Origin of the sequence: Acinetobacter variabilis (genome assembly GCF_000369625.1) — a bacterium.
GTDB lineage: Bacteria > Pseudomonadota > Gammaproteobacteria > Pseudomonadales > Moraxellaceae > Acinetobacter > Acinetobacter variabilis.
The window spans coordinates 1,925,687-1,983,357 of record NZ_KB850113.1 but is presented as its reverse complement, the minus strand read 5'-3'; the positions used below and the strand labels follow the sequence as shown (position 1 = coordinate 1,983,357).

Genomic DNA, 57,671 nt, shown 5'->3' with positions numbered 1-57,671 from the left:
AACAACGTACCAGTCGTGTTGAACTTCAGCTGGCTTAGCGCTGAGAGTTTTCATTAAACCACTACCTATTATAGTTGGTTTGGACTATGGAAGCTGTCCAAACGAAAGGAGACCGAATTCTACCCGAAAGCCGGGAGAACCACAATGAAAATATAAAATTTCAAGTGCTGTATTTTACAACGTCTTTCAATGAATGACCAGTAGGATTTTTAGCCTATAAACACATATGATTAATCATTAAATAATAAAACGGACCTAAGACTAGGGGCACGTCTTTGTATGAATGGATTCACCTGTTTTTTAATATGTATTTCTTTAGCAAATGGCCTGTCTTCAAGTCTGCCTAGGTTTGCTTTCTAAACTTGAGACAATCCTCCTTGAAAATGCCAAAAGCTAAACATGTCGAGTGTTGAGAGGATTGCCTGAAACTCTTTATGAGGTTTATTGACGTCAGCCCGGTTTTATCTTTCTTTAATATAATGAGAAATGTACAGTATTATTTGAATAAACATCATCTAAACCTTTATCTAAAACTTTCCCTGTGAAATTTGTACTAAAATAAGGACAATTGATAATACAGAAGAAAGTCATGCTGCCTTTATATATTACCAGTGGTGAACCTGCCGGAATTGGTCCAGATATCTGCTTGAGTCTGGCGGATCGTATTGATGAGCGTCCATTGGTGGTACTTGCCGATCTGTATATGCTCCGTCAACGGGCGCAGCAGTTAAAACTTCTGGTTGAACTGATTGAATACACAGGGCAAACGACTTCTTCAGAAAAAGGTCAGCTTTATGTTGAGCATGTGCCTTTAAAAGAACCGGTAGTACTAGGTCAGCTAAATAGCCACAATGCCGCTTATGTACTGGAACAGCTGCGTCGTTCAGCCAAATATGCCATGTCAGGCAAAAGTGTCGGAGTGGCTACAGCGCCAGTGCAGAAGTCAGTCATTAATGATGCAGGCATCCATTTCAGTGGTCATACCGAGTATTACCAGGAATTTGCTGGTGTACCGCGTGTGGTGATGATGCTAGCGACTAAAACTTTACGTGTTGCTTTAGCAACCACCCATCTGCCACTTCGTGCAGTTGCCGATGCCATTACTCCGGAACGCTTGCATCAGGTGATTGATATCCTGATTCATGACTTAAAATCGAAGTTTAAAATCGAGCATCCGCATATTCTGGTCTGTGGTTTAAATCCACATGCAGGTGAGGGCGGTTATTTGGGTATGGAAGAGATTGAAGTCATCAATCCAGTACTGGAGACTTACCGTACTCAAGGTATCAATATGAGTCTGAGCCTGCCTGCAGATACTTTATTTACCGCTGAAAATTTGAAAGATGCCGATGCTGTTCTGGCGATGTATCACGATCAGGGTTTACCTGTGTTAAAATCTCAGGGCTTTGGTGAAGCCATCAATATTACTTTGGGCTTACCGTTTATCCGAACTTCTGTCGATCACGGCACAGCACTCTCCCTCGCAGGTACAGGCCTTGCGAAAAGCTCAAGCTTACATGTGGCTGTGGACTTGGCGCTGGATTTAGCGCGTCAATGATCTCGTCTTTATTACACGTTGGAAATGTCTATGTATCAGATTAATGCCTTAAACCCAAAAGATGAAGGGCATCACACGCGCAAGCGTTTTGGTCAAAACTTCTTACATGACCAACGTGTCATTGCCAAAATTGTGCGTTCCGTAAATCCGCGTGCAGGCGAAAATATTGTTGAAATTGGCCCGGGTCTGGCTGCTTTGACATCTCCTTTAATTGGTGAATGTGATGCCTTGACCGTACTTGAGCTGGACCGTGACTTGGCCGCTGGTTTGCCGGGTCGTGTGCCGCATCCTGAACGTTTAACCATTATTGAAACAGACGCACTGAAATACGATTTCACCAATTTGTTTGAAGAAGGTCGTCCGCTACGTGTAGTCGGAAACCTGCCTTATAACATTTCAACGCCACTATTGTTCCATCTCCTGGAATTTGGTGACAAAGTGAAAGACATGCACTTCATGCTGCAAAAAGAAGTGGTCGATCGTATTACAGCTTCACCGAACACCAAAGAATATGGTCGTTTGTCGGTGATGATCCAGTATTACTGCAAACCGACTTTTCTGTTTGAAGTGCCGCCAGGTTCTTTTAATCCGCCACCAAAAGTGACATCTGCCGTGTTCCGTTTGGAGCCATATGATGTAAAACCGATCATGGCAAAAAATGAAAAAGCTTTGGCTCGTCTGGTATCGCATGTATTTACCCAGCGCCGTAAGACTTTGCGTAATAGCCTGAAAGGGATGCTGGTTGAAGATGGTTTTGAAAAGGCAGGTGTGGATCCAATGGCACGTCCAGAGACACTGTCACTTGCCCAATTTGTGGCATTATCTGATCAAATGGTAGCTTAAAAATAATGACCCGCACTGTTCGATACAATTATGTGATTGGTGATGTACAAGGCTGTTTTGAAGCCTTGAAGGCACTGCTGAAAAAAATCCGTTTTGATCCTGATCAGGACTTTGTCTGGTTTGCTGGTGATCTGGTGGCTAGAGGGGAAAACTCGCTGGGTGCATTACGCTTCATTAAAAAGCTTGTCGATAATGGCGTGGCGGCAACAGTGCTGGGTAATCATGACCTGACTTTGCTGGCTTATGCACGCGGTATTAAGCCGATTAAAGACAAGGATAATGTCCGTGATGTGATTGATGCGATCGACAGTGATGAGTTAATTGACTGGATCCGTAAACAGCCGATGTGTCTGTTTCCGAATGAACAGACGGTACTGACCCATGCCGGTATTCCCAATATCTGGGATGCAGCCAAGACGGCTGAATTGGCTAAAGAAGTAGAAGCCATTATTGCCCATGATGATTTTGAGGTGGTGGATACTTTCTTAAAGGAAATGTTTGGGAAAGAGCCTACACTCTGGTCAGATGAATTAGAAGGTCATGAGCGTACACGCTGTATCGTGAATTACCTGACCCGGATGCGTTTAACTGATGCAGAAGGGCGTCTGGAATATAGTTTTAAAGATTCACTGGATGATCCGATGCCAGAAGGTTTTAAGCCCTGGTTTGAATTTGAATCGAAAACTGCAGCAACCCATCAAATTGTATTTGGACACTGGGCCGCTTTACAGGGTAAAACCATTTCTGAGCGAATTCAGAATGTCGATGGTGGCTGTGTCTGGGGTAATCAGCTGATGGCTTATCGCCTGGAAGACCAACAAATGTTCGCTGTCGATAATCCGGTATTTTAAAAAATTCAAAGCTAAAAAAGCCACGTTCAACGTGGCTTTTTTATGTGCTGATCATTAGTCTACACGAATCCAGGTCTGGTTGCGGCCCAGAACTGAAACACCCATACTGGCACGTAGTGTTAAACGCTTGCCGGTATTGTTTAGACGAACCTTGGCATCATAAATTTTACCTGCCAATGGATCAATGACACGACCTTTTTCATAATTTTTGGTGCCTTCAACGTGTTTCAGGCCTTTTAGAATAGTCATGCCTAAAATCGGTTGATCGGTATAAGGGGCTGGACATTTATTACATTTTTCGCGTGGTGTATAACCTGGACGTGGCGTGATTTTCGCAATCTTGCCTGAGTAAGTATTATTTGCTTCTTTTTCGATGACAATGATGGCTTTTGCTGCTCCAGTTTTATCATCAATTTGTTGCCAGGTTCCGCTAATATCTTGAGCCCACAGGTTCATCATGAATCCTGTAGTCAATGTGGCAAGGAATATCTTCTTTAACATATCCATCATTCCAAAGAACTTTTCATTATTACCCGCACATGTTAGGAAGATTGCACAAATAGTCAATAAATAATTAAAAACATGGAATTAAATTTATAAAAAAAGCTGCCTGTTTGGCAGCTTTGAGAAAAAGTGTGAACTTATTCCTGACGAATCCAGGTTTGGCTACGACCCAGAGCAGATACCCCCACATAACCGCGTAGGGTTAAACGTTTGCCGTTGCTGCTCAGACGAACCTTGGCATCGTAAATTTTACCTGTCAATGGATCAATCACACGACCTTTTTCATAATTCACGCTATCACCGACCTGTTTTAAACCTGTCAGTACGTCCATCCCCAGGATCGGCTGATTGGTATAAGGAGCAGGGCATTTATTACAGGTTTTTTGTGGGGTATAACCTGGACGAGGCGTTACTTTGACAATTTTGCCGGCATAAGTACCATTGCTGTCCTGACGGATTTCAATCAGTGCTTTGGGTGAACCAGTCTTATCATCGATTTGTTGCCATGTCCCGGTCAAGTCTTGTGCATAAATGGTCCCAGTCATGAATGTAGCAATGAGCATTAATCCTAATTTAGATTTATTCATTTATATTTATCCTTTTTTCATAGATGAAACAAACTATCCCAAACACAAGCGTGTGGTTTTTTAATTTTGGTTGATTTTAGAGTAATGAGCGTTGCAGATCGCTCGGTCAATCTGCTTTAACCCTGTTGATTCCCCATGACAGAAATCTGTCGATGTTAATTGCTTTATGGCTGAATTTTCAGTAAAAGCAGAGAAATTCAATAAGATCTTTAACATGGTAATGTCTTGCATTCTATCTCCTTATATTGCCCATCAAAATCCGTTTGATGCTAAGCCTGTTAAGGCAAATGAATCTAATATTTATATGCATGTTTTATATTGTATAAAAAAAGCATCTGTCTAATATTGATACAACTTAATGCATGAAAATGCAAGCTTCTGTGCACTAAGTCATGAATTAATCTTGTTTAATCCAAGTCTGGCTGCGTCCTAAGGCTGAAACACCCACATAACCACGTAGGGTCAGACGTTTGCCATTGGCACTTAATTTAGCTTTGGTGTTGTAAATATTACCGGATAAGGGGTCAATCAGTTTACCTTGAGAGAAATTATTATTGCCTGCATCCTTTAAGCCGGTAAGTACATCCAGACCAAGAATCGGTTTATTGGTATAAGGTGCAGGGCAGGAAACACAGGTTTCGCGCGGTGTGTAGCCAGGACGAGGCGTAATCTTGGTAATTTTGGCGGTATAAACACCATTTGAAGTTTCACGAATTTCCAGAATCGCTTTGGCGGATCCTGTCTTATCGTCAATACTTCTCCAGGTACCTGAAATATCAGAAGCAAAAGCCAGATGACTGAAAAAGGTCAGGGCTAAAACGGATAATAATTGAACCTTTTTCATAGGTCTGTTCCTGAGTGAAAAATTCTTTATTTCCCTATAGTAAGAATAGTTTCATTCAGAAACAAACGTTAAATATTGATTGATGAGTCACATTTTCTGCAGATAAAGTATAAAAGTTGGCAACCAGATCGCAGTAAAAACGGCATTCACTGCCATGCCAAACGCAGCATAACGTCCGGCAACACTACCACGCTGCCAGGCTTGAGCTGTACCAATCGCATGTGCTGCTAGACCTAGAGCCAGACCTGAAGCACGCTCATCATTGATATGTCGTAAAATAAATGGTGAAAATGCTGCACCAATTACGCCAGACAAAATGACGATCAGAATGGCCAGACTAACAGGTGCCTCCAGTAAGGTTGCAATATTAATTGCAATTGGTGTTGTGACTGCACGGGTGGCAAAGGCCATGATGTCGCCAGAAGACATATGCAGCAAATAGGCGAGACCCATCGGTAAGGCAACCGCACTGATACTGGCAAAAACGAGAATCCCAATAATGGCTTTCAGCGGCAGGTCATCATAACGCATGGCCGCTAGTGGAATCGCCAGTGCAACCGTGACATAACCGAGCAAATGGTTAAACAGTGGATTGACTTCATCCATATAATGCTCATAAGGAATACCGAGCACCAATAAAATCACCAGCACCAAGAACATGCTAAACACAATCACAGGAATTTGCGGAATAACACGATTGCAGGGTTTAGCAAGCAGATAAGCAATTAAGGTAATCGCAAAGCCATAAAGAACAGAAAACATGTGCGACTCCTATAACCAGCGTTTTGCCATTTTGGCGTAGATCCAAAGAGGAAGCAGAGTGCTCAGGCATAACACCAGCATGAAGGCCGGAATTTTTTGTCCCATATGCATCAGCATAATTAGCGCGCCTGCACTAATTGGTAAAAAAGCGAAGGCACTTTCTTTCATCAGCTTGTTATTGGTATCCACCAGACGCGCTGGAATTTTGCCAAAATAGCGCCAGGCAAATAAGGTGACTAGCAGGCTGATGAGTCCGACCAGATTGCCCAGTTCAGGGTGATCTAGCTGGGTCATTAGCCAGACTGAAGCTTCACGAAATACAATAATTAAGAGGAGAGTGCCGATCCATGCTGGCCAGTCAATATGTTTTATCCAGTTCATTGGTGATGTCATTTAAAAGTTTACTTATCAAGTTTTACTCGATCTTAGGCCGAATTTCAAACTCTTCAAGTGGACGCTGGAATTGAAGTGCTTGAGATCCCAGAATTTCTTCTATCGGTAAATGGGCCTGTTTGATCAGCTGTTCCAGCTTCGGAGGTGCAATCCTTACATTGATATGCAATTGACCTTCATCATCATAATGTTCGGACTGAATCACATTCAGCGCATAAAGTTGATTGCGCAGTTTGCCATAGGCAGGTTTCAATACCAGTTCAAAGTGCTGAATCTGACCCATTAATGCTTCATGCACAGCTTTGCGTAATAGATCCAGACCTTCACCGCTATGTGCTGAAACATAGACCCGTTCAGGCTGACCGGGCTGACGGTAAATGATTTTGGCATCCTCACCGCTACAGTCAATTTTATTATAAACTCTTAAAACCGGAACGTCAGCGCCAATTTCCTTGAGCACCTTTTCAACGGCTTCAATTTGTTCAAGCATTTCCAGACTGCTGGAATCGATCACATGTAAAAGCAGAGTGGCTTCAACGGTTTCTTCCAGAGTTGCTTTAAAAGATTCAACCAGTGAGTGCGAAAGATTACGCACAAAACCTACCGTATCTGCCAGTACCAGATTACCGACGCCGTCCCATTGCAGGCGTCTTAAAGTTGGGTCCAGAGTCGCAAATAGTTGGTCTGCTGCATACACATCGCTATCGGCCAGAATATTGAATAAGGTAGATTTCCCCGCATTGGTATAACCTACTAAAGACACGGTTGGAACAGCCGCTTTTTGGCGTGCAACACGGCCCTGAATACGGGTTTGACGGACTTTTTCTATTTTGGCTTTAAGCTGTCCCATGCGGATACGCAATAAACGGCGATCTGTTTCTAGCAGGGTTTCACCCGGCCCGCGCAGACCGATCCCGCCTTTCTGGCTATCCAGATTGGTACGGCTACGAACCAGTCGTGAAGACAGATGCTGTAACTGTGCCAGTTCAACTTGCAGTTTCCCTTCATAGGTACGGGCACGCTGCGCAAAGATATCGAGGATGAGTTCGGTACGGTCTACCACCCGGCAATGCACCACATTTTCCAGGTTACGTGCTTGAGCAGGTGTCAGCGCATGATCGAAAATAACCAGATTGGCATCCAGTTCTTTGACCCGTTCAGCAATTTCTTCTGCTTTTCCTGAACCCACAAAGAATTTGGCATCCGGTTTTAAGCGTTGAACAAAAAGATGTTCCAGAATTTCGGCATTTGCAGATTGAGCTAACAGATGAAACTCTTCAGCATCAAGGTCATCCAGCATTTGTACACTCACACTGACTAGTATGACGCGTTCTTTTCCCTGATGTTGCTCAAAATATTCCACTCAGGCCAATCTCCAGTTGAAAACTTCATTTTAGTTGAAAATGAACTTTACAGATACTGAAATAGCGAGCTTTGTTTTAGAGTGCCGTGACAAACAGTTGTGCAAGTGTTACGAGCAACGCCGTATATAACAGGGTACCACCCAAGATATAGCTTAATACTTTTAAGGGCCGAATCATCTCAGCTGATTTAACTGTTTCATCTTGCATGATGAGCATCCTTTTTTAATCTAATATTTCGATTGATTTATTTTATTTAATTTATTTGATGAATTTAAATTGAAAATATAGATGTACTTGGTCGTTTTTTATTATCAATGCAAGTTGGACATGAACAGTATAAAATGGGTTTAATTCGTGGATATTCCCTGTATCTTGTTTAGGATTTAGTGATCTTTTTATGAACTCGACTGTACAAAATCAATCACCTGAGATACAAGGTTTAGCAAAATTCTTTCTTTATACAAGAAAAACGACTTCTGCATTAGCAGCCATCAGCCAGGGGTTTTATCTGGTTTACCGTCACGGTTTGTATAAAGACCCGAATAACCCGAACAATACCCGATATGTGCAGTATTTCTGTCGCCAGTTGTGCAAGGTGTTTAATATCGAGGTTCAGGTCCATGGCGTGATTCCACGTGAGCCTGCATTATGGGTGAGCAATCATATATCCTGGCTGGATATCGCCGTTTTGGGTTCAGGCGCGCGAGTGTTTTTTCTGGCCAAAGCTGAAATTGAAAATTGGCCAATTTTGGGCAAGCTGGCTAAAGGCGGTGGCACCTTATTTATCAAGCGTGGTTCAGGAGATTCAGTCAGAATCCGTGAACAGATTACCGGCTTCCTGAAACAGAATATTCCGGTCCTGTTTTTTCCTGAAGCGACCACATCTGATGGACGCTCAATTAAAAAAATTTATGGTCGTATTCTCGGTGCAGCAATCGAAGCGCAACGTCCCGTACAAATCTGCCTGATCTGTTATGTAAATCAGCAGGGTGAACTGGATATGGTGGCGCCTTTTATTGGGAACATCAGTTTTGCCAAACATGTACGAAATGTTCTGGAAATGCCTAAAGTAACAGCTCATCTGATGGCCTTGCCGGCAATTGCGACCGAAGGGCATACAGTAGAAAGCCTGACTGCACTAGTGCATGAAAATATGCTGGAGGGTTTGCAAAGGTTGCAAGCCAAAGTATTAAAAAAGCCTCATTAAGAGGCTTTTTTATTAGAAATACTCAGAGATATTCATTAACCTGAGTTCGATGAAATATTTTAGCTTTTTAGCAAGTTTTGGAAAGTTGGCTTATTTGGATTTAAGCAATAAGCCACTATAGCAGCCATAATATTCACCATAAAGTTATTCACCGAACGATGACGTGAATGGTCAATTTGATGTAAGTTTTTTAACTGATCATTCACTGTTTCGATCAATCCTCTTCTGCAAAGCAATTGTTTTTCTTCTTCAGTTTGGATGGGTTTATTTTTCATATTCTTGCGTGACGGGGTTAATAGTCTGAGCCCCCTTGCTGCTAAAGCTTCAGTTTTTGCTTTACTCAGATAGCCTTTATCGCCCAGTAAAATACCTTTTAACTCTTGGGTTAAAGATTCAAGTACAGCAACATCATGAACACTTCCCGATGTAATCTTGAGATTAATAATTTCACCCAAGTTGTTGATAACAATATGGACTTTAAATCCATAAAACCAACCTGTGCTACTTTTACCACGACCAGCTAAGCCTTTAAATACACGATGTCTTTTAATTCTAAGATTATGGCAAACGACCAATTTAGTCGAATCAATAATACAAATTCCGGTATCTTCTCCTTTAACTTGATGGAAGAAACTACTCAAAGCTTGCAAACAACGCGGCATAATTTCAATAAAACGATTGTAACTAAGAAGCTTGGGAAAAGCTGATTTCCAAAATGGGATGATCATATGACAATAAAAATATTTGAAAAATCTAAACCCGGATTTATGAAATAAAATGACAATGGTCATGACTTCAGACAAGCTTAAAGCTGACTTTTTCATTGTTGTTTTTTGATCAGAAATTAGAGCTTTCTCTAAAGATTCATTAAACTTTTTGCAGAAATCATCCAAGATACAAAATAATTCGGTAATATAGTCCATGAAAAAGCCTTGCTCTGAAATGTTTTGTCTTCGTAACCAAGATATTACAGATGCTAAGGCTTTTTTTTATTTATTTTTTATGTCGAACTCAGGTTCATTACATAAAACCTTCGATTGGGAGTATCGACAGGAATTTTATTGAGGCTTTTTGATACCACTTCATTCCCGGCTCTTTTTTAAAGGTCTTTGTTTCACCTTTGGCATTGCGAATTTTCCAGTTAACGTTCTGGTTGGCATCCAGAACCAACTTATAGGCATACTTGCTTAAGTTTTTGTCCATGGTTTCATGTACCGCACGGGCCAGATTAGGACTATTTAGCAATACGCCAATTTCAGTATTCAGATAAGCCGAACGCGGATCGAAATTAAAAGAGCCGATAAATACCTGTTTCTGATCAATGGCCATCATTTTAGCATGCAGGCTGGAACGGCTCAGGCCTTTTAAGCTGACCTTCGATTTTTGTGCCAGCTCTTCAGTATTGGCATTCAAATTGTCGGCATCTGGAGCCGCCAAAAACTCATAAAGTTTTACATCATTTTTTAGCAGTTCCTGACGATATTTGGCATAAAAGGCATGGACCAGCGGCACGTCATTGGCCTTATAAGAGTTGGTCAGTACTCGGACTTTGACATCTTCTGAAGCCAGTTTCTTGAGACGTTCTGCCCCCTGTTTTTCCGGTACAAAATAGGCCGACACGATATCCACACTTTCTTCCGGTTTTTCCAGATGTTGTAATAGCTGGAAGTTCAAGTGATCTTCAGTTTTAGCCTTTGACTTGATTTTACTTGGCGGGTCTTTGACGACTTCAGCTTCCACCCAATCGAGTTGAATGTTGTGTTCCAGCCATTTATCGAAAGCCTGTGAACGATTGGCCAGATTCAGGTAGTTCTGGATTGCAGTATCATGGCTATATTCTTCCAGCTGCTGTTTCAGGCTCGGGAAACGGAGTCCGTGATGGCGAGGATTGACAATCTGCCGAACCGGATAGGCATAATCATCATTCCAGTATTCATCAAAAGAATGAATGATTTCATCAGAAGCGGCACCGACCAGCATCACATCTACATCAGAAAACTGATAACTGTCACTGACGTTATAATACTGGTTACTCATATTACGGCCGCCAATCAGAGCAATCTGATTATCGGCAATAAAGCTTTTGTTATGCATGCGGCGGTTGATCCGTTTTAGATCCAGCAGCATATCCATGGCACGGTATTTACGGAAACGGTAGGGGTTATACAATTTGACTTCGATATTCTGGTGCTGATCCAGCGCCAGATAAATACCTTCCATTTTCTTGGCATTGTTATCATCCATCAATAAACGGACTTTTACGCCACGGTCTGCTGCCTGAATGAGGGCATGCAAGGCCAATGCACCAATACGGTCATTGTCCCAAATGTAGTATTGGAGGTCCAGACTACGTTCTGCTTTATTAATCAGCTGGATACGTGCAGCGAGTGCTTCAAGCGGATCTGGCAGCACGTGATAACCGGTCAGGCCAATATTCTGCCGACGTAAAGGCTCAACAATCTGGGCCAGACTGGTTTGTGAGGTATCCGTTTCAAATGCCATCCGGCTAGGTTGTTCAGTTTGCGGAGGCAGCGTACTGCAAGCAGGAATGCCGAGTACCAGGCTGCAGCTCAGTAAAATGCTGGCTTTATAGCGGTAAGCTTTTGATAAGCCAGAAGGTTTTGAGTGAGCGGAAGCGTGGGGAGCATTTACCATAAACATCAAAGACTGAAAAATTTGGATTGAGTATAATTGCCAGCTATGAAAAGATAAATATAAAGCCACTAATCAGCTCCTCGACTCGACAAGGCAAATCTATGTGGGATACAAGTTCCGTACTTTTTTATTTTTATCTAGGCATGGCCATTCTTGCCGTTTGGGCAGTGTATCAGGCCTGGTCGAGTCAGTCGCGTACAGAAACCATTCATCCCTTTAAAGCGTTTTGTCACCTGCTGGCTTTCTATCTGGCCTATTTGCTGATTCCGTTGGTGTTCTTCAGTATTTATGCAGGATGGATAGGCTACTATTCGATTCATGAGTCTATTTTTATTTTCGTGATTAGTGCAGTACTCAGTTATGCACGTTTTATCGAGCCGCATTTGATTCGGGTTGAAACCACGCCTTATCAAATCAATCCTCAACAGAAACTTAAAAAGCCGGTACGGATTGCCCTGATTGCAGATTTACATATTGGTCTGTTTTCCGGACATGAACGTCAGTTAAGACAGATTGTGCATAAGCTGAATCATCTGAAACCGGACTTGGTGGTGGTCGCAGGGGACTGGACCTATGAACCTGAAAATAAACTGGCACAGGAGCTGGCGGTCTTGAAAGAAATTCATGCGCCAGTATATTCGGTGACAGGAAATCATGATGAACAGTATCCTGGCCCGCCTATTCAGGAATTGCTTCGTTATGCGCTGGAAGTGAATCAGGTTATGGACATTGAAGGGCAGATTGTCGAGTTTGACGAATTTCGTCTGTTAGGCGTAGGAGATCTTTGGGCTGGAAAAACCGATATGCGCGCAATGCCGGATCTGCCTCAAGACAAACCTTGGGTGATTCTGTCACATAATCCAGATACCGTGGATATGGTGCCGAAATTGCCAACACGACCACTGATGCTTTCTGGGCATACGCATGGCGGACAGGTCGAGTTACCTTGGCTGACGGATTATGTGATGAAAAAGGTCTCCATTCTGGGCCATAAAAAAGGTCTATACCGGCATGAACATGCAGATGTATTTGTGACTGTGGGAACGGGTATGGTGGGCGTGCCATTTCGTTTTCGCGTACCACCAACCATTGATATTATCGAATTGGTATAAAAAAGGATTCATTTACTGCTGCTAAAGCAGCAACCAGAGCACAATAATAATCAGTAAAATAACGGCTGCGGTGATCCAGATTTTCTTTTCAATCTCACGGCCGGGTACGCGTTTGCCGACTTGCTGTGCAGCTACCTCAGTATCTTTGGCGATGCTCAGGTTGGGATGATCTGGAACTTCCAAAGGTGTAGTTACCACTGGAATATTTTCATCTGCATCATCAGTGAACCGTGGGCCAATATTGCCTTTATTGTCTCGATTCAGCGCCAGATCATGTTCACGGACAATTTCATTAATGACCTGTATCGCCTGTGATTCATCTAAAGCTGTATGCGTCCGGATATAGCGAATGGCTTCCAGTTTTTTATCATCCTCTAGCAGAATCACAATATCTACCAGCTGTTCTTGAGTAAGTTGCTCAATAAGATCCTGCATCACTCTGCCTCATTCTCTGGCTTTATTTATTGGATTGTTCCCGAAATATCCGCAAAGAAGTAGCAAGTTTTTGTTGCGAAATCATAAAAAAACCAGCATGAACTGCTGGCTTTGATTGAGATAACTTAATCTGTCAAGATCCTTAGATCTGATTGTTTACATCATCATTTTTAGTTTCACGGATCAGCAAGAATGCAAGCAATGACAGGATAGAAGCTGCTGTGAGGTAATAACCTACTGCAGACAAGCCATAAGTTGTTGCCAGTTTTGTTGCAATCAATGGCGCGAAAGATGCACCAAAAATACCTGCCAGGTTAAAGGTCAGGGCAGAACCGGTATAACGTACTGAAGTCGGGAAGATTTCAGACAATACGGTACCAATCGGGCCATAAGTTAGACCCATGATCGCTAGGCCGATACATAAGAAGAAGAACACCACCAGCGTACTGCCTGATTCAAGCATATCGGCAAAGAAGATACCGAAAATAGCAGAGACCACACATACTGCGATTGAAGTTGTCTTACGACCGAATTTTTCTGCAAGAACTGCTGAAAGTGGAATGAACGCGGCAAAGCACAGAGTTGCAACTAACTGTAGCTGAAGGAATTCTTCACGTGTATAGCCAAGCTGTTTGGTACCCCATTGTAACGCGAATACAGTCGTCAGGTAGAACACTACGAATGTACAGATCGCAGCGATGGTACCCAATACCAGCATTTTAGAATGCTTTTTGAATACTTCGAAGAACGGTACATTCACTTCTTTCTGCTTTTTCAATACGTTCTGGAATGCAGGGGTTTCATGCAATTTCAAGCGAATCCATAGACCCATAATCACCAGTAGTGCACTAGAAATAAATGGAATACGCCAGCCCCATTGCATGAACTCTGCTTCAGACATGAATGCGCCAAGGGTCAAGAATGAGCCTGTTGCCAGAATGAAGCCAATTGGTGCACCAAGTTGCGGGAACATACCATACCAGGCACGTTTGCCTTCTGGCGCATTTTCAGTTGCCAATAGAACCGCACCTGACCATTCACCACCCAAACCAAGGCCTTGGCCTAAACGACAAAGAGCCAGCAATAATGGCGCAGCAATACCGATTTGTGCATAAGTTGGCAATAAACCAATGGCAACGGTAGAAAGGCCCATAGTCAGTAAAGCAGCGACCAGAGTCGCTTTACGTCCGATCCGGTCTCCTAAGTGACCAAAGAGTGCAGCACCGATTGGACGGGCAATAAAGGCAATCGCAAAGGTTGCCAGCGACTGAATAGTCGCAGTCATAGGATCTGTACTTGTAGGGAAGAACAGATAAGGGAAAATAATAACGGCAGCTGTGGCATAAATATAGAAATCGAAGAACTCGATTGTAGTGCCCACTAAACTTGCTGTTAAAACACGAAATTTTGAATTAGTTGCTGTAATTTCTGTTACAGCGATAGAATCTGAAGACGCCATGAATAACCTTACACTTACTAAAAATAAAAAACTTAGTTTTAAAAGCGTAATCTTTTTAAAAAAGGCGTAATTTTTTAAAAAAACAACTGCAATCTTCTCGTTTCAACTCGCTCAGGGTCACTGAAATGGAGAAATGAGATGATTAAATCACGTAAAGATAGATAGACAGAAAATGTGATCCTGCGCCTATCAATACAAAAATGTGCCAGATAGCGTGGGTATATCTTACTCTTTTTAAAGCGTAAAACAATGCACCTACGGTGTATGCTAAGCCACCAATGATCAGAAAGGTTAAAGATTGAGCACTTAAGTACTGCTGCATATCGTCCATAACCAGTAGTGCAAGCCATCCCATGACCAGATAAGCGACTAAAGAAAGTTTCTGGAAACGGTTGATGAAAATGAACTTGAATAGTGTTCCAAGTACAGCAATCACCCACAAGGCAATCAGTAAATACTGGGCTTTGGCTGTTGGAATCGCAATCGATAGAAACGGGGTATAGGTACCTGCAATCAGGTAGTAAATTGCCGTATGATCAACTTTTTTGAAAAAATAGCGTCGGTCAGCAGCAGTAGACATATGATAGAGCATCGAAGCGGAAAACAGCAGAGTCATGCTGAAAGCATAGACCCAAAGGCCAATCCATTGTCCGGTACTCAAATAAGAGCCTTTAATAATCAATAAAATACCGGCAATCAAAGCCAGCGCAGAACCGAGGCCATGACTAATGTAATTAATCCGTTCCTCATTGTGATCATAATCTGGAACTAGGGGAGCATTCTGCATGATTGTCATTCTTGTTTAAATATACACTTGTATAATAATTCAATTTTGCTTTTAAGTTAAGAACAATTAAACTTGAGCAGCAATTCATATCAGGTTTTTCTTATGTCGACATCGACTTCTCTCTCGGTTCAGGAACAACAATTCTTGGAGGCTTTTCAGCAAGCCTTTGAAACTGATCATTTTGATCGTCTGATTTTGAGTCAGTATAAAGGTGAACTTGAACTATTGGAGAAAATGACCTTTAGAGTCATTTCGCTCAATGAGCAGAAGGTTTTGAGCTGTGTCTATCGATACAAGACTCAGGATGTCACTAAAAATTATCCTTTGAATGAAGCCTTAACTCAAGTAACGGAATTATTGACCTGTTGTAAGCAAGCTAACCTGTTTACTGATCAGGAAGGGTTGCAGCTGAAGAAAAACAAGAAAAAGGCCATGCTGACAAGAAGTAAAGCTAAACCAGTCTCTACAAAGGCTAAAGCAGAACAAGGCCATGACCGGATCAAGCAGCGTTATGTCGATCAGGACAGTGTATTCCTACAGCATTTAGGAATTACCGATCAGCAAGGCCAGATCATTCCAAGCATGGCACGTAAATGGAAACAGATTAATAAATTTGTCGAGATTTTCTCCAGCGCACTGGCTCAAATCCAGCCGCAGGAACAAGGATTACGTATCGTCGATTTCGGTTCAGGTAAGGGATATTTAACCTGTGCACTGTATGACTATATGCAAAAACATGGTCAGACGCCCTATGTCACCGGCGTAGAGCTGAATCCGAAAATGGTCGAATTCTGTCAGAATGTCGCGCAGCAATCCGGTTTTAATCAATTGGATTTCTTCCAGGGTGATGTGCGTACCTATGAACCGGAACGCCTGGATGTGATGATCGCTCTGCATGCTTGTGATGTGGCGACTGATTTTGCGATCCATAGCGGTATACGCCTGAACGCACAGATCATCATGTGTGCTCCATGTTGTCATAAAGAGTTAAGACCGCAATTACAGAGTCCGAAAGTGCTGTCGCCAATGTTGCAGTTTGGCATCCATGCTGGGCAGCAAGCCGAAATGCTAACGGATACCATTCGTGCCTTATTGCTGAAGGCTTATGGTTATGAAACCAAGGTCTTTGAATTTGTGGCCCTAGAACACACCAGTAAAAATAAAATGATTCTGGCGACCAAGCGGAAGGATTATGAACAGCCAGATCAGGCTGTTCTCGCCCAGATTCAGGCATTAAAAGAGATGTATGGAATTCAAAAACATTCACTGGAATTGTTATTGAATGACCAGTGGGATCAGCAGGGAATTGGTTCTAAATGCTAGATGATAAAAATCTTAAAATCGTGTCAGGCAGCTGGGATGATTTAGCCCAAGATGCCCGAGTGATACGTGAAGCCGTTTTTATTCAGGAACAGCAAATTGCTCCTGAAGATGAATGGGATGAGGAGGATGCAATCTCTACGCATTTTGTGGCTTATTTACAGGATCAAGCCGTGGCGACTGCACGCTTATTAAAGAATCACAGTATTGGTCGCGTAGCTGTATTACAGTCGGCACGTGGTACGGGCATCGGCTACAAGACCATGCGGGCTGTGATTGATCAGGCCAAGGCAGAGCAACGTAAATTTGTAAAGCTTTCTTCACAGGTACATGCGATTGGCTTTTATCGGAACTTGGGTTTTGACGTGCGGGGTGAAGAATATCTGGATTGCGGCATTCCACATATAGATATGTATCTCAGCTTAAAAGACTAAAAAAATAAAAAAGCGAGGAAAACCTCGCTTTTTTAAATTTGATCTTGGAACTGTCTAGTGACCATGAGCCGTATTTTCGTCATGGCTAGCAGTGTCCATCTGTGCATGTTCTTCAGCAGACATATTATGCTCCTCCGTGCTCATCTCATGAGTCTGATGAGATGAAGAGGTAGCCTGACGAGCTTCACGGTCAGCCTGTGCTTTGGCTAAAGCTTCTGGAGACATCGCAGGTGCATTCTTAAATGCATGCTGCTGGGTATTTTCTTTCTTTTGCTGGCTTGGCATGTAGTCTGGTTCATTGCTGACCGCAAGCCAGAAAAACAACATAAATAATCCACCTAAAATACAGAAGATAATCAGTGCTTTCCAACCCCAAGGTGATTTTTCAGGTGAACTGTGATCAGTCATATGCATGTACCCATCGTGGATGTCTAACTCATGTAACTTTATAACATAAATTGTCTGGAAAGCAGATCAAAATCTGTCATTGATTGAATGCAATAGACTTCGAGAGTTTATCGCGTCGAAATAAAAAAAGAGGAGTCAAGCTCACTGCTGTCCCATAGTTTGCTTTAAATAAAAAAAACCTGAGTCCTAACAGTTAAAATATGAGTGCAAACAAACACTTTAACGACCAGGATTCAGATTTTGTCACATCAGAATACCGTATTTCATGAGCTAATTAAACCTGTTGTGCGACAGGATTTTGAACAACTTGCTAAAGTACACCATGTTGGACAGGAATTTAGAGCGGCTTCGCGGTGGAATCAGTTTATTGCCATATTGATGTCTCAATTCTCTTGTAGGCAAAGTCTGAGAGATATTCAATCCAATTTGGAGTGCCAACAGGAAAAGCTAAGTCATCTCGGAGCAAAGTCTATTCCCCTAAGCACGCTGGCACGAATCAATGAGCAGCAGCCTGCTGCCTTGTATCAACAGCTATTTTACAAGTTGCTTAAATACTATGAACACTCAAAAGTAGCTCATAAATTTCGCTTTAAGAATCCCTTGTATTCCTTGGATGCCAGTCATATTGACCTGTCACTTTCCTTATGTGAATGGGCCAAAGTTCACGACTCAAAAGCCAGCATGAAACTCAGTATAGGATTGAATCACAGCAATGATATTCCTGAGTTTGTTGCAGTTGAAAATGGCAAAGAAAATGACATGGTACAAGGCCGCAAATTCCAGTTTCCTGCTGGCAGCATTGTAGTTTTTGATAAAGGCTATGTCGATGACCAATGGTATGCAAATCTGACTGCTCAAAACATTGGATTTGTCACACGTTTTAGGCCTAAATCTGTGTATCAGGTGATCCAGCAACATCCAGTGCTTGAATCCAAAGGTATTCTAAAAGATGAAACCATTCAGCTGAATAGCGCACATGCCCTAAAAAGAAAAGCCCCAGTGTTAAGAAGAATTGAATATAGAGATCAGCAAAGTGGCAAGCACTTTAGCTTTCTCAGCAATAACTTTCATTTAGCCGCCTCTACCATTGCGACGATTTATAAAGATCGTTGGAAAGTTGAGCTGTTCTTTAAGGCGATTAAGCAGAATCTCAAATTAAAAGCGTTTCTAGGCCGCAGCAGGAACGCAATTCAGACACAAATCTGGATTGCGATGATCGCCTATTTATTGGTGAGTTTCGCTCAACATTTAGGAAAAACAGGTTGGACAGTTCAACGTTTACTCAGAATAATTCAGGTGAATTTGTTTGAAAGAAGAACTTTAAAAGCTTTATTTTCACCCGATAAAATACCCATAAAACAAGAGGAAGCTCAAATGAGCTTCCTTTTGTGAAAAATTATGGGACAGCAATGGAGTCAAGCTCCTCTTTTTTAGACCCAGTTTTTAAAAGCGCTGACCTTCAGCAACTTTCTGTTTGAGTAACTGTGGTGCTTTGAAACGTTCGCCATATTTACTTTCTAGGATTTCAGCACGATTCAAGGCCTTGGTTAAACCATACTGGTTCAAGAACTGCACTGCACCTCCCGTCCAAGCGGCAAAACCAATTCCAAAGATTGAACCAATATTGGCATCGACCACTGACTCCAGCACACCTTCTTCCAGACAGCGTACGGTATCCAGCGCTTGAACAAACAGGAAGCGGTCTATCATTTCCTGTTCAGAAATATCCACTTCTTTATACCAATGCTCCAAGCCAGACCACAGCTGCTTTTTGCCACCTTCAGGATAATCATAAAAACCTGCACCAGCAGCTTTGCCTTTACGGTTAAACTCATGAATCATGGTTTGAATCACGGCATCTGCATCGGTGCTTGGGCGTTCTTTGCCTTGTGCTGCCAGAGCCTTACGGGTTTCTGCAGCTACATGCTCAGAAAGTGTCAGAGAGACTTCATCTTGAATAGCAAGTGGTCCGACCGGCATACCTGCTTTCAGCGCAGCCATTTCAATACGGGCTGGATGCACCCCTTCGGCGAGCAAACGTAAACCTTCCTGTACAAAGGTTCCAAAGACACGACTGGTAAAGAAGCCACGGCTGTCATTCACTACAATCGGTAGCTTGCCAATCTGCTGCACAAAGTCAAATGCCTTGGCCAGTGTTTCTGCTGAAGTATTTTTCCCCTTAATGATCTCGACCAGTTGCATCTTGTCGACTGGGCTAAAGAAATGCAGACCGATAAAATTCACCTGATTTTGAGAAGCTTGAGCCAAGTCACTGATGGGTAGAGTCGAGGTATTGGATGCCATTACACCGTTGGATGCTAAATATTGCTCTGCTTCCTGAGTAACTTTGGCTTTGAGTTCCTGATTTTCAAATACTGCTTCAATGATCAGGTCACAGCCTTGAAAATCTGCTGCTTCTGTCGTGGTGTGAATCAGACTTAAAATCTGGTCACATTTTTCAGCTGTTAAGCGGCCTTGGGCTACTTTTTTATCAAGTAATTTCTGGCTATAGGCTTTGCCTTTTTCAGCAGCTTCGACCGAAATATCTTTTAGTACCACCTGAATGCCTTTGCTGGCAGTGACATAGGCAATACCTGCACCCATCATACCTGCACCCAAAATACCTACTTTAGTGGCTTTCCATGGCGCAAAGTCTTTAGGACGACTGGCACCTGATTTAATGGCATTCATGCCATGCCAGAATGTACCGATCATGTTCTTGGAAATCTGGCCGGTAGCGAGATAGGTGAAATAACGCGACTCAATTCTCAGTGCGGTATCAACATCAACCTGAGCGCCTTCAACCGCAGTGGATAAAATGGCTTCAGGAGCTGGATAGCAGCCCTTGGTTTTATCACGCAGCATCGCAGGAGCAATGGCCAGCATCTGTGCAACGGCAGGCGAAGAAGGAGAGCCTCCCGGAATTTTGTAACCTTTTACATCGAAAGGCTGTTGGGATTGCGGATGTTGTTTAATCCAAGCTATAGATTTATCTAGTAACTCATCCAGTGAGTCGGCTGTGTCATGTACCAGTCCCAAAGACTTGGCTTTTTCTACACCGAACTGTTTGCCTTCCATCAGCAAAGCTAAGGCATTTTGCAGGCCTAGCAGACGAACCATACGGACAATACCACCACCGCCTGGTAGCAAGCCTAAAGTGACTTCAGGTAAACCAAACTTGGTTTTGGCATCATTGAGGGCAATACGATGATGGGCACATAAAGCGATTTCCCAACCACCACCGAGTGCGGTGCCATTTAAAGCTGCCACCACAGGAATGCCACGCGTTTCGATATAGCGTAATTTGGCTTTCATGTCTTCAATCATATTGAAGAATTCAGTGGCATGTTCAGGCGTCGCCTGAATCAGCTCATCCAGATCACCGCCAGCAAAGAATGTCTTTTTAGCTGATCGGAAAATAATTCCGGCGATCTGTTCATCTGCCTGTAACTGGGCAGCGACTTCTTCCAGAGCCGTGCGAAAGTCGGCATTCATGGTATTGGCGGACTGGTTTGGAGAATCAAAGGTCAGAATGACAATATAATCTTCAGTTTTTTGATATTGAATTGCGCTCATGCTGATCTCCTTATACCAACTCAATAATGGTTGCGATGCCCATACCACCACCCACACACAGGGTGGCCAGTCCACGTTTCTTACCTTGACGTTCCAGTTCATCCAGTAAAGTGCCTAGAATCATGGCACCGGTCGCACCGAGTGGATGTCCCATGGCAATGGCACCACCATTGACATTGACTTTGGCAGGATCAACCTTCATTTCATTGATAAAGCGCATCACCACAGCAGCGAAAGCTTCATTGACTTCAAACAGATCAATATCATCAATGGTGAGTCCGGCTTTGGCTAAAGCCTTACGTGCAGCCGGGGCGGGGCCAGTCAGCATAATGGTTGGATCGGCACCAACCAGCGCCGTTGCCAGTACTTTGGCGCGTGGCTTGAGATTTTGCTGTTGTACTGCCTGTTCGGAGGCAAGTAATACGATTGCTGCACCATCCACAATGCCTGAAGAATTACCCGCATGGTGTACATGGTTTACAGAGCCTACTTCCGGATATTTCTGTAGAGCGATGGCATCAAAGCCTATCTGGCCCATCGTTGCAAAACTTGGCTTTAATGCACTTAAGCCTTCTGCAGTTGTTGTCGGTTTAATGAATTCATCTTTGTCTAGAATCACGACGCCAGCTTTATCTTTCACTGGAATAATGGATTTATCAAAATAACCATTCGCTTGGGCTGCTGCCGCTTTCTTTTGTGATTGCTCGGCGAATTGATCTACATCTGCACGACTATAACCATCAATGGTCGCGATCAGGTCAGCCCCGATGCCTTGTGGAATAAAATCGCAAGCCATATTGGTTTCAGGATCTAAAGCCCACGGGCCGCCATCAGAACCCATCGGAACACGAGACATGGATTCAACGCCACCCGCAACGACCAGATCTTCCCAGCCTGAACGAACTTTTTGTGCTGCCAGATTTACAGCTTCCAGGCCCGAAGCACAGAAACGGTTGATCTGAACGCCAGCCACATCATTGTCCCAGCCTGCGGCAATTGCAGCAGTTTTGGCAATGTCTGCACCCTGATCACCGATTGGAGTCACACAGCCCAGCACAATATCATCCACCTGAGATGTATCCAGGTTATGGCGTTCTTTCAGTTCATTTAAGAGCGTAGTCAGTAAACTAATTGGTTTAACTTCATGTAATGATCCGTCTTTTTTTCCCTTTCCGCGTGGCGTGCGAATGGCATCAATAATATAGGCCTCGCTCATACAATATCCTTTTCTTGCTTTACTGAAATTGTTCTAATGCTTCGAGTGTAATGATTAAATCTTGAAGTGCAATGACGAGAACGGACCAGATCATTTGAGCAATTTGGTCAGTCTTGATGGATTAAAAAGCGGGCATAAAAAAGCCCAAGTCTGGAGCTTGGGCTAGGGGCTTGCAGCGCTTAATAAACGATACTTTTCAAGTATACAATTTTATAGCAAGGTTTTTAATGGTAACCGTGTAACTGACGGTATAGGCCTGGTGTTACCCCTGTCCATTTTTTGAAAGCACGGTGGAAAGTACTGGTTTCACTAAAGCCAACCTGTTGTGCGACATCTTCCAGAGTCAGATCTGGGTTAAGTAATAAGTGAATTGCAGCATCACGGCGCAGTGCATCTTTCACGCCCTGATAGCTCTTGCCTTCAGCAGCCAGACGGCGACGCAGGGTTTGCGGAGACAGGTAGAGCATCGATGCGACATCGTTCAAGGTCGGCATTTCTTCACCAATCTGGCTCTTTAATACATCACGGATCCGAGAAGTCAGCGAGTTGGTATTTTTAAATTTGACTAGAAGTTGAGCCGGAGCTGCTTTGAGGAATTCTTCCAGCGTTTCTTCATTCTGGCGAATTGGCAAATCCAGATAATCCGCTGCAAAGGTAATTTCAGTACGCGGCATATCGAACTGCATCACAGGTGCAAAGAACAGCGCATCGTATTCATCTGCATGCGCAGGGCGCGGGTAGCTGAAATGTACACGTTCCAGCGGCAGACGACGTTCAATTAACCACGATGCCAGACCATGCCAGATCATCAGCATACTTTCGGTAATAAAGTGTTCCGGATCCATCGAATTTGGAATCAGGGGAACCAGACGCGCTTCGTGCTTGTCACGTTCCAGGGTTACAGACCAGTCATCACCAAAGAGTTTGTAAAATTGTGAAGAAAGCTCGAGTGCATCGCCCAGCGTTTTGGCATGGATGATCAACTGGCACATAATCGCGAAAGTGCCCAGACGACGCGGCTGTTTGTCAAAACCGACATGTTCGTCCTGTGTCACCATCCAGAGCATCTTGATAAAACGGGTATATTGTTCAGGCGAAATACGGGCCTTCGGCTGATGCAGAAGCTCGGCTTCAATCCCAACGTGAGACAATAAAGTATCGACATCCATGCCCAGGCGCTTAACGCCGTATAAGGCTGCATTGACGAAATGGATACTGATCGTATCACGACTCATGTTTAATCCTTCAGTCTCTTTAATGTTCACTAATATTTGACCTAAATGACAAAAAATAAAAAATCAATGGCAATTTACAAGAATGCAATTACCATTTTCTTACATGTTAAATTGCCGAAACTATCAAGGTAAATGGCTGAACATGACATTGTTTTTGGGCATTTATGTTCTTATGATGAGACAAAAAGCGATATAAATAGAGTAATAACTCCAATGTCATATGCATTAAAAGGTTTGAAAATATTAGATTTTTCTACATTATTACCCGGTCCATTTGCCACATTATATCTTGCAGACATGGGTGCAGAAGTTGTGCATATTGAATCACCCACACGTCCTGATCTGGTGCGTTTAATGCCACCTTTTGCACATGGACAGGCCACAACGCATAATTATCTGAATCGAAACAAACATTCTGTCGCACTGGATTTAAAGAATCCCGAACATATTGAACAGATCAAATCCCGAATTGCAGATTATGACATTGTGGTCGAACAATTTCGTCCAGGTGTGATGCAACGGCTTGGCCTGGATTATCCAACACTCAGTGCGCTCAATCCACGCTTAATCTATTGCTCGATTACTGGTTATGGTCAGACCGGCCCTTATATAGATCGGGCTGGGCATGACATTAACTATTTGGCTTTATCTGGGATTGCCGGGCATAGTGGCCGGCTTGAAAGCGGACCACCGGCAATGGGAATCCAGATTGCTGATGTCGCGGGCGGCTCTATGCATGCGCTGGTTGCCATTCTGGCAGCGGTGATTGAGCGGCAGAGCAGTGGTCAGGGACAATATATTGATATTTCCATGACCGATTGCGCGGCGACATTAAATAATATGGCAGCTTCTGCCAGTCTGGCGGGTAATCAGCATCAGCAGATAGAATCAGGTTACTTAAATGGCGGTACCTTTTATGACTATTATCAGACTCAGGATGATCGCTATCTATCAATAGGCAGTCTGGAGCCTCAATTCATGCAAGGTCTGGCACAATTGCTGGATTTGCCGATTATTCTGGAAAAAGGTGCTTCTTTCGCACCTGAAGATCATGCTTTAGTGAAACAGGCGATTCGCGATAAAATCAGTTCCCAACCTCTATCTCACTGGCAGGCCTTATTTTCTCAGGCAGATTTCTGTGTCGAACCTGTACTAAAGCTTGATGAAGCCCTGCATTCTGAGCTGGCGCAGCAACGTGAATGGGTGGTGCAGGTGCCAGTTAAAGCGGATCAGCGGGAGCAAACCGAAGCTCAACTGGCTTGCCCGATCAAGTTTTCAAGATCAACTATGCGATATCAATTTATTGGTCAGGCTTTAGGCGAAACCGAAGAGTGGTAATTGAGCGACCTTCTCATTTTAGTTTATGAAAAAAACTGCTAAAGATTTAAAAAATAAATCATTCACATTAAAAATCAGAGGAAGCTGATCTAAAGCTTTATATCATTGAAAGTTTGCTAGGCTTATCAATAAAATCGCTATGAAATATGTATAAAAAGCATTTTATTGATAGATTCAATGTCGTTATCCTTGCCGACGATATAATAGAAACTACTAGCTGTACGCCATGTATTTATATACTGATTTAGATCAGCAACTGATTAATGAACGTGTTGCACAGTTCCGTGACCAGACGGAACGTTATTTAGCGGGCAAATTGACGGAAGATGAATACCGTCCGCTCCGCCTTCAAAATGGTCTTTATGTACAACGTTATGCGCCAATGTTGCGTATTGCGGTACCTTATGGCCTGATGAATTCTAAACAACTTCGTAAAGTGGCTGATCTGGCGAAAGAGTATGATCGTGGCTATGCGCACGTTTCAACCCGTCAGAATATCCAGTTTAACTGGTCTGCACTAGAGAACGTGCCTGATATGCTGGCTGAACTGGCAACCGTGCAAATGCACGCGATCCAGACTTCAGGGAACTGTATCCGTAATACTACCACTGACCAGTATGCAGGTGTCGTGGCAGGTGAAATTGCAGATCCACGTCCAACTTGTGAATTGATCCGTCAATGGTCAACTTTCCACCCGGAATTTGCTTTCTTGCCACGTAAGTTCAAGATTGCGGTATCTGCGCTGGAAGAGATTGACCGTGCAGCAACTTCATTCCACGATATCGGTGTCTATATCGTGAAAAATGAAGCAGGCGAGATCGGCTATAAAATTAAAGTGGGTGGCGGCTTGGGCCGTACGCCAGTAATTGGCAGTTTTATTCGTGACTTCCTGCCACGTGAAGACCTGATTGCTTATCTTGAAGCGGTACTACGTGTGTATAACCTGCACGGCCGTCGCGACAACAAATACAAAGCACGTATCAAGATTCTGGTAAAAGCATTAACGCCAGAAGTTTTTGCTGAAAAAGTTGAAGCCGAATTTGTACATACTGTTAAGACATTAAAGATTGATGCTGAAACACTGGCGAAAATGGATGAAAACTTCACTCCATTTGACTACCAAGATTATGCGGATGAAGACTTCACTGAACTGTTTGCCCAGTATCCGAAGTTTAAGCAATGGTTCAATATCAATACCAATGCACATAAAGTGAAAGGTTATCGTATTGTCACGATTTCACTGAAACGTGCGGGTATTGCACCGGGTGATGTGACCACTGAAGAAATGAACCTGATTGCAGATCTTGCAGACAAGTACACCTTCGGTGAACTGCGTACAACTCACGAGCAAAATATTGCGCTGGTAGATGTACCACAAAAAGACTTATTTGAATTGTGGCAGACGCTGGATCAGCATAACCTGGCACGTGCGCATATCGGCTTCTTGACTGACATTATCTGCTGCCCAGGTGGTGACTTCTGCTCATTAGCAAATGCAAAATCCATTCCAATTTCTGAAGCAATTTCACGCCGTTTTGATGATCTGGATACCATTTACAACTTGGGTAAACTGGACCTGAACATTTCAGGTTGTATGAATGCCTGTGGTCATCACCACGTGGGTAACATCGGTATCTTGGGTGTAGATAAAAAAGGCGCTGAATTCTATCAGATCACTTTAGGTGGTAATGCGGATCATGATGCCTCTATTGGTGACATTCTTGGGCCATCATTTGCTGCAGAAGTGGTGCCGGATATCGTAGAAGAAATTCTGAATACTTATCTTGACTTGCGTCAGGATGGTGAAGAGTTTATCGATACTTATCGTCGTGTCGGCATTCAACCATTCAAGGAGCGCGCATATGCTTAATACCGCACTACAAGTGCTCTCTAAAGATGGCACAATTGCAGATAACACTTACCAGCTAATTGGTGAAGATGGTGTATTGCCACAGGGTGATGTAGTTCTGACTGTAGAGCAGTTAGACCAGATTGCCAATATTACTGGTAAAAAAGCATTGTACTTAACGGTTGATGCTTCACCTGAAACTAATGAATTTCCGCTTGAGCAACTTGATGCGATTTTTATTGAGTTTGCAGGTTTTAATGATGGCCGTGGTTATTCATTTGCTGCATTGCTTCGCCGTCAAGGTTTCCAGGGTGAGCTGCGTGCGACTGGTGATGTGTTCAAAGATGTCTTGAACTACATGAAGCGTTCTGGTTTCGATACTTTTGTCATTAAAGAAGGTAAAGATATTCAGGAAGCAGCTGCAGGCTTGGGTGATTTCACTAATCCGTACCAAGCTTCAACAGCAGTACCAACACCGAATTATCAAACTGGAGCTTAATTCGTCTTCAACTAAAAAAGCCTCCATCTGGAGGCTTTTTTGTATTTAAATCTTAGGGTGCACGTTCTTCAAGTAGGCAGTTAATCATCCATTGCACTCCGAATTGATCCGTAAAGGCACTATAAAGCGCACCCCAAAAGGTTTTTTCTAAAGGCATTTCGATTTGACCATTCACCGATAAAGCTTCATAGAGTCGTTTGGCTTCATCCTGTTCATTGGCACTTAAAATAATCGCAATATAGTGATTAGTACCCTTACTAAATGCTGGTATATTTTCAGTACAGAGTTTGTCATTGATATCAGAACCCATGAGTTCTGTGTATTCATTAATTGGAAGTGAGATATGTAAAATCAGATTTTTTTCTTCATTTGATAAATCAATTCCTTGCTGCCCAGGCGTATCTCCATAACGGGTTAGACTAGAAAATTCGCCACCAAATACCGAACGATAAAAGGTAAAGGCAGCTTCGGTCTCACCCTGGAAATTAAGGTAATGATTAAGTCGCATGTAGGATTCCTTTTCTTGTTCTGAATCCCTTTAATTTACGCCTTGAACTGAATTTGATTGATAAAGAAGCTTTATGAAAATGTAATTAAAAGAATTTAATTTATGGACAGAGGCGGATTCAAGCAGCAAGTGCAACAGTATAAAAACCAGCCATAACTTCACTAGGCGTATACCAGCCTAGTGTTTTTCTAGGGCGATGATTGAGAGCAAATTCTATCTGCTCTATTTGTTCATTTGACACTTCATCAAACGAAGATGATTTTGGCAGATATTGCCTGATCAGACCATTGGTATTTTCATTTCTGGCTCGTTGAATCGACTTGTATGGATCTGCAAAGTACGTCTCTATCCCTGCTTCCGTTATCCGCCGGTGCTCGGAGAACTCCTTACCATTATCAAAGGTTACACTGTAGGCATGACTGCTGCGCAAACATGCTAAAGCACACGAGATCGTTTTAGTTGTGGTTCTAGTTTGTCCCAAATGAACGATATGTACATACAAGCTTTTGCGCTCAACCAGAGTTAATAATGCCCCCTTGTGATTCTTGCCTATCACGGTATCACCTTCAAAATCACCTAGGCGTTGACGTTTCTCGATGACCTCATCGCGACAGTGAATACTTGTTCTATCAACGAGTTGGCCTCTACGGTCTGTATTTTTATAGCCTCGTTTACGATATTTCTTTTGATGTCTTAAATGAATGTGGAGCTTACCGCCTTTAGATTTATCTAGATAGACGTACTGATAAATCCATTCATGTGAAGGCACATCAAGCCAACCTCGTTGTGTTAAAGCACCTGAAATTTGCTCAGGAGACCAATCTAAGCCAATCAGATAACGAATATAAACGAGAGCAAAATCCGTCATTTGTGAAGAGGATCGATATCGTCTTTGACTTGAAAATTTCTCTGCCTGTTGAGCTCGATATCCACGTTTTCCAGTATTTCTTTTGATCTCACGATAAAGGGTTGATCGAGAACGTCCAAGCTCCCTGGCAAGGGTAGAGATTGAAGATTTGCTTTTCAAAGCAGCATAAATTTCGTATCTTTCATCTTGAGAAAGTTGGGTGTATTGCTTCATTGGGTGCTTTCCAATTGCGAGTTGAAAAAAGTCTAATGATTTTAATACACCTAACTTTTTCAACTAACTACAAATATGTCGCACTTGGTATTTGAATCTGCGAGATAATAAAAAAATGAAATATTTATAAAATAAAAAAGAGGGCTATAAAAGCCCTCTCTACTACTTGATTATAAAAGAATTAGATCAGTTCGATTGCGACCGCAGTTGCTTCACCACCGCCAATACATAGCGCAGCGATACCACGTTTACCGCCTGTACGTTTCAATGCATGGATCAAGGTCAGGATAATACGTGAACCTGTAGAACCAACCGGGTGACCGAGTGCACATGCACCACCGTTAATGTTGACTTTTTCAGGATCAAGCTTGAACTCATCCATTGGGCACATGGTGACCATGGCAAAGGCTTCGTTGATTTCCCAAAGGTCAACTTCCTCAGCTTTCCAACCAGTTTTATCCAGAACTTTCTGAATAGCGCCAACAGGAGCAATCGTGAATTCAGATGGATGCTGGGAGTTTGAAGCATAAGCAATGATTTTAGCCAAAGGTGCTAAACCTTTAGCTGCTGCATTGTCGCTTGAAGTCAGAACAAGGGCGGAGGCACCGTCTGAAATTGAGCTGGCATTCGCTGCCGTAATTGTCCCGTCTTTTGCAAAAGCAGGACGTAAAGTTGGAATCTTGTCAATATTGGCATTAAAAGGTTGTTCGTCCTTATCAACGACCACATCACCTTTACGGGTGGAAACAGTGACTGGCACGATTTCATCAGCAAAGTAGCCTTCATTGACTGCAGTTTGAGCGCGTTTCAGTGAACGGATTGCAAATTCATCCATCTGTTCACGTGTATAACCTTTGCTATTTGCCATATCTTGAGCAAATGAACCCATCAGGCGACCAGTTTCAGCATCTTCCAGGCCATCCAGGAACATATGATCCTTGATTTCACCATGACCCATACGGAAACCGCCACGCGCTTTTGGCAATACATATGGGGCATTGGTCATAGATTCCATCCCACCTGCAACTACATAAGTTGCAGAACCTGCCTTAATCATATCTGCCGCTTGCATCACTGCTTTCATGCCTGAACCACATAATTTGTTGATGGTGACAGCACCGGTAGAATCAGACAGACCTGCTTTACGCATCGCTTGACGGGCAGGGCCTTGTTTTAAACCTGCCGGGAGTACACAACCCATAATGACTTCTTCAATATCGGTTGGCTGCAAGCCTGAACGAGCAATCGCTTCTTTGATGGTGACAGCACCAAGTTCAGGTGCAGTAACGCTAGCCAAGCTACCTTGAAAGCCGCCCATCGCTGTACGTGCGCCATTGACAATTACGATGTCAGTCATTGTTATATCTCCCTATAAGTTTTGATCATTTTTTCTCGAACCTAAGCAGTATATTGAAAAAAGTGCAGGATTAAAGTCCTAATCTGGATAAATCATAGACTCTAGGGTTTTATTAACAGGAGGCCAGATGTTCGATTCGGATATGTCCCATTTTATTCAAGACAATACGTTGTTGGGATGCAAGGTGAGTAGAACAATAATAAAAGCTGCCATTTGATCCAATAGGTAAAGCCGTCTGGGCTTGATAAGTTACGTTCGGTATACTTAAGGCACCTCGCCAACTCAGGTTACCGTATTTAAGATTAAGTTGTTCAATGTGTAAAATTTGTTCGTCATTGTCGACTTGACGATTACGGTTTTTATCAATAAATACCAGCAAATTTTTATTCCATTGGTTTGCTTGACAGGTTAATGAATCTTGACTGGGACAAATCACAATATTCTGGTGAAACACAGCTGCCTGGCTGCGTGCATAACGATTGGTTGCTGTAATTTTCATCGGAATATTTTTAGCTTCCTGCTTGGATAAATAATCATGAAAGTAAGGCAAGGCAATTGTGACCACAATTGCGATAAGGGCAATACAGATAATTAACTCAACAATAGTGAACGCTCTTGTTATCTTTTTATACATAGAGTTACCTGATTTATATATTATTTTTATTTGAAACATGCTATTAATTGTGCGTTTTTTATGCTTAATTGAGCGAGTAAGAAACGCCTTACTCAAAATTCAAAAAGGCGCTTAAAAATAAATTGGCAATGACAATAGGCGATTCACAACAAAAAATTGAGTAAAAAATTACTGAATTACAACGGAAATTGTAAGTAATTTTGTCAATAATTTACTTGATTAGATTAATCAAGCACTTGGAAAAATAATAAAGTGTTTGTATGATGCGCAGTGAATAGCTTAAAAATAACACTGGGGTAAAAAAGCCTATCTCAGAATTGCCTATTAGAAGGCTTGAGCTTGAACAACAATTGTTATCTCTGGAGGATAAATCCATGAAAATGAGTCGTATTGCTTTAGCAATGCTTGTAGCTGCTCCTTTTGCTGCTGCAAACGCAGGCGTAACTGTTACTCCATTAATGTTAGGTTATACTTGGCAAGACACCCAACACAACAATGGCGGTGATGATGGCGAACTAACAACTTCTGGTGAAATGGAAGATGATCTATTTGTTGGTGCTGCAATTGGTGTTGAACTAACTCCATGGTTAGGTTTTGAAGCTGAATATAGCCAGGTTAAAGGCGATATGCGAGATCTACCAGGTGCTGAATACAAAGGTCAGAACATTGCAGGTAATTTCTATGCAACTTCTGATGTGTTCACTGGCAACTATGACAGCAAAATCAAACCATATGCATTGTTAGGTGCTGGTCACTACAAATATGAGTTTGACGGTGCTTCAGAAGCTGCTTTAGGTCGTACTGGTCGTGGTTTTGAAGAAGAAGGTACACTAGGTAATGCTGGTATCGGTGCATTCTGGCACATCAACGATGCTTTAGCGCTACGTACTGAAGCTCGTGGTACTTACCACTTCGATGAAAAATTCTGGAACTATACAGCACTTGCTGGTCTTAACGTAGTTCTAGGTGGCCGTTTAAAACCAGCTGCTGACGTTGTAGAAGTTGCTCCAGTTGAGCCAGTTGCTCCAGTTGCTCCAGCTCCACAAGAGTTGACTGAAGACCTGAACATGGAACTTCGCGTGTTCTTTGATACGAATAAATCAAATATCAAAGACCAATACAAACCAGAAATTGCGAAAGTTGCTGAGAAGCTAGTTGAATATCCAAACGCAACTGCTCGTATTGAAGGTCACACAGACAGCACTGGTCCACGTGCATTGAACGAACGTTTATCTCTAGCTCGTGCTAACTCTGTTAAATCTGCACTTGTTAACGAATACAACGTAGATGCATCTCGTTTGTCTACTCAAGGTTTCGCTTGGGATCAACCGATTGCTGACAACAATACTAAAGAAGGTCGTGCTATGAACCGTCGTGTATTCGCGACAATCACTGGTAGCCGTACTGTTCTAGCTGAACAACCAGTTGCTCAATAATTCGTTATTGAACACTGATTAAAAAAAGCGACTCTTTGAGTCGCTTTTTTTATGGCTGTTTTTTGCATACACTTGCTGCTCGAAATTGATTTTGAGTTAAAGCATGAGCATAGAACTCCCTGAAGACTTACAAAGTCTGGAAGCTAATAGTGGTATTTATGCGATCTGGATGATTTTTCATCATTATGGAATAGATCTGCATATTCCTGATCTGGTGCAATTGACACAGCATAATGATGAGATGGGAGCTTCAAGTATTGCGCTCGCTGTTGCCCTTAAGACATTGGGACTCGATGTTGAGTTTTTTACAGAAACAGATCCTGATAAACAGCTACTTGAAATCCAGTTTTATCAAAAAGCACAAGAACTCAAAGTGCCTGTTCATGAATATCCACTTTCTTATACAGATATTCAAAAATCAGTGGATAAAGGCCTTTTTGTAATCGTGTTCTACGATACGCTTGAAGGGGTGGGGAACCATTCATTAATTTATGAAATCAATGAAAAAGAAATCAGTTTCTTTGATAGTTTTGATGCAATGCCTAAAGAAGTCTTCGAACAGCAGCGTCGAGTAGAAGGTATTTGTCAGCAAGTCATAGTGATTGATGACCGTAATTTTGTCATGCGTCATAGCTGATTTCAGAATATAAAAAAGCAGCTACTTGAGCTGCTTTTTTAATAAAGGTGAGATATTAGTCTTTTTCAATATTCATCGGTCGAACATCCATCTCTTGATAAGAAACCAGTTTGGTTTTATATTTCCACTTATAACCCAGCCAAATCACCAGGAATAATAAAATACCGATATAAGTAGAAAGAACAGCCAACCACTCACCATCTAGGACAGCTTGATAATTCTGACCTAAAACGACAATTGAGCAAAGAACGAAGGCAAACCAAGGTGCGAACGGGAAAAATTTAGCTCTATAGGCCAGACCTTCAAGTTGATAGCCTTGAGCCAGATAACCTTTACGGAAGCGGTAATGTGAGATTGCAATCCCGAGCCAGACAATGAAGCCACACATACCTGACATATTCAGCAACCAGTTAAAGACCTCCTGCTCGCCAAAGAATGTGGTCAGGAAGCATAGTGCTGCAATCGCCGTGGTCGCATACAGAGCATTCATCGGTACACCGCGTGGATCCAGATGGGCAAACAGCTTAGGCGCACTGCCTTTACGTGCCATATCAAACAGCATACGGGTCGAAGAATACATGCCTGAGTTACCTGCAGACAGAATCGCAGTCAAAATTACGGCATTCATCATGCTCGCTGCAAAGGCAAAGCCTGCTTTTTCATACAATAAAGTGAATGGAGAAAGGGCCACATCTTCTGTTGCAGCTGCCTGTAATAGACGCGGATCATTATAGGCAACCAATGTACCGATAATGAAAATACACACGATATAGAACAGCAGGATTCGCCAGAAGATCTGCTTGATTGCGACTGGAATGGTTTTTTGCGGATCTTTAGATTCACCAGCGGCTACACCAACCATCTCGGTTCCCTGGAACGAGAATCCGGCAATCATGGCAACCCCAATAAGGGCCTGGAAACCACCAACAAAAGGCGCTTCACCCACGCTCCAGTTTGCAAATGCTGAAGCACCCGGTGTGAGCATGATCTTGGCAATCATCCAGATCCCGATGATGATAAAGGCAATAATCGCCAGTACTTTCACCAATGAGAAGAAGAATTCTGATTCACCAAAACCTTTTACTGTGAGGGCGTTAATCCCAAAGATCACAGCGAGGAAGATCGCACTCCAGTAAAAGCCCGGAATATCAGGGAACCAGAATTTCATAATAAACTGTACGGCAACCAGTTCAAAGGCAACGGTAATCGCCCAGTTGTACCAGTAGTTCCAGCCTAAAGCGAAACCAAAGCCACCTTCGACATATTTGGTGCCGTAGGTAAAGAATGCGCCCGAGGTCGGATTATGAGTCGCAAGCTCTCCAAGGCTGGTCATCAAGAAATAAATCATTACGCCAATCAGGGCATAGGCGAGAAGTGCGCCACCCGGGCCTGCGCTGGCAATAGTCGCACCTGAGGCCAGGAATAAACCTGTACCGATAGACCCGCCAATCGCGATCATATTGAGATGACGAGCACCAAGCTTACGCTGCAGCTGCACGCTGTTCTGAGTTTCGCTCATCATGATTCCTTAGCATTTTTTTGAGTGCTGGCGAAGAGCACTTTAAAACCTTGTTGATCAGTTTTGACTGTACATTGACCAAAACTTTGTTCAATTAAAATTGGATAATTTAAGAAGCGGTTTGCCACAATCCATAATTCACCGCCAGACTTAAGATGACGACGCGAAGTCTTGCATAAAGTTTCACTGGCCGCATAGTTGGTCTGGATTCCCTGATGGAAAGGGGGATTACTGACAATGGCATGTAAAAAGAGCGGTGCATCTTCAATACCTGATACAGCTTTAATTTCCAGCTGCTGAGGACTGAGCTGATTTTTCTCAAATGTCATTTGGGTAGAAGCCAAGGCAAAGGCATCCACGTCCAGAGCAAAAATACGGTTCTCAGGATTCAGTTTGGCTAAATAAGCACTGATCACGCCTGCACCACAGCCAAAGTCGGCAATCTTGCCTGAGGTCACTTGAGATAAATAGGGTAAGAACACCGCTGTTCCTACATCCAGGTGATCCTGACTGAATACACCTGGAAGTGCACAAATCTGCAAATCACCTTTTGGTGTCGCCACTGTATAGGTCTGTGCCCAATCTGCCAACGCTTTTGCTTCGACCGTGCAGTCTAGAGTCAATTGCCACAATTGGCAATGTCGTGCACTGTCGAGCTTGATGAGTTTACCATAAGCCTGTAGCTGCTTTGCCGCACGCTCTACGCCACCTTTCTTTTCACCGACCAGAAAGACACTGCTGCCTTGTTTTAATCGGGCTGCAATATTGTGAATCAGATAATTCAATAATTCTTTTGATTTAGGTACGAAAATAACTGCCTGATCAAATTCTTGATCAGGAAATTCTACACCGAAATGAACCTGGGCCTGCTGTGACTGGAAATATTGAAAATCATTATAATTCCATGTCCAAACAAAGGGCCGGATAGATTCACCACATTCAGCAAGAAGCTCATCGGTCGGTGTATTTACCAGCAATACGCGACCAGACAAATAATCATATTGTCTTAATAAAACTTCGCTTTTAGGATCCATAGATCTCTCTCCAATAGAAAAAACACTGTCCGAGTCCAACTCAGACAGTGTTCTTTGGACATGAAATTACTTCTTTACTTCAGGAAGTACAATATTCAATATGAGGGCTGCAATACCGCCTGTCGCAACACCGGAACTAAAGATGTTACGGAATAATTCAGGAAAATGTTCCAGAATCTGAGGCACCTGCGCAACCCCTAAGCCAAGTGCAAGCGAAATTGCAATGATCAGCAGGGCACGACGGTCTAAGTTAATACCAGACAGGATATTAATCCCAGATGCAGCGACTGCACCAAACATCACCATCACTGCGCCACCAAGCACAGCCTGAGGAACGGCCTGAATCACACCGGCCACTGCTGGAAGTAGACCTAGAATCACAAGGAGTGCTGCGATCCAGATCCCGACATAACGGCTAGCTACACCAGTCAATTGAATCACACCATTATTTTGTGCGAACACTGAACTTGGGAATGTATTGAATAAACCTGCAAGAAGGGAGTTAGCACCATTCACTAACACACCACCTTTAATGCGATTCATCCAGGTTTGACCATCCACTGGCTGATTCGATAACTTTGATGTGGCTGTAATATCACCAATGGCTTCCAGTGAAGTCACCAGGTAAATGAATGCCATTGGAATGAATAAGCTCCAGGAGAAGCTTAAACCAAAATGCATTGGGGTCGGAATCTGAACCAAAGGTGCATCTTTTAAACCATCAAAGTTGAGATGACCCATAAAGCCGGCAAGGATATAACCCACAACCAGTGCAATCAGAATCGCTGAGCTTTTTACCCAAGTGATGCGTACACGGTTCAGTAAAATAATTAATGCCAGAACGGTACATGACATGATCAGGTTATCTGCATTGGCGAAAGTTTTGTCGCCCATAGCTTGATAACCACCACCCATACTGATTAGACCTTCTTTAATCAAGGTTAAACCAATCAATAAAACTACAATACCCGTTACTAGTGGCGTAATGAGTTTCTTCACCCATGGCAAAATGCGTGACACGCCCATTTCAATAAATGAACCTGCAATCACTACACCAAAGATCGAAGCCATCACCGCTTCTACCGGTGTGCCTGCAGCGACCATCGCTGAACCGATCCCGATGATCGGGCCAATAAAGTTAAAACTTGTACCCTGAACAATCAGCAAGCCTGCACCAAAGGGACCTACTTTCTTGGATTGTAAGAAAGTCGCAATCCCCGAAATCACCAAAGACATGGATAAGATCATGTTGGTGTCTTCTTTGGAGACCCCCAGCGCCAGACAAATGAGCAGGCCAGGGGTCACAATTGGGACAATAATGGCCAATAAATGCTGGAATGCGGCTAAAAATGCGATAAACGGTTTAGGACGATCTTCAAGGCCGTAGACAAGGTCAAGTTGATCTTTAGAAGGAGGAGGTTGATTAAAATCAGACATGTGTCAATGCAAATTAAGGCTGGGTGGCGCTATTCTAATCGAGTTACACGTCATTACAAAAGTAATTGGAAAAAAAATTGACGCTCTCTACAAACAGTCACTGTCAAAAGTTTGTATTTTTCTGTATAATTTGCCCTCAAATTTAAAACGTATCGAATTTACATGTCAGATATTAAAACTCTCCGTAACATTGCCATTATCGCGCACGTCGACCATGGTAAAACCACTCTTGTAGACAAACTTTTGCAACAATCAGGTGCTCTCGGTGATCGCGCGGGTGAGATCGAGCGTGTCATGGATTCGAATGCGTTAGAATCTGAACGTGGTATTACCATTCTTGCAAAAAACACTGCAATCAAGTGGTTAGATAAACGTACAGATACAGAATACCGTATTAACATCGTGGACACCCCGGGACACGCCGACTTCGGTGGTGAAGTTGAACGTGTAATGTCGATGGTTGACTGCGTACTGCTTCTTGTAGATTCACAAGAAGGTCCTATGCCACAAACCCGTTTCGTAACGCAAAAAGCGTTCGCGCGTGGTTTGAAACCAATCGTAATTATCAATAAAGTTGATAAACCAAGTGCGCGTCCAGACTGGGTAATCGATCAAGTATTCGATTTGTTCGACAACCTTGGCGGTACTGACGAACAGTTAGACTTCCCAGTAGTTTATGCTTCTGGTCTTCGTGGTGTTGCTGGTCCTTCTCCAGAAGAACTTGCTGATGACATGACTCCATTGTTCCAAACAATCGTAGACATCGTTGAGCCACCAGCAGTTGACGTTGACGGTCCATTCCAGATGCAAATTTCATCTTTGGACTATAACAGCTTCGTAGGTGTAATCGGTGTTGGTCGTATCCAGCGCGGTTCAGTGAAATTAAACACTCCTGTGACTGTTATCGACAAAGAAGGCAAAACCCGTAACGGCCGTATCTTGAAAATCATGGGTTACCATGGTCTAGAACGTGTTGACATTGAAGAAGCTTCTGCAGGTGATATCGTTTGTGTAACTGGTATCGATGCACTGAACATTTCAGATACAATCTGTGATCCTAAAAATGTTGAAGCGCTTCCAGCACTTTCTGTAGATGAACCGACTGTGTCTATGACTTTCCAAGTGAACAACTCCCCGTTCGCTGGTAAAGAAGGTAAATTCGTAACTTCACGTAATATCCGTGAGCGTCTTGACCGAGAATTGATCCACAACGTAGCACTTCGTGTTGAAGATACTGACAGTCCTGACCGTTTCAAAGTATCTGGTCGTGGTGAGCTTCACCTTTCTGTACTGATCGAAAACATGCGTCGTGAAGGCTTCGAGCTTGGTGTATCACGTCCGCAAGTGATCATGAAAGAAATCGACGGTCAAATGCAAGAACCGTACGAAAACGTAACGTTTGACGTTGAAGAACAGCACCAAGGTTCTGTAATGGAACAAATGGGTCACCGTAAAGGCGAAATGACCAATATGGAAGTTGACGGTAAAGGCCGTATCCGTATTGAAGCAACTGTTCCTTCACGTGGCTTGATCGGTTTCCGTTCTGAATTCATGACCATGACTTCTGGTACTGGTATCATGACTTCAAGCTTCTCGCATTACGGTCCTGCTAAACAAGGTACTGTTGCGAAACGTCAAAACGGTGTACTGATTTCTATGGTTCAAGGTACTTGCTTGGGTTATGCACTGTTCACACTTCAAGACCGTGGTCGTCTATTTGCTAAACCACAGTTAGAAGTTTATGAAGGTATGATCGTAGGTATCAACTCACGTTCTGACGACATGGTGGTTAACCCAACTAAAGCGAAACAGTTAACTAACGTACGTGCATCTGGTACTGATGAAGCATTGACTCTTGTTCCAAACCTTGAATATACGCTAGAACAAGCGCTTGAATTCATTGAAGACGACGAGCTAGTTGAAGTAACACCTAAGTCAATCCGTATCCGTAAGCGTTACCTGACTGAAAACGAACGTAAACGTAACCGTGCTAAATAAGACCGGTCACCGATACGAAAAAAGCCGCTGAATCAGTTCAGCGGCTTTTTTATTGGGGTAGAAATTACATACACTTAATAAATTAGTTCTAAATAGAAATCCCTAACTAATGTATAATCCATCACAAAATTGCATAAAAATACTGGTGACTTTATGAGCATTATTCAAGAATTTAAAGAATTTGCGGTAAAAGGCAATGTCATGGATCTCGCAGTGGGTGTGATCATTGGCGGTGCTTTCGGTAAAATTATCGATTCTATGGTGAAAGACATCATCATGCCTGTCGTGAGTTGGATCTTGGGTGGTGATGTTGATTACTCTAACTGGTTTGTCGTATTAGGTGATAATCCAAATAATGTGACCAATCTGGCTGCGGCACAGGCGGCAGGTCTAAATGTCTTTGCTTATGGTAATTTTCTGACCATTCTCATTAATTTCCTGTTATTGGCATGGGTGGTGTTCTGGTTGGTGAAACTGATGAACAAACTACGCCGTAAACAAGAAGCAGAACCAGAGCCAGAAGCTACTCCGGAAGATATTGCATTATTACGTGAAATCCGTGACGAGCTAAAAAAACGTCCTGAAGCTTAAGCTTTTCGAGTAAATAAAAAACGGCGCTGAGTGCGCCGTTTTTTGCACCCTCTCCTTATGGGAGATGAGCGGCACTGCCGCTTAAGGGTGAGGGTGATTAGGAATTTACCTCTCCCTAACCCTCTCCTGAGAGGAGATGGAACCCTAAAGGAATTAAAAATCCATCCGAAACTTGATTTCTACCAGGTGAAAACCAAACTGACTTTTGACTGGGCCATGTAGAACATGTTCTGCAGCAGTAAAAACCAGTTTATCAATCACTGGAACGAGTTGGCCTTTTTTTACTTCACCGAGTTCACCACCACGTTTGGCAGAGTTACAGGTCGAATATTGTTTGGCAATTTTGGAAAAATCTGCACCTGCCAGAATCTTTTTCTTAAGCTGTTCAGCAGTATCTTTATCCTTAACCAGAATATGACGGACAATCGCGGTCTTCATGATTTCTTACCTCGTACAGCAACCATACGCTTAGGGTAAGCGTCCGCTGAATCCCATACCTATTTTTTAATTCGATTTAGGTTTCCAGCAGTGCGGCAGCAATTCTTCAATTTGGGTCACTTTGTGTGTCGGTAACCTTTTCAGCACATCACTTAAATAGGCATACGGATCCAAGCCATTCAGCTTTGCTGACTGGATTAAAGTCATGATGTTTGCCGCTCGCTGACCACTGCGCAGCGAACCTGCAAACAGCCAGTTCTTGCGTCCCAACGCCCAGGGACGCATCTGATTCTCTACCCAATTGTTGCATATCGGTAGATTGCCATCATCCAGATAGCGGCTTAAGGCTGGCCAACGCTTCAGAGTGTAATTGATAGCCTTGGCGGTGGGAGAACTCGATGGCACTGTCAGATGATGTTGGTTGAGCCATTCATATAGTTGTTGCATCACTGGTTGACTATGCTGTTGTCGGTATTCGCGGCGGTCTTCCGCTGTACCATCGGTCTTTTTCCTGAGTTCTGCTTCTATCGCATACAGTTTCTGAATCAGCACTAAGGCCTGTTCAGCAACCTGACTTTTCCCAGTTACATGCAGTTCATGGAATTTACGACGTGCATGGGCCATGCACCCCACCTCAATCACCTGGCCTGATTTAAAACGTGCTTTATAACCACTGTAATCATCACAGACTAGATAGCCCTGCCAGCCTTTCAAGAACTCTTCAGCATGCTGGCCTGAACGACTATCCTGAAAGTCATAGATCACCGCCTGAACTGGATTATACTGTGTGGTGGCATAGGCCCAGACATAACCTTTCTTCGGTTTTTTATTATTCTCACCCATCCGCATGATGGTGACCGGTGTTTCATCTGCATGCAGCACCCGCTGTTGCAGCACCACCTCTTTTAAGGCATTGGCCAGAGGTTCCAGTTCTACACCGCAGCGACCTATCCAATCAGATAAAGTGGATCTGGACAGATCAATGCCAGCCCGCTGATAGATCAGGCGCTGACGGTACAGCGGCAAATGATCGGCATACTTCGATACCAGCACATGGCTGAGCAATTCAGGTGAAGCAATGCCTTTATCAATCACATAGGCGGGCATCGCTTGCTGAGTTAGAGTGTCACACTGATCACAGACCCATTTACCACGCACATGCTGTTCCTTATAGAACTGTGCCGGTCTGAAATGCAGTTTTTCACTGACATCTTCGCCGATACGACGGAGTTGGCAGCCACAAGCACATTGGGTTGATGCAGGTTCATGCTCAATACGGATGGTGTGTAGATGATCTGGCAGTGGTCGACGTTTAGGTTTATTGGTTTTGGCTTTCTGTGTCGCTGCATTGGTTTTATCTGCATTTAGCCGTTCCAGTTCTAGATCAACCGCGGCAATATCTTCTTCAACCGCTTCATCCCAGAGATGGATTTGTTTTGCCGTTAAGTGTTCATTCTTTTGGGCGAATTTGTGCTTTTTAAACAGCGCCAGTTCATGCTCGTATTTTTGATTGAGAATAGAAAGATGTTGAACTTTGGCATCCAATTGTTGGTTTGATTGTGCTAGAGACTGATGCTGCAGCGCCAACTGCCTGGTGAATTCCAGCAGTTGTTCATGGGTCAGTTGGCTTAAGTCAGGCAGCGTATTCATGACCGCAGTATGCCTGAGGTCATGAGAAGAATGAAATAGAACGTTTGGAGAATAGCAGAATGGTCGAGCCTGGTTTAAAGCATCGTCACCACCTGCTGTCGTCCAATGCGCTGCCAGGGCAAACCTTGGATCAGTGCCTGTAACTGTTCCGGGCTGAGGGCCACGGTTTCACCTTGGTGAACTTGAGCCCAGTGAAATTTGCCCTGTTCCAGCCGCCGGGCACACAGCCAGATGCCCAATCCATCATGTACCAGCACTTTCATGCGATGGCCACGTTTATTACAGAACAGGTAAGCACAATGCGGTTTGATGTAGCCAAAGGCTCTCACCACCTGAGCCATGGTCGTATCCATACCTGCACGCATGTCCATGGGCTGAGTAGACAACCAGATTTCATCAATGCGGATCATGTTGCAAGTGCCTTGAGTAATTCTGCCAAGGCAGGTATTTCTGATGTCTGCCATTTTAGCTGAATATCATTATTCGTATGAGGCACGGTGATACACAACGTGATCCTCTCATCAATAGGTTGGCTGATTGCAGCAGTGTAAGGCAAAGCAATAAATGCTGGATTCACATGAGTAGGATCCTGCACGGCACCCTCATGATGGCTGAAGATCCTGATCCAACGACTGACAAGGTTGGCATTAATACTATGTTGCAGTGTGACCGAAGCGATCGAGGTATTAGGATTTTTGCAGGCATTGACAATACTGAGTTTGAATTCTTTGCTGTATTTTCGGCGTTTTTTAGCAACAGGAGGTGTTGCTGAATATATATCCATGTTCATGGATTAAGTCCCCACTTGTTTTTAGGTGGGAACTAAATTAAGGCTTATAGGATCGCTTGGTAAGGCTGTGTTAGCCGGATGCTTACCGCTTAGGTGAAAGCTTGACCTTTTTTAGCGGCTGGCATTCAGGACAATAAACTGATGCGCGCTGGCCGAGCTTGATATTTTGCAGTGTGGTTTCGCAGTTCACGCACATTTCTCCTGCACGGCCATAAGCCAGCAGCGTCTGCTGAAAATAACCATTTTCTCCCATGGCATTGGTATAGTCGCGTAAAGTAGAACCACCTAAGTCAATCGCCTGTTTCAAAATACGCTTAATCTCAACCACCAGTTTTTCAATCTGTTCGAAACTCAAACTTGAGGCTGGCTGGGCCGGGTGAATACCCATATTGAACAAGCTTTCAGTTGCATAGATATTGCCTACGCCGACCACGACATGGTTATCCATAATTGCAACTTTGGTGCCAACGTTTTTATTTTTTAGTTTTTCAAATAGATATTCGGCATTAAAAGCATCGCTTAATGGCTCCGGCCCAAGCGTATCAATCAGTTTGCTTTGTGATTGAGCATTTAACCAGAGAATACAGCCGAAACGGCGCGGGTCATGGTAACGCAGCTGGATCTCTTCAAACTGAATAATCAGATGATCATGCTTGCGCAATTCTTCATTGGTTTCACACAAGCGAAAGCTGCCTGACATACCCAGATGCCAGAGCATCGTATCCTGTTCAAATTGCGCCAAAATATATTTGGAGCGACGCGTAAGCTGAATCAGGCGTTGTCCTTGCAGACGCGCGAGATCATCAGGAATTGGCCAACGTAAACTAGGCTGACGCACTTCAACTTTTAGCACTTGCTGATTAAGAAGGGGAAGGAGGCTGGTTTTGGTGGTTTCAACTTCGGGTAATTCAGGCATAACACTTAGCAGCTAATATCATGAGGCTAATATTGGGCGTTTTAAGTCTGAATGCAAGTCCTGTTTGAATAGAAGTTATGAGCAGGGCATTCAAAAATATTTTAACAATTGGTTAAAAAATAAACTTTAATATTGAGATGGTTTTAGATCCAAATAATAAAAATAGGAAATATATTGGTTGATTTTTAGTATTTAACTTACTGAAAAATATAAAATATGTAAATTTATTGTTATATAAAATATCTTTTCTTATAACTTAAAGTTTTACTAATAATAAAAAAAATGCTGAGTTTTTAAGTGAAAAGTTATGTAACGTTCTGTATCAAGTCACACAGGGCATGCATCAGGTTGCCTTTACTCTCTCCATATGTTTAGGTTTTATATGAAAAAGTTAAGTCTAGCTTTATTGCCATTGATAGCAGCCATGACCTCTGCGCAGGCTGAGTCTGCATTTGATTCTCAAGGGCAGTATCTATTAGGCGACTGGAATGGAAAACGTACTGAACTTGCTCAACAAGGCATCAAGTTTGAAGCAAACTTGCTGACAGATACAGCGTATCTGGCTGATGGCGGACGTAATGAAGGGGCCGATCCTTTAACTTCAGCACAGTTATGGTTAGGTACACAGTTAGACATGGAAAAACTGGCTGGCTGGGATGGCGTAACTGTTCGTGCAGTTGCGACTGCGCGTCAGGGACAAAGTACATCGGTACGTGATTTACAAGGTGATGCAGCTCAATGGGCCAATGTTCAAGGAACATTTGGTCGTGGTAATCAGGACAGCCGTTTAACCGAACTTTCAATTGAAAAGAACTATAAGGAACAAGGCCTGAGTATTAAAGCTGGTCGTCTGGGTCTGGGTATGGACTTTAACGTGATGGCTTGTGATTTTGCCAGTACAGCATTTTGTGCTGCGCAGATGGGCAAATGGCAAGGCAATATCTGGATGAATACCCCAGTCGCACAATGGGGTGCACGTGTAAAACAGCAGCTAAACCCTGACGTTGCTGTACAAGTCGGTGTTTATGAATTTAATCCAGATAACGGCAATGGTGCTAAAGAAGGTCAGGGCTGGAGTCTGGATACCGACAATGCTGATGGCGTGACGATTCCTGCAGAAGTAATCTGGACACCAAAATCATTAGTAAATGGTTTGCCTGGCAGCTATCGTGTAGGCGGTATGTATAACACTGCTGATGATGTTGCCAACCAGAAAGATGTTGCGACAGGTGAAGGAGAAAACCGTACCTTTGCAGGCTGGTTAGCCGTAGAACAGCAGTTGACTTCAACGGGTAATGGCCGTCAGGGTTTACACTCATTCGCTAACTTTACTTGGCATGATCGTGATACCAATAAAGTGGATAATTCACAACAATTGGGTCTGAAATATATTGGTCTGATGGATAGCCAGCCGAATGATATTTTGGGTCTGGCAGTGAATCGTGTACATGTAAATGATCGTTTTGCTGAAGGTTCATTAGCTAAAGTAGACTACGATGCGAGTGCCGAATACAATATCGAACTCAACTACAGCTATAACGCAACAAAATGGCTGATGCTACGTCCAAACCTGCAATACGTTATAAATCCGGGGTCTAGCAACCAGGTGGATAATGCATTGGTGTTAGGTTTGACTACACGAGTGATCTTCTAAAAAGAATTTAATCACGTTATAAATAAACAGGCTCATCAGAGCCTGTTTTTTATTTTTTGGTAAAAAGTTCTGAAAAGCCACTTCACAAAAAGAGGGAATACCGCGTGTCACTACTATTTCAGCCGGTTCAGTTTGGATCATTGCAACTTAAAAATAAAATTGTGATTGCCCCGATGTGTCAGTACTCTGCAACCGAGCAAGGTGAAATCACTTACTGGCATGAACAACAATGGGCCAATTATGCCTTATCCGGTGCAGGTCTTTGCATTGTGGAAGCCACCGCTGTACAGCCTGAAGGTCGCATCAGTTATGCCGATTTAGGGCTTTGGAATGACCAGCAGGCCAGCCAGATCAAAACCTTATTGCAAAAGGTCAAATCAATTTCTCCTATGCCTTTTGCCATACAGCTTGCACATGCAGGCCGTAAAGCTTCTACAGATAAACCTTGGGGTGGCAAAGGGCAGTTCGCCCCAGATCATGCACTCGGCTGGCAAACTGTTTCTGCCAGTGATATTCCTTTCCAAGCTCATGAACATCCACCCAAGTCTTTAAGTATGGATGAAATCCAGCAAGTAATTCAGGATTTTGCAGCCAGTGCCAAGCGAGCGGTTGAAGCAGGCTTTGAATTAATTGAACTACATGCAGCACATGGTTATTTATTGCATCAGTTTATGTCACCGTTATCGAACCATCGTCAGGATCAATATGGCGGTTCGTTTGAAAACCGTATTCGTCTGACGCTTGAAGTATTTGAAGCAATTAAAGCTGCAGTACCAGAAGGTTTTCCAATTGGTGTTCGTATCTCAGCAACGGACTGGATGGATGGCGTAGAAAGTTGGGATGTAGAATCTTCAGTTGAACTATCCAAAGCTCTGGAGAAACTGGGTGCAGTCTATATTCATGTGTCGAGTGCAGGTTTACATGTCGACCAGAAAATTGATGTGCATCCAAATTATCAGGTCCCTTTTGCTGAAGCGATTAAAAAGGACGTAAATATTCCAGTCATTGCAGTGGGTCTGATTACCGATGCACAGCAGGCAGAAGGCATACTGGAGTATAAACAGGCTGATGCGATCGCGATTGCACGTGCCTTACTTTATGATCCACGCTGGCCTTGGCATGCTGCAGTAACGCTGGATGAAAAAATAGCAATTTCTCCACAATATTTACGTTCTGCACCGCATGGCTTAAATCAGTTGTTTGAATCGTTTTAAGGCCATTTTTTCTTAGAAAGGCTTATAATAACGCATCTCAAACAACAGGACATTTCATATGATTATTGCGGTAATTGTGCCTATATTTTTATTATTGGCACTAGGTTACCTGAGTGTGAAATGTCAAATTCTAAAAAAAGAACAGGTTGAAATGGTAGGGGCCTTTGTCATCAAAGTGGCCTTACCGTTACTGTTCTTTCAGTTTCTAGCTTCTAAAGATCTGCATGAAATCTGGTATTTTGAATACTTTGCGATCTATACCTCTGTCACTTTATTACTTTATGGTTTCAGCTTCTGGCTGATGCGCCGTCAATTCAAGAATACCTCTTCGCATAGTGCTGTTCTGTCCTTGGGCGCAGCGATGTCCAATACCGGATTGATTGGTACAGCAGTACTCACTTTATTGGTGGGACAGCATGCGATGACCTATACCTCATTGGTGGTCATTATTGAAAGCATGATTCTGATTCCGATGGTCTTAATCTTGGCTGCACTCGGTACCCAACATCAAGCCAATCTGGGGAGTCTTGTGAAAAGTACTATTCTGATGCTGTTTAAGAACCCTTTATTTATGGGGGTGATGCTGGGTATGGCCTGTGCGATTTTTGAAATTCGCCTGCCAATTTATCTGGATCAGGTTTTTGCCATGATTGGACAGACTGCCTCACCTTTGGCGCTGTTCGCGATTGGTGGCGGAATCGTGGGCATGAGTCTGAAATATGTGAATCTGCAAAGCTTCTATTTGGTATTTTCCAGCAATATCCTGATGCCGATCCTGATGTATCTGGGCCTGAGTCGATTAACTCATTTAAGTCAGGAAATGATCTATGCGGGTACCTTGATCGCAGCCCTACCTATGCCAACGATTTTTGGTATGTTAGGGCAGGCGTACGGCCTCAATGAGCGGACTCTAACGCCATTATTAATGAGTACCCTTGCAGGTTTTGTGGTTGCCAGTGGACTTATTACTTTGTGGTGGAGTTAACCAAGCTGGCTTATAAATCTATAGCCCATAAAAAAGCTCCAACAGGAGCTTTTTTATTTTGATAAAATTTGATTAACTTTTTTTGGCAGGTGCTTTTTTCTGCTCGGCAATCATTTTATCCACTGCTGCTAGAGATTCTCTGGCCTTAGGAATATTTTCCTGTGCTAGGGCTGCAAAGATCTTTTTAGCTTCAGGTAGGTTTTGCGGAACAATACTACCGTTGGCAAACATATTGCCAATCGCCATCAGGGCAGGGATATAGCCTTTTTTCGCCAGATCCTGAATACTGCTCAAGCCTTGCTGGATCGGCTTTTCATTCTTGGTTTTAAAGCCGTTACTGATGTCATATAAGGCTTTGGCATGAATGGCCGGCATATTACTCTTGCTAATAAGAGGCTGTAATTTTTTCAAAGCCTGCTGGTCAGAAGCTGTTGTTCCTTCAGCAAATAAAAGTATAGCCAGATCTACCGTCGCTTCATCGAAATTGGCTGCCGATGCGCGTTCTAGGTATTGCTTGGCTTTGCCCAAATCCTGCTTAAGACCTAAAGTGCCACCGGTATAATTCTTACCTAGTACATAGTTGGCCACTGGATAACCTTTGCTGGCGGCCTGTTCATATAGTTGGATGGCCTTTTTTTCATCCTTAGCAGTGCCTTGGCCGGTTTGCGTTAAATAGCCTAAGTTATAGATGGCTTGTGCATTTCCCTGGCTGGCCAATTTGCTTAAAGCATCGTAGGCACCCTTGAAATTCTTGGCATTCACCATCTCTTCAATTTTGGCAAATTGAGGATCGACTGGGGCATTTGAAGTATTTGCGAGGGCAAATTGGCTGGACACTGCAAGAATTGCAGCAAGTACTAATTTTTTCATTGTTCCGATAACCTTAATTTTTCTAACACCTAATTCCATGGTGCGATTTTTGTCGTTTTCATCTACATCATAAGACGATTTCAGGCTTTGTAAATACTGAATATGTGACTAATTACAAATTATTTGAGAATCATATAGGATATAAATCAATAAAAGCGTGCTCGGGTTAAGGTGTGTTTTATTCAGTCAATCTTTTTCTATTTAATTGTTTAGCCTAATAAAAATAAAAAAGCCAGAATTAAATTCTGGCTTTTGCATCAAGATAATAGGTCATTATTGTGGACGTGCCACATCACCACTTAAAGCTTCAGGCAATTCAAGAACTTGTACATCCAGCTCAGCCAATGCTTCAGGTTTGGCAACCACTAAAGCCTGATAACCCTGATCTGTACCAATACTATTGACCACTTCGATGTCATTGTGCAGCTTGGTCGCAACAGCAGGTGCTTCACCTGTACCTTGAATCAAATGCAACCAGTGTTTTGGCTTGGCTTTAAACCATAAGCGAGCAATCACTTCCTGACCCAGATAACAACCTTTGTCATAGTGAATGCCTTCACGTTGATGCATACGCAATTCCTGTGGCTGGAACAGGGTCGCAGTAGCTGCCTGAATCCAAGCCTGACCTGAGGTAATGGCTTGCTGTTGCCAAAGGATAATATCCGTTTCAGTTTCAAAAAAATCAGTCTGGATATCATTGATAACTGGATAAACCGGGCCAACCTGTTCCAGTTTCATTTTTGAAAAAGCGCCAAACTTTTTAATATGGCTGGCCAGTTCTGCTGCCTGATCTTCAGGGCTGACAATTTCAAAGCTTTCCGGATTAATTTTTTTCAACCAGATACCGAACTGGATACGTCCTTTCAAGCTACAGATCGCTGTATAGCGGGTCAGGTTTTCAGCCAGAATTTCGACATTTAAAGTAACTTGACCCTGAAGGAATTTTTGCGCATCTACTCCATTCAGCGTAAATAAGGTAAAAGCAGGAGATGTTGCCATGATCAGCCTCAGTTTGAATACTCAAAATCAATCAAGCTATTGTGCAGCAAGCATTTAATAGAGGCAAACAAAAAAGCCAACAATCGGGATCGTTGGCCTTTTCAGGAGTGTCTAATTAGTGATGATGAGACGAGGTTGGGAGAGGTGAATCACAAGGGAATTTGCCTCCACAGACCCTTACTGTTTCCATCATGCCCTGATCTTCATGATCGAGGATATGACAGTGCTGTACAAAATCACCTTCAAATTTCTTGTAATAACTTCGAAGAATAAATTTATAGTTCGCCTTGATAAACAGGGTATCCTTGAATTGTCCTTTCATACCACGATATTGCACATCATCTGTATCATTATCATCAGGCGCTAATTCACTCACATCAACTTCTTTGGATTCACCATTAGGGCCAGTGACAGTTTTTAAGATTTTAACAATCTGGAATGGATTAACATGAATATGGAAAGGATGGCCACCAAAAGCTTCGGTCGTCAGTTCCCATTCATCCGTCTGTCCAATTTGTAACTGACGCACATATTCACGATCCGGATCTTTGGCGTGTGTCCGACCGACTGATCCTTCGCCATCAAATGCATTTCCAAAACTGAGTAAGTCACCATCTTCTTTATGACGGAAGCCAAATTTAAGACCATTTGCGAAAGCCAGTTCAAATTTACTGTATTGTTTCGGTCTGGAGGCAACCAGCTTGTCAATTGCTGGAGTCATTAATGATGGATGATCAGTAAAGGCAGTAAGATTAAGCTTGGATAACTGAGTCTGAATCTCTTTGCTTAAACCAATTTTTTTCGCGCGCTCTTGCAGGAACTCGGCAGGAGTCTGCGCTTTTGTTTTGCTTGCCTGTACATTGACCCATCCCAGTAGTTGGGCATTGAGAGGATGGTTCGGGGCAAGTTGAGGGGTAACTTGACCCGTTGGGATCGGTGCATTCACTTCATCCTCAATATTTAATTTGGAGTCATAAATGCAATATTTGTTGGTGGTTGGGAAGGTGACCATTGCATCATGATGATAACCAGGCTGGAACACAGACAGTGTTCTGCGCTGTACCTGAGTCATGGTCAAACCATCTTGAGCAATCGTATAAACCGGTAAGCTTTTTAAACTTTCATTAAACTCTTTTGGATCTGCTTCCTGATATGCCAGACAGGCTTTAAGGGTGTCTTCGGCGCTAAATTTACTGGAGTTTGGCAGTTCTTTAATTACCAGACCAATAGTGTCGCGTACACCACCATGAATCATGCGCCAGCGATTAAAAGCATTCTGTTCAACTTTGATCTCTCCTAAAACTTTACCATTGATAGAGGTATAGAAGTTCTGGTCGGCCCAAGAGCCAGGATTAGCGATATCTGTATAATCTTCCAGTAATCCAAAGCCTTTACCTTCGCAATTGTTAGGAATATCGAATTTTACATCCGGGTCAGGGTTAGAGCATCGATATTGAATTTGCTGGAATAGCAGGATGTTTTCATTTGGATAGCTATTTTTTTCTTTCCATAAAATGTCCATATCGCCTGTTTCAGTGACTTTGCCATTTTTTACTTTTGGTGTTCTTGAGCCTTCTACAATTAATGGGCCTGCCATACCGCTCGATACCTGAATAGCTGTTGAGCCATGCAGATGGGCATGATACCAGTAGGTTCCTGCCGGATGATTCGGCTCCATTTTGTACTGATAGTCAAATTTTTCCTGAGGTTTAAATTTCAGGAAAACATTATCACTATTGCCTTGAGGGCTTACCCAGAAGCCGTGGGTATGCAAGTTAGTAGTATTAAAGCAATGTGGATCGTTCACATTATCCACTTTGTCTGGGCAGGTGGCTTTCTGTTCAGGTGGAAGCTGGTTATTTAGGTTAATTTTCAGGGTTTCACCTTGTTTGACCCGGATTTGCGGACCAACTAAAAGGTCTTCAACAGACTCTCCAGCTTTTTTCTTGTTAAACAAACTGGCATTAGTGAGATAACCTCTGACGAACAGTTGATCCCAGGTACTATTTCTCGGATTGTAAATCTTGCCGGTTTTATAAGCGACAATCAGTTCATGGGTGCCTTTGGAATTTTTTTGCAATAGTGGCGGATTGCTAATCAATATATCGGGTGTTGTTGGAGTAGGTTGTGGGTTGTTGGGATTATTGGTAGTGGTTGGTGGGTTAGGGTTGTTGGGAGTTGGCGGTTTAGGATTGGAAGGATTTTTACCTCCATTCCAGCTTGCTGCCAGTACAGCGATTACTGCAGCAACGATACCGATAATGGCGAGTTGTATCATTGTAATCACCCTTATGTGCTTTTGTGATGAGTGTTGTTGTGAAGTAATTCGAGGGTAGATTTACAAAGTTGAGATACAGACTGTTATCACCAAATTAGGGGGAGGGCGACAAACGGTAAGCTAAAATGACGTGTGTAAAGTATTCTAGATAGGGATGCGTTTTATAAGCTCATGTTTATAAATCATTGTCCTATAAATATTTAACGTATTTCTAAAATTGTAAGAAAGTCTTAAAAAATATATGGAATTGAAAATGTAACTTATTTCGGGGTATGTCTTAACCTGAAAAATGATTTTTTCGCTTAAGCTCATCGAGCAATATCTGCAATGAAATTTACTATTTCTGGTTAAGAGCTACGCTTAACACTGAAATAGAAAACATAGATTCAGCTTTTTATTAAATGAGCTATTTCTAAAATTGAAAGATTCTAAGCTTTGATTTCATATGAAATTTATCCTTAAACTCATTCCAATAAATTGATTATCTTTTATGCTGTTATCAACATCTCATACTAAAGAATGAGACAGATTTAGGCCTATTTTTCAGAAAAAATGCAATTTAGAGTCAAAATTCTAAAGTATGAGTTATAAATTTCGGTAAAAATGCCATTTTTAGTATTTAAGATTTTGAAAATCATAAGATTTGGGAAATGGACTTTCGACAGCGTACAATGCCTTTATTAAAAAACAAGTCACCAAGATATTTTGATGAATAAAAAGAGTAATGAAAGAGGGCAGGCAAGCTATGAACAATAACTACCGGAAACCGCTGCAAGGTACCCAGTTGGAATATTATGACGTGCGTCAAGCCGTAGAAGATATTCAGCCAGGCGCATATGCCAAACTTCCTTATACATCTAAAGTGCTGGCCGAGCAGCTGGTACGCCGTTGCGACCCTGCGATTTTAGAACAGTCTTTACGCCAGTTGATTGAGCGTAAACAGGAACATGATTTTCCTTGGTATCCGGCGCGTGTAGTTTGTCATGACATCTTAGGGCAAACAGCACTGGTCGATCTTGCCGGTCTGCGTGATGCGATTGCCGATCAGGGCGGTGATCCGTCTAAAGTCAATCCAGTGGTGCCGACCCAGCTGATTGTCGATCACTCGCTGGCAGTAGAATATGGCGGCTTTGACCCAGATGCATTTGAGAAAAACCGTGCAGTAGAAGACCGCCGTAATGAAGACCGTTTCCATTTTATTGAATGGACCAAAACTGCGTTTGAAAATGTTGATGTGATTCCTGCTGGTAATGGCATCATGCACCAGATCAATCTGGAAAAAATGTCACCGGTGATTCAGAACCGTGATGGCGTGGCATTCCCAGATACTTGTGTCGGCACAGACTCTCATACCCCACATACCGATGCACTGGGCGTGATTTCAGTCGGTGTTGGTGGCTTAGAGGCTGAAAATGTGATGCTGGGCCGTGCATCGTGGATGCGTCTGCCGGACATTATCGGTGTCGAACTGGTAGGACAACGTCAGCCGGGCATTACCGCAACCGATATCGTACTGGCTTTAACTGAATTCCTGCGTAAAGAACGTGTGGTTGGTGCTTATCTGGAATTCTTCGGTGAAGGCGCAGACAGCATGTCAGTCGGTGACCGTGCCACGATTTCCAATATGACACCGGAATATGGCGCAACTGCTGCTATGTTCTATATCGATCAAAATACGATTGATTATCTGACGCTGACTGGTCGTGAATCTGAACAGGTGAAACTGGTTGAAACTTATGCCAAGGAAATTGGTCTGTGGTCATCAGAAATGACTCAGGCAGAATATCCACGTGTATTGCGTTTTGACTTGTCTACCGTGACTCGTAACATAGCGGGTCCATCGAATCCGCATGCACGTGTATCAACATCTGACCTGAAAGAAAAAGGCATTGCAGGTGTGGTAGAAAACCGTACTGATGGCTTAATGCCAGATGGTGCAATCATCATCGCGGCGATTACCTCGTGTACCAATACGTCTAACCCGCGTAATACCGTGGCAGCAGGTTTGTTGGCACGTAAGGCCAATGAGCTTGGCCTGATGCGTAAACCTTGGGTGAAATCTTCTTTTGCTCCGGGTTCTAAAGCGGCTGCATTGTACTTGGAAGAGGCAGGTGTACTGAAGGATCTGGAAAAACTAGGCTTTGGTATCGTGGCGTATGCATGTACCACCTGTAACGGCATGTCGGGTGCGCTTGATCCGAAAATTCAGCAGGAAATTATTGACCGTGACTTGTATGCGACAGCAGTCTTGTCGGGTAACCGTAACTTTGATGGCCGTATCCATCCTTATGCGAAGCAAGCCTTCTTGGCATCTCCACCCTTAGTGGTCGCGTATGCGATTGCCGGTACGATCCGTTTTGATATCGAGAAAGATGCACTAGGCACAGACAAAGATGGCAATCCGATTTACCTGAAAGACATCTGGCCATCGGATGAAGAAATTGATGCTTTGGTGAAAGAGTCCGTGAAGCCAGAACAGTTCAAGAAAGTTTATATTCCGATGTTTGATCTAGGTGAGCATGAGAAAGCTGCAAGTCCGCTGTATGACTGGCGTCCGCAAAGTACCTATATCCGCCGTCCGCCATATTGGGAAGGAGCTTTGGCTGCACCACGTACCCTTGCGAATATGCGTCCTTTAGCAATCCTTAGCGATAACATCACTACCGATCATTTATCTCCATCAAACGCGATTGTGTTGGATTCAGCAGCGGGTCAATATCTGGCGAAAATGGGCTTACCTGAAGAAGATTTCAACTCTTATGCCACGCACCGTGGCGATCACCTGACTGCACAGCGTGCAACTTTGGCAAATCCGAAGCTGTATAACGAGATGGTGGTACGTTCTGACGGCACCATTAAGCAAGGTTCTAAAGCGCGTGTAGAGCCGGAAGGTGAAGTGATGCGTATGTGGGAAGCGATTGAAACCTACATGAACCGTAAGCAACCGCTCATCATTGTTGCTGGTAAAGATTATGGTCAGGGTTCAAGCCGTGACTGGGCTGCGAAAGGTGTGCGTCTGGCAGGTGTAGAAGCGATTGTTGCTGAAGGTTTTGAGCGTATTCACCGGACAAACTTGGTCGGTATGGGTGTTCTTCCGCTTGAGTTTAAGCCGGGTACAGATCGTAAAACTTTGAAGCTGGATGGTACTGAACTGTATAGCGTAATTGGTAATATTGCGCCACGTTCGACTTTGACTCTGGTGATTGAGCGTGCGACTGAAGATGGCAAAAAACAGACCATTGAAGTGCCAGTAACTTGTCGTTTGGATACGGAAGAAGAGGTTTCTGTGTATGAAGCGGGTGGGGTATTACAACGTTTTGCGCAGGATTTCTTGGAAGGGAATGTGGCTTGATGATTTCAATTGGTCTTATTTGATTTTAATATATAAAAAACCTACATAAATGTAGGTTTTTTATTTGTGAAATTTTATGTACGTTCAGGCTTTGTTGTATAAATACATAACCAACTGATTTTGTTCATTTAATTTTTAGGTTGAAATTCATACAAACCTATTTAAATCAGAAGCTTACAAAATCTTTATGCAACAAAGCCATTCAAAATATGAAATTAAAAAAATCATTGGTCAATTTTGGTCTGAAAAATATATTGAAGTGTTAGGATGCAAAGGTTTATCCAAAAAGATTTATGACAATCTAATTCAAATAAAAGAAAAATATCGTAACACTTTTGCTCATGGTGGATTTGAAAAAAAGAGTCAATCATTTCATTTCCATTTAGAGGGATATGGAGCAGTTCCTGCAACAATGTCTGATTATAAAAATAGCGTCTACTTTACCTCAATTCCTTTAAATGAAGATAAGTTTATTGAAATTGTAAAGATTTTTGACGAGCTTGATAGGTATATCGAAGAAAACTTGGTAGCAGGGTGGAAGTTTTGTCAAAGCGGATTGGATTTGATAATGGATAGATCTTCGTTGAAGAATATGCTTGAAGTTTCTCAAGATCCAGATAATTTCGAGCATTGGCTACAAAATGAGAATGAGAGGTTATGTAATTATATCAATGCTGATTATTAGAACTGACTTAGTGACTAATAGCTAGTTTTCTAGTCTTCGCCCAAATGCCATCATCATTTACAAAAATGGACAATAGACATTCATCACAATAGAGTTATACTGCTTAGACCATTTTCTAAAACAACGGAGAACAAAGATGGTTACAGCTGGCTCAAAACCGGGAACAGGTTTCTATTTTTGTATTCAATGCGGACATCGCGTCTTCTTAGAAATTGGTACAGACCGACTACCACCGTGTACCAAATGCCTCGGCACCCAATATAACGATAAGGTTGCCTAAGCACACGATATTCAAAACAGAAGATCCTGTTTTAAATAAAAGCCCTATCACCCGATAGGGCTTTTTTGTTAGCGTATAATTTACATCATAAAAATGGCTTAAATCTCAAGGATAAGCAGCATGGAAACAATCCTCGGTTTATGTATCGGTATCGGCTTGAGTGCAGCCTGTGGTTTCCGTGTTTTTGTGCCTTTAATGGTGATGAGTATTGCTGCATTGATGGGCTGGTTTGAACCGATGACCGGTTTTGAATGGCTGGCCATGCCGGCAGTTTGTCTGGCTTTAGCCATCGCGACCCTCTGTGAAATCGCTGCGTATTATATTCCCTGGGTGGACAATGCCATCGATACGATTGCAACGCCTGCAGCCATGCTGGCCGGAACCTTGATAACGATGGCTGCCAGCAGTGGAAAAATGTCTCAGTTTGCAGCTTGGGCCGCAGCGATTATTGTCGGTGGCGGAACAGCTGGGGCTGTGCAAATGAGCAGTGTTGCAGCACGCGGACTATCAACTGCCACCACGGGCGGTGTTGCGAATCCCGTACTCTCAACCGGAGAGTGGATCGGGGCTATTCTGTTATCCATCCTGTCATTGCTTTTGCCAGTGCTAGCTACCTTGCTGGTTGTAATGCTAGCCATAATGGCAATTCGCTGGATACGTCTAAAAAAGAAAAACAAGCTAGAAAATTCCGCCTTATAAAAGTCAGATAAATAAATATTTATCACTCATTCTTAATGAAATATTTGCTTAAAGAAAGGTCCTTATCTTGTTTATGAAATTGCTTGATTTTTATTCAATAAAGACATAATTTTATTATGGAATTGCAAAAGACATAATTTCTGTATGGTTTTATTTGTGGTTGAACTTTATAAAAACAATATTAGGGGAACTGTAAATGATTAAATTTATTGTAGATGAACAAGAGTCTGCTCAAGGCGTGCACTATATTCATAACGCAACACGAGGCTGTGAAGACCTGCCAGAATTTGATAACCAGATTCTGATTGGATATTTTGCTAATTATGATCTGGCTTATAAACGGGCAAGAATGAATTGGCCGAGGGAAAAAGTAGAGGGCTGTCATAAGTGCTGTACAGAATGAGATTTATAGACATATTGGGCATCATTTAAAACCCGCTATACAGTGGGTTTTACTATTTATTTTGTTTGAAAATCGGTCAGTTTGACCTCATATAAAATTATAGATTTATCATTTTTTAGGGCTGCTCAATTGCAACATTATCTTGATCTCAATCATGACTCGGGTGTGGCCAATTATGAGATTGGCAATGAGTTCATTCGGGTTCAATTCAAGAAAACCTCGAAAGTGTATACGTATAGCTATAGCAGTGCGGGCTATCAGCATGTGGAAAATATGAAACAGCTGGCCCAGTATGGTGATGGCTTAAATGCCTATATCAATCATCATACCCGTCATCTGTTTGTACGCTAAAAAGTGATCGCTGGAAGTCAAAACTGAAACTTTTAGCTCAAAATATTTAAACCATTTCCCTTTAGATCACAGATACAAATCAGTAGTTCCTGAAGATTTGATCAATCTGTTAACTTAATGATAGATGGCTCTACAGGCAGGGAATCACTATGGACCTCGATTTCTGGTGTCGGTTTTTACTTTATACATTGGCTTTGAATTACAGCATTTTAATGCTCTGGTTCTTGCTCATTGTCTTTTTACGAGACTGGGTACAACGATTGCATAGTCGATGGTTTTAGCTTTCAGATTCGACTTTTGATGCCGTTCATTATGGCGGCATGGCCCTCTATAAAATCGGAATACTCCTATTCAATCTGGTTCCGCTGATAGCCATATATTTAATTGGGAAAAGTTAGGAGACAAAACTTTCTCAGGTTTCAAGAATAAATAAAATTGATAGTCGCATTAGCATTACACAGAGCAGTTTAAACGCTTAAAATACTCGAAACAGAATAAATAATATAGAAAAGGAGTTCGGCTCAATGAATCAGTTTAAACCTGCCTTAATTTTAGGTGCATTGATCGGCTTGGGAATGATTATTGCCGGATTCATTCTGGGCAATAGTGCGGTCAAGATTAAACAATATGAACGGATTG

57 protein-coding genes and 1 pseudogene (2 of these 58 running past the window's edge) are annotated in these 57,671 nt (G+C 42.8%); 26 read left to right on the top strand and 32 right to left on the bottom strand.

Going from position 1 to position 57,671, the window contains the following annotated elements; genetic code table 11:
* Positions 1–54, bottom strand: partial view of a 50S ribosomal protein L13 gene (gene rplM / locus F897_RS15255; protein WP_004785249.1) — the 5' end (the start) only. It extends 375 nt beyond the left edge of the window; 54 of the gene's 429 nt are visible here — the first part of the coding sequence; the start codon lies at positions 52–54; the stop codon falls past the left edge of the window.
* Between the two features lie 535 nt (positions 55–589).
* Between rplM and pdxA the strand changes: the two genes are divergently transcribed.
* The 3 genes from pdxA to F897_RS15240 are packed head-to-tail and all read left to right on the top strand — an operon-like array spanning position 590 to position 3,252.
* A complete protein-coding gene (pdxA, locus tag F897_RS15250; RefSeq protein ID WP_005237159.1) occupies positions 590–1,558 on the top strand; it encodes a 4-hydroxythreonine-4-phosphate dehydrogenase PdxA in 969 nt (322 codons plus the stop codon).
* Positions 1,559–1,588: 30 nt separating this feature from the next.
* The gene (gene rsmA / locus F897_RS15245) at positions 1,589–2,401 is read left to right on the top strand and encodes a 16S rRNA (adenine(1518)-N(6)/adenine(1519)-N(6))-dimethyltransferase RsmA (protein ID WP_005237157.1); all 813 of its coding nucleotides are present in this window, start codon (positions 1,589–1,591) and stop codon (positions 2,399–2,401) included.
* 5 nt (positions 2,402–2,406) lie between these two features.
* On the top strand, positions 2,407–3,252 hold the full coding sequence (locus tag F897_RS15240) for a symmetrical bis(5'-nucleosyl)-tetraphosphatase (RefSeq protein ID WP_005237153.1): 846 nt from the start codon (positions 2,407–2,409) through the stop codon (positions 3,250–3,252).
* Positions 3,253–3,306: 54 nt separating this feature from the next.
* Here F897_RS15240 and F897_RS15235 read toward each other — a convergent pair whose 3' ends face one another.
* The 7 genes from F897_RS15235 to F897_RS18100 all read right to left on the bottom strand — a co-directional run bounded on the left by F897_RS15235 (position 3,307) and on the right by F897_RS18100 (position 7,913).
* Positions 3,307–3,753, bottom strand: coding sequence for a DUF2147 domain-containing protein (locus F897_RS15235; protein WP_034171097.1), 447 nt, complete (start codon positions 3,751–3,753; stop codon positions 3,307–3,309).
* Between the two features lie 140 nt (positions 3,754–3,893).
* Entirely contained in the window at positions 3,894–4,343 is a 450-nt protein-coding gene (locus F897_RS15230; protein WP_005237150.1) for a DUF2147 domain-containing protein, read from the bottom strand.
* A 397-nt stretch (positions 4,344–4,740) separates the two neighbouring features.
* Complete coding sequence (locus tag F897_RS15225; RefSeq protein ID WP_004785231.1) at positions 4,741–5,187, bottom strand: DUF2147 domain-containing protein; 447 nt, start codon at positions 5,185–5,187, stop codon at positions 4,741–4,743.
* 87 nt (positions 5,188–5,274) lie between these two features.
* A complete protein-coding gene (locus F897_RS15220) occupies positions 5,275–5,949 on the bottom strand; it encodes an LrgB family protein (protein WP_004785229.1) in 675 nt (224 codons plus the stop codon).
* 9 nt (positions 5,950–5,958) lie between these two features.
* The gene (locus F897_RS15215; protein ID WP_004785228.1) at positions 5,959–6,330 is read right to left on the bottom strand and encodes a hypothetical protein; all 372 of its coding nucleotides are present in this window, start codon (positions 6,328–6,330) and stop codon (positions 5,959–5,961) included.
* A 34-nt stretch (positions 6,331–6,364) separates the two neighbouring features.
* The gene (hflX, locus tag F897_RS15210) at positions 6,365–7,705 is read right to left on the bottom strand and encodes a ribosome rescue GTPase HflX (RefSeq protein WP_004785226.1); all 1,341 of its coding nucleotides are present in this window, start codon (positions 7,703–7,705) and stop codon (positions 6,365–6,367) included.
* Between the two features lie 76 nt (positions 7,706–7,781).
* Positions 7,782–7,913, bottom strand: a complete 132-nt coding sequence (locus F897_RS18100) for a hypothetical protein (protein ID WP_004785224.1) — start codon at positions 7,911–7,913, stop codon at positions 7,782–7,784.
* A 190-nt stretch (positions 7,914–8,103) separates the two neighbouring features.
* On the opposite strand from F897_RS18100, the gene F897_RS15205 reads away from it, so the two are divergent.
* The gene (locus F897_RS15205; protein ID WP_004785223.1) at positions 8,104–8,913 is read left to right on the top strand and encodes a lysophospholipid acyltransferase family protein; all 810 of its coding nucleotides are present in this window, start codon (positions 8,104–8,106) and stop codon (positions 8,911–8,913) included.
* A 59-nt stretch (positions 8,914–8,972) separates the two neighbouring features.
* On the opposite strand, the gene F897_RS15200 is transcribed toward F897_RS15205, so the two are convergent.
* Together F897_RS15200 and F897_RS15195 are read right to left on the bottom strand one after the other, a co-directional pair.
* The gene (locus tag F897_RS15200; RefSeq protein WP_004729973.1) at positions 8,973–9,836 is read right to left on the bottom strand and encodes an IS982 family transposase; all 864 of its coding nucleotides are present in this window, start codon (positions 9,834–9,836) and stop codon (positions 8,973–8,975) included.
* 97 nt (positions 9,837–9,933) lie between these two features.
* Positions 9,934–11,568 carry a phospholipase D family protein gene (locus F897_RS15195; protein ID WP_034581233.1) on the bottom strand — a complete coding sequence of 545 codons (1,635 nt, stop codon included), beginning with the start codon at positions 11,566–11,568 and terminating at the stop codon, positions 9,934–9,936.
* Positions 11,569–11,669: 101 nt separating this feature from the next.
* On the opposite strand from F897_RS15195, the gene F897_RS15190 reads away from it, so the two are divergent.
* The gene (locus F897_RS15190) at positions 11,670–12,680 is read left to right on the top strand and encodes a metallophosphoesterase (RefSeq protein WP_004785220.1); all 1,011 of its coding nucleotides are present in this window, start codon (positions 11,670–11,672) and stop codon (positions 12,678–12,680) included.
* 21 nt (positions 12,681–12,701) lie between these two features.
* Here F897_RS15190 and F897_RS15185 read toward each other — a convergent pair whose 3' ends face one another.
* The 3 genes from F897_RS15185 to trhA all read right to left on the bottom strand — a co-directional run bounded on the left by F897_RS15185 (position 12,702) and on the right by trhA (position 15,361).
* The gene (locus F897_RS15185; RefSeq protein WP_004785218.1) at positions 12,702–13,115 is read right to left on the bottom strand and encodes a hypothetical protein; all 414 of its coding nucleotides are present in this window, start codon (positions 13,113–13,115) and stop codon (positions 12,702–12,704) included.
* Between the two features lie 142 nt (positions 13,116–13,257).
* Complete coding sequence (locus F897_RS15180; RefSeq protein WP_004785216.1) at positions 13,258–14,574, bottom strand: MFS transporter; 1,317 nt, start codon at positions 14,572–14,574, stop codon at positions 13,258–13,260.
* A gap of 142 nt (positions 14,575–14,716) precedes the next feature.
* On the bottom strand, positions 14,717–15,361 hold the full coding sequence (gene trhA, locus F897_RS15175) for a PAQR family membrane homeostasis protein TrhA (protein ID WP_004785215.1): 645 nt from the start codon (positions 15,359–15,361) through the stop codon (positions 14,717–14,719).
* 102 nt (positions 15,362–15,463) lie between these two features.
* Between trhA and F897_RS15170 the strand changes: the two genes are divergently transcribed.
* Positions 15,464–16,684 (top strand): class I SAM-dependent methyltransferase, encoded by a 1,221-nt coding sequence (locus F897_RS15170; RefSeq protein WP_005237145.1) that lies wholly within the window; start codon positions 15,464–15,466, stop codon positions 16,682–16,684.
* Entirely contained in the window at positions 16,678–17,115 is a 438-nt protein-coding gene (locus tag F897_RS15165) for a GNAT family N-acetyltransferase (RefSeq protein WP_004785210.1), read from the top strand. Before F897_RS15170 ends, F897_RS15165 begins: the two co-directional genes overlap by 7 nt.
* A 54-nt stretch (positions 17,116–17,169) precedes the next feature.
* Here F897_RS15165 and F897_RS15160 read toward each other — a convergent pair whose 3' ends face one another.
* The gene (locus tag F897_RS15160) at positions 17,170–17,523 is read right to left on the bottom strand and encodes a hypothetical protein (protein ID WP_034581231.1); all 354 of its coding nucleotides are present in this window, start codon (positions 17,521–17,523) and stop codon (positions 17,170–17,172) included.
* Between the two features lie 240 nt (positions 17,524–17,763).
* On the opposite strand from F897_RS15160, the gene F897_RS15155 reads away from it, so the two are divergent.
* Positions 17,764–18,915 (top strand): IS4-like element ISAbe18 family transposase, encoded by a 1,152-nt coding sequence (locus F897_RS15155; protein ID WP_005237143.1) that lies wholly within the window; start codon positions 17,764–17,766, stop codon positions 18,913–18,915.
* A 51-nt stretch (positions 18,916–18,966) separates the two neighbouring features.
* On the opposite strand, the gene F897_RS15150 is transcribed toward F897_RS15155, so the two are convergent.
* The 3 genes from F897_RS15150 to F897_RS15140 all read right to left on the bottom strand — a co-directional run bounded on the left by F897_RS15150 (position 18,967) and on the right by F897_RS15140 (position 23,550).
* Positions 18,967–21,099 (bottom strand): 3-hydroxyacyl-CoA dehydrogenase NAD-binding domain-containing protein, encoded by a 2,133-nt coding sequence (locus tag F897_RS15150; protein ID WP_004785203.1) that lies wholly within the window; start codon positions 21,097–21,099, stop codon positions 18,967–18,969.
* Positions 21,100–21,109: 10 nt separating this feature from the next.
* Positions 21,110–22,315 (bottom strand): acetyl-CoA C-acetyltransferase, encoded by a 1,206-nt coding sequence (locus F897_RS15145; protein ID WP_004785200.1) that lies wholly within the window; start codon positions 22,313–22,315, stop codon positions 21,110–21,112.
* 224 nt (positions 22,316–22,539) lie between these two features.
* Complete coding sequence (locus F897_RS15140; protein WP_004785199.1) at positions 22,540–23,550, bottom strand: AraC family transcriptional regulator; 1,011 nt, start codon at positions 23,548–23,550, stop codon at positions 22,540–22,542.
* Between the two features lie 213 nt (positions 23,551–23,763).
* Between F897_RS15140 and F897_RS15135 the strand changes: the two genes are divergently transcribed.
* The 3 genes from F897_RS15135 to F897_RS15125 all read left to right on the top strand — a co-directional run bounded on the left by F897_RS15135 (position 23,764) and on the right by F897_RS15125 (position 27,236).
* Positions 23,764–24,888, top strand: coding sequence for a CaiB/BaiF CoA transferase family protein (locus F897_RS15135; RefSeq protein ID WP_004785197.1), 1,125 nt, complete (start codon positions 23,764–23,766; stop codon positions 24,886–24,888).
* 226 nt (positions 24,889–25,114) lie between these two features.
* Positions 25,115–26,758, top strand: coding sequence for a nitrite/sulfite reductase (locus F897_RS15130; RefSeq protein WP_005237142.1), 1,644 nt, complete (start codon positions 25,115–25,117; stop codon positions 26,756–26,758).
* A complete protein-coding gene (locus tag F897_RS15125) occupies positions 26,751–27,236 on the top strand; it encodes a DUF934 domain-containing protein (protein WP_004785193.1) in 486 nt (161 codons plus the stop codon). The genes F897_RS15130 and F897_RS15125 overlap by 8 nt, the downstream gene beginning before the upstream one ends.
* A gap of 52 nt (positions 27,237–27,288) precedes the next feature.
* Here F897_RS15125 and F897_RS15120 read toward each other — a convergent pair whose 3' ends face one another.
* The 4 genes from F897_RS15120 to F897_RS15105 form a co-directional block, all read right to left on the bottom strand.
* Positions 27,289–27,744, bottom strand: a complete 456-nt coding sequence (locus tag F897_RS15120; protein ID WP_004785191.1) for a VOC family protein — start codon at positions 27,742–27,744, stop codon at positions 27,289–27,291.
* Positions 27,745–27,862: 118 nt separating this feature from the next.
* Positions 27,863–28,825 carry an IS30 family transposase gene (locus F897_RS15115; RefSeq protein ID WP_004780562.1) on the bottom strand — a complete coding sequence of 321 codons (963 nt, stop codon included), beginning with the start codon at positions 28,823–28,825 and terminating at the stop codon, positions 27,863–27,865.
* Between the two features lie 181 nt (positions 28,826–29,006).
* Positions 29,007–30,182, bottom strand: a complete 1,176-nt coding sequence (locus F897_RS15110; RefSeq protein WP_004785189.1) for a thiolase family protein — start codon at positions 30,180–30,182, stop codon at positions 29,007–29,009.
* A 112-nt stretch (positions 30,183–30,294) separates the two neighbouring features.
* The gene (locus tag F897_RS15105; protein WP_004785187.1) at positions 30,295–30,816 is read right to left on the bottom strand and encodes a GspH/FimT family protein; all 522 of its coding nucleotides are present in this window, start codon (positions 30,814–30,816) and stop codon (positions 30,295–30,297) included.
* Between the two features lie 374 nt (positions 30,817–31,190).
* Here F897_RS15105 and omp38 point away from each other — a divergent pair, with 374 nt between their 5' ends.
* A complete protein-coding gene (gene omp38, locus F897_RS15100) occupies positions 31,191–32,252 on the top strand; it encodes an outer membrane protein Omp38 (protein ID WP_005237141.1) in 1,062 nt (353 codons plus the stop codon).
* 103 nt (positions 32,253–32,355) lie between these two features.
* Positions 32,356–32,889 (top strand): cysteine peptidase family C39 domain-containing protein, encoded by a 534-nt coding sequence (locus F897_RS15095; protein WP_004785182.1) that lies wholly within the window; start codon positions 32,356–32,358, stop codon positions 32,887–32,889.
* A gap of 55 nt (positions 32,890–32,944) precedes the next feature.
* Here the strand turns inward: F897_RS15095 and F897_RS15090 are convergent, their stop codons facing one another.
* The 3 genes from F897_RS15090 to F897_RS15080 all read right to left on the bottom strand — a co-directional run bounded on the left by F897_RS15090 (position 32,945) and on the right by F897_RS15080 (position 36,879).
* Positions 32,945–34,408 carry an amino acid permease gene (locus tag F897_RS15090; RefSeq protein WP_005237140.1) on the bottom strand — a complete coding sequence of 488 codons (1,464 nt, stop codon included), beginning with the start codon at positions 34,406–34,408 and terminating at the stop codon, positions 32,945–32,947.
* Positions 34,408–35,442, bottom strand: a complete 1,035-nt coding sequence (locus F897_RS15085; RefSeq protein ID WP_004785179.1) for a methyltransferase — start codon at positions 35,440–35,442, stop codon at positions 34,408–34,410. The genes F897_RS15090 and F897_RS15085 overlap by 1 nt, the downstream gene beginning before the upstream one ends.
* Before the next feature lie 66 nt (positions 35,443–35,508).
* A complete protein-coding gene (locus F897_RS15080; RefSeq protein WP_005237139.1) occupies positions 35,509–36,879 on the bottom strand; it encodes a uracil-xanthine permease family protein in 1,371 nt (456 codons plus the stop codon).
* A 162-nt stretch (positions 36,880–37,041) separates the two neighbouring features.
* Between F897_RS15080 and typA the strand changes: the two genes are divergently transcribed.
* Both typA and mscL read left to right on the top strand, forming a co-directional pair.
* Positions 37,042–38,877: a translational GTPase TypA gene (typA, locus tag F897_RS15075; RefSeq protein WP_005237138.1), complete on the top strand. Its 1,836-nt coding sequence runs from the start codon at positions 37,042–37,044 to the stop codon at positions 38,875–38,877.
* A 153-nt stretch (positions 38,878–39,030) separates the two neighbouring features.
* Complete coding sequence (gene mscL, locus F897_RS15070; RefSeq protein ID WP_005237137.1) at positions 39,031–39,468, top strand: large conductance mechanosensitive channel protein MscL; 438 nt, start codon at positions 39,031–39,033, stop codon at positions 39,466–39,468.
* Positions 39,469–39,621: 153 nt separating this feature from the next.
* Here the strand turns inward: mscL and F897_RS15065 are convergent, their stop codons facing one another.
* The 5 genes from F897_RS15065 to mutM form a co-directional block, all read right to left on the bottom strand.
* Positions 39,622–39,906, bottom strand: a complete 285-nt coding sequence (locus F897_RS15065) for a peptidylprolyl isomerase (protein ID WP_005237136.1) — start codon at positions 39,904–39,906, stop codon at positions 39,622–39,624.
* A 66-nt stretch (positions 39,907–39,972) separates the two neighbouring features.
* Positions 39,973–41,556, bottom strand: coding sequence for an IS66-like element ISAba25 family transposase (locus F897_RS15060; RefSeq protein WP_005080957.1), 1,584 nt, complete (start codon positions 41,554–41,556; stop codon positions 39,973–39,975).
* 74 nt (positions 41,557–41,630) lie between these two features.
* Entirely contained in the window at positions 41,631–41,966 is a 336-nt protein-coding gene (tnpB, locus tag F897_RS15055; RefSeq protein ID WP_000618091.1) for an IS66 family insertion sequence element accessory protein TnpB, read from the bottom strand.
* The gene (locus tag F897_RS15050; protein ID WP_005233700.1) at positions 41,963–42,346 is read right to left on the bottom strand and encodes a transposase; all 384 of its coding nucleotides are present in this window, start codon (positions 42,344–42,346) and stop codon (positions 41,963–41,965) included. Before F897_RS15050 ends, tnpB begins: the two co-directional genes overlap by 4 nt.
* 82 nt (positions 42,347–42,428) lie before the next feature.
* Positions 42,429–43,262, bottom strand: a complete 834-nt coding sequence (gene mutM / locus F897_RS15045; protein WP_005237135.1) for a bifunctional DNA-formamidopyrimidine glycosylase/DNA-(apurinic or apyrimidinic site) lyase — start codon at positions 43,260–43,262, stop codon at positions 42,429–42,431.
* A gap of 382 nt (positions 43,263–43,644) precedes the next feature.
* Between mutM and F897_RS15040 the strand changes: the two genes are divergently transcribed.
* From F897_RS15040 to F897_RS15030, 3 genes are all read left to right on the top strand, one after another.
* Entirely contained in the window at positions 43,645–44,916 is a 1,272-nt protein-coding gene (locus F897_RS15040; RefSeq protein ID WP_005237133.1) for a carbohydrate porin, read from the top strand.
* A 104-nt stretch (positions 44,917–45,020) separates the two neighbouring features.
* Positions 45,021–46,130, top strand: a complete 1,110-nt coding sequence (locus F897_RS15035; protein WP_005237131.1) for an NADH:flavin oxidoreductase/NADH oxidase — start codon at positions 45,021–45,023, stop codon at positions 46,128–46,130.
* A 58-nt stretch (positions 46,131–46,188) separates the two neighbouring features.
* Positions 46,189–47,115, top strand: a complete 927-nt coding sequence (locus F897_RS15030) for an AEC family transporter (protein ID WP_005237129.1) — start codon at positions 46,189–46,191, stop codon at positions 47,113–47,115.
* A 72-nt stretch (positions 47,116–47,187) separates the two neighbouring features.
* Here the strand turns inward: F897_RS15030 and F897_RS15025 are convergent, their stop codons facing one another.
* The 3 genes from F897_RS15025 to F897_RS15015 form a co-directional block, all read right to left on the bottom strand.
* The gene (locus F897_RS15025; protein ID WP_005237127.1) at positions 47,188–47,985 is read right to left on the bottom strand and encodes a tetratricopeptide repeat protein; all 798 of its coding nucleotides are present in this window, start codon (positions 47,983–47,985) and stop codon (positions 47,188–47,190) included.
* A 273-nt stretch (positions 47,986–48,258) separates the two neighbouring features.
* Positions 48,259–48,984 (bottom strand): CAF17-like 4Fe-4S cluster assembly/insertion protein YgfZ, encoded by a 726-nt coding sequence (ygfZ, locus tag F897_RS15020; RefSeq protein WP_005237125.1) that lies wholly within the window; start codon positions 48,982–48,984, stop codon positions 48,259–48,261.
* 115 nt (positions 48,985–49,099) lie between these two features.
* Positions 49,100–51,262 carry a multicopper oxidase family protein gene (locus F897_RS15015; RefSeq protein WP_005237123.1) on the bottom strand — a complete coding sequence of 721 codons (2,163 nt, stop codon included), beginning with the start codon at positions 51,260–51,262 and terminating at the stop codon, positions 49,100–49,102.
* 745 nt (positions 51,263–52,007) lie between these two features.
* Between F897_RS15015 and acnD the strand changes: the two genes are divergently transcribed.
* The 8 genes and pseudogenes from acnD to F897_RS14985 form a co-directional block, all read left to right on the top strand.
* Entirely contained in the window at positions 52,008–54,614 is a 2,607-nt protein-coding gene (gene acnD / locus F897_RS15010; protein ID WP_005237122.1) for a Fe/S-dependent 2-methylisocitrate dehydratase AcnD, read from the top strand.
* Positions 54,615–54,801: 187 nt separating this feature from the next.
* Positions 54,802–55,299, top strand: coding sequence for a hypothetical protein (locus F897_RS15005; RefSeq protein ID WP_005237119.1), 498 nt, complete (start codon positions 54,802–54,804; stop codon positions 55,297–55,299).
* A gap of 82 nt (positions 55,300–55,381) precedes the next feature.
* Positions 55,382–55,579, top strand: a complete 198-nt coding sequence (locus F897_RS17545; protein ID WP_312074660.1) for a zinc ribbon-containing protein — start codon at positions 55,382–55,384, stop codon at positions 55,577–55,579.
* A 120-nt stretch (positions 55,580–55,699) separates the two neighbouring features.
* On the top strand, positions 55,700–56,278 hold the full coding sequence (locus F897_RS15000) for a DUF4126 domain-containing protein (protein WP_005237117.1): 579 nt from the start codon (positions 55,700–55,702) through the stop codon (positions 56,276–56,278).
* 196 nt (positions 56,279–56,474) lie between these two features.
* Complete coding sequence (locus F897_RS14995) at positions 56,475–56,681, top strand: hypothetical protein (protein WP_005237115.1); 207 nt, start codon at positions 56,475–56,477, stop codon at positions 56,679–56,681.
* A gap of 129 nt (positions 56,682–56,810) precedes the next feature.
* Complete coding sequence (locus F897_RS14990; protein WP_004785142.1) at positions 56,811–57,032, top strand: hypothetical protein; 222 nt, start codon at positions 56,811–56,813, stop codon at positions 57,030–57,032.
* A 149-nt stretch (positions 57,033–57,181) separates the two neighbouring features.
* Positions 57,182–57,430 (top strand): annotated as a pseudogene (locus F897_RS17970) (DUF6868 family protein).
* A 126-nt stretch (positions 57,431–57,556) separates the two neighbouring features.
* On the top strand, positions 57,557–57,671 hold the beginning of the coding sequence (locus F897_RS14985; RefSeq protein ID WP_005237113.1) for an SIMPL domain-containing protein. 599 nt of this gene lie beyond the right edge of the window; 115 of the gene's 714 nt are visible here — the first part of the coding sequence; its start codon is at positions 57,557–57,559; its stop codon lies beyond the right edge, outside the window.

Coding starts and splice junctions, on each gene's coding strand:
- pdxA (WP_005237159.1), top strand. CDS start 590: ATGCTGCCTTTATATATTACCAGTGGTGAACCTGCCGGAATTGGTCCA.
- rsmA (WP_005237157.1), top strand. CDS start 1,589: ATGTATCAGATTAATGCCTTAAACCCAAAAGATGAAGGGCATCACACG.
- F897_RS15240 (WP_005237153.1), top strand. CDS start 2,407: ATGACCCGCACTGTTCGATACAATTATGTGATTGGTGATGTACAAGGC.
- F897_RS15235 (WP_034171097.1), bottom strand. CDS start 3,753: ATGTTAAAGAAGATATTCCTTGCCACATTGACTACAGGATTCATGATG.
- F897_RS15230 (WP_005237150.1), bottom strand. CDS start 4,343: ATGAATAAATCTAAATTAGGATTAATGCTCATTGCTACATTCATGACT.
- F897_RS15225 (WP_004785231.1), bottom strand. CDS start 5,187: ATGAAAAAGGTTCAATTATTATCCGTTTTAGCCCTGACCTTTTTCAGT.
- F897_RS15220 (WP_004785229.1), bottom strand. CDS start 5,949: ATGTTTTCTGTTCTTTATGGCTTTGCGATTACCTTAATTGCTTATCTG.
- F897_RS15215 (WP_004785228.1), bottom strand. CDS start 6,330: ATGAACTGGATAAAACATATTGACTGGCCAGCATGGATCGGCACTCTC.
- F897_RS18100 (WP_004785224.1), bottom strand. CDS start 7,913: ATGCAAGATGAAACAGTTAAATCAGCTGAGATGATTCGGCCCTTAAAA.
- F897_RS15205 (WP_004785223.1), top strand. CDS start 8,104: ATGAACTCGACTGTACAAAATCAATCACCTGAGATACAAGGTTTAGCA.
- F897_RS15200 (WP_004729973.1), bottom strand. CDS start 9,836: ATGGACTATATTACCGAATTATTTTGTATCTTGGATGATTTCTGCAAA.
- F897_RS15195 (WP_034581233.1), bottom strand. CDS start 11,568: ATGGTAAATGCTCCCCACGCTTCCGCTCACTCAAAACCTTCTGGCTTA.
- F897_RS15190 (WP_004785220.1), top strand. CDS start 11,670: ATGTGGGATACAAGTTCCGTACTTTTTTATTTTTATCTAGGCATGGCC.
- F897_RS15185 (WP_004785218.1), bottom strand. CDS start 13,115: ATGCAGGATCTTATTGAGCAACTTACTCAAGAACAGCTGGTAGATATT.
- F897_RS15180 (WP_004785216.1), bottom strand. CDS start 14,574: ATGGCGTCTTCAGATTCTATCGCTGTAACAGAAATTACAGCAACTAAT.
- trhA (WP_004785215.1), bottom strand. CDS start 15,361: ATGCAGAATGCTCCCCTAGTTCCAGATTATGATCACAATGAGGAACGG.
- F897_RS15170 (WP_005237145.1), top strand. CDS start 15,464: ATGTCGACATCGACTTCTCTCTCGGTTCAGGAACAACAATTCTTGGAG.
- F897_RS15165 (WP_004785210.1), top strand. CDS start 16,678: ATGCTAGATGATAAAAATCTTAAAATCGTGTCAGGCAGCTGGGATGAT.
- F897_RS15160 (WP_034581231.1), bottom strand. CDS start 17,523: ATGACTGATCACAGTTCACCTGAAAAATCACCTTGGGGTTGGAAAGCA.
- F897_RS15150 (WP_004785203.1), bottom strand. CDS start 21,099: ATGAGCGCAATTCAATATCAAAAAACTGAAGATTATATTGTCATTCTG.
- F897_RS15145 (WP_004785200.1), bottom strand. CDS start 22,315: ATGAGCGAGGCCTATATTATTGATGCCATTCGCACGCCACGCGGAAAG.
- F897_RS15140 (WP_004785199.1), bottom strand. CDS start 23,550: ATGAGTCGTGATACGATCAGTATCCATTTCGTCAATGCAGCCTTATAC.
- F897_RS15135 (WP_004785197.1), top strand. CDS start 23,764: ATGTCATATGCATTAAAAGGTTTGAAAATATTAGATTTTTCTACATTA.
- F897_RS15130 (WP_005237142.1), top strand. CDS start 25,115: ATGTATTTATATACTGATTTAGATCAGCAACTGATTAATGAACGTGTT.
- F897_RS15125 (WP_004785193.1), top strand. CDS start 26,751: ATGCTTAATACCGCACTACAAGTGCTCTCTAAAGATGGCACAATTGCA.
- F897_RS15120 (WP_004785191.1), bottom strand. CDS start 27,744: ATGCGACTTAATCATTACCTTAATTTCCAGGGTGAGACCGAAGCTGCC.
- F897_RS15115 (WP_004780562.1), bottom strand. CDS start 28,825: ATGAAGCAATACACCCAACTTTCTCAAGATGAAAGATACGAAATTTAT.
- F897_RS15110 (WP_004785189.1), bottom strand. CDS start 30,182: ATGACTGACATCGTAATTGTCAATGGCGCACGTACAGCGATGGGCGGC.
- F897_RS15105 (WP_004785187.1), bottom strand. CDS start 30,816: ATGTATAAAAAGATAACAAGAGCGTTCACTATTGTTGAGTTAATTATC.
- omp38 (WP_005237141.1), top strand. CDS start 31,191: ATGAAAATGAGTCGTATTGCTTTAGCAATGCTTGTAGCTGCTCCTTTT.
- F897_RS15095 (WP_004785182.1), top strand. CDS start 32,356: ATGAGCATAGAACTCCCTGAAGACTTACAAAGTCTGGAAGCTAATAGT.
- F897_RS15090 (WP_005237140.1), bottom strand. CDS start 34,408: ATGAGCGAAACTCAGAACAGCGTGCAGCTGCAGCGTAAGCTTGGTGCT.
- F897_RS15085 (WP_004785179.1), bottom strand. CDS start 35,442: ATGGATCCTAAAAGCGAAGTTTTATTAAGACAATATGATTATTTGTCT.
- F897_RS15080 (WP_005237139.1), bottom strand. CDS start 36,879: ATGTCTGATTTTAATCAACCTCCTCCTTCTAAAGATCAACTTGACCTT.
- typA (WP_005237138.1), top strand. CDS start 37,042: ATGTCAGATATTAAAACTCTCCGTAACATTGCCATTATCGCGCACGTC.
- mscL (WP_005237137.1), top strand. CDS start 39,031: ATGAGCATTATTCAAGAATTTAAAGAATTTGCGGTAAAAGGCAATGTC.
- F897_RS15065 (WP_005237136.1), bottom strand. CDS start 39,906: ATGAAGACCGCGATTGTCCGTCATATTCTGGTTAAGGATAAAGATACT.
- F897_RS15060 (WP_005080957.1), bottom strand. CDS start 41,556: ATGAATACGCTGCCTGACTTAAGCCAACTGACCCATGAACAACTGCTG.
- tnpB (WP_000618091.1), bottom strand. CDS start 41,966: ATGATCCGCATTGATGAAATCTGGTTGTCTACTCAGCCCATGGACATG.
- F897_RS15050 (WP_005233700.1), bottom strand. CDS start 42,346: ATGAACATGGATATATATTCAGCAACACCTCCTGTTGCTAAAAAACGC.
- mutM (WP_005237135.1), bottom strand. CDS start 43,262: ATGCCTGAATTACCCGAAGTTGAAACCACCAAAACCAGCCTCCTTCCC.
- F897_RS15040 (WP_005237133.1), top strand. CDS start 43,645: ATGAAAAAGTTAAGTCTAGCTTTATTGCCATTGATAGCAGCCATGACC.
- F897_RS15030 (WP_005237129.1), top strand. CDS start 46,189: ATGATTATTGCGGTAATTGTGCCTATATTTTTATTATTGGCACTAGGT.
- F897_RS15025 (WP_005237127.1), bottom strand. CDS start 47,985: ATGAAAAAATTAGTACTTGCTGCAATTCTTGCAGTGTCCAGCCAATTT.
- ygfZ (WP_005237125.1), bottom strand. CDS start 48,984: ATGGCAACATCTCCTGCTTTTACCTTATTTACGCTGAATGGAGTAGAT.
- F897_RS15015 (WP_005237123.1), bottom strand. CDS start 51,262: ATGATACAACTCGCCATTATCGGTATCGTTGCTGCAGTAATCGCTGTA.
- acnD (WP_005237122.1), top strand. CDS start 52,008: ATGAACAATAACTACCGGAAACCGCTGCAAGGTACCCAGTTGGAATAT.
- F897_RS15005 (WP_005237119.1), top strand. CDS start 54,802: ATGCAACAAAGCCATTCAAAATATGAAATTAAAAAAATCATTGGTCAA.
- F897_RS15000 (WP_005237117.1), top strand. CDS start 55,700: ATGGAAACAATCCTCGGTTTATGTATCGGTATCGGCTTGAGTGCAGCC.
- F897_RS14995 (WP_005237115.1), top strand. CDS start 56,475: ATGATTAAATTTATTGTAGATGAACAAGAGTCTGCTCAAGGCGTGCAC.